Origin of the sequence: Rheinheimera tangshanensis (assembly GCF_014645135.1) — a bacterium.
Taxonomy (GTDB): Bacteria; Pseudomonadota; Gammaproteobacteria; order Enterobacterales; family Alteromonadaceae; genus Pararheinheimera; species Pararheinheimera tangshanensis.
In genome coordinates this window covers 173015-223083 of sequence record NZ_BMLH01000006.1, presented here as the reverse complement: position 1 = coordinate 223083, position 50069 = coordinate 173015, and the positions used below count along the sequence as shown (strand labels likewise).

At 47.4% G+C, this 50069-nt stretch carries 51 protein-coding genes (1 of these 51 cut by a window edge); 38 read left to right on the top strand and 13 right to left on the bottom strand.

Annotated features, from left to right (window positions below):
• Positions 1–132: 132 nt before the first annotated feature.
• From IEW88_RS13020 to IEW88_RS12985, 8 genes are all read right to left on the bottom strand, one after another.
• A complete protein-coding gene (locus tag IEW88_RS13020; RefSeq protein ID WP_053422764.1) occupies positions 133–789 on the bottom strand; it encodes a CoA transferase subunit B in 657 nt (218 codons plus the stop codon).
• A 12-nt stretch (positions 790–801) separates the two neighbouring features.
• Positions 802–1503: a CoA transferase subunit A gene (locus tag IEW88_RS13015; RefSeq protein ID WP_147904325.1), complete on the bottom strand. Its 702-nt coding sequence runs from the start codon at positions 1501–1503 to the stop codon at positions 802–804.
• A 29-nt stretch (positions 1504–1532) separates the two neighbouring features.
• On the bottom strand, positions 1533–2471 hold the full coding sequence (locus tag IEW88_RS13010) for a hydroxymethylglutaryl-CoA lyase (RefSeq protein WP_147904324.1): 939 nt from the start codon (positions 2469–2471) through the stop codon (positions 1533–1535).
• A gap of 21 nt (positions 2472–2492) precedes the next feature.
• Positions 2493–4469, bottom strand: a complete 1977-nt coding sequence (locus IEW88_RS13005) for an acetyl-CoA carboxylase biotin carboxylase subunit (RefSeq protein ID WP_147904323.1) — start codon at positions 4467–4469, stop codon at positions 2493–2495.
• Positions 4470–4483: 14 nt separating this feature from the next.
• Entirely contained in the window at positions 4484–5281 is a 798-nt protein-coding gene (locus IEW88_RS13000; RefSeq protein ID WP_147904322.1) for an enoyl-CoA hydratase-related protein, read from the bottom strand.
• A 17-nt stretch (positions 5282–5298) separates the two neighbouring features.
• Positions 5299–6906, bottom strand: a complete 1608-nt coding sequence (locus tag IEW88_RS12995; protein WP_147904321.1) for a carboxyl transferase domain-containing protein — start codon at positions 6904–6906, stop codon at positions 5299–5301.
• An 86-nt stretch (positions 6907–6992) separates the two neighbouring features.
• The gene (locus IEW88_RS12990) at positions 6993–8162 is read right to left on the bottom strand and encodes an isovaleryl-CoA dehydrogenase (RefSeq protein WP_147904320.1); all 1170 of its coding nucleotides are present in this window, start codon (positions 8160–8162) and stop codon (positions 6993–6995) included.
• A gap of 177 nt (positions 8163–8339) precedes the next feature.
• Entirely contained in the window at positions 8340–8771 is a 432-nt protein-coding gene (locus IEW88_RS12985) for a MerR family transcriptional regulator (RefSeq protein WP_286049374.1), read from the bottom strand.
• Between the two features lie 268 nt (positions 8772–9039).
• Here IEW88_RS12985 and IEW88_RS12980 point away from each other — a divergent pair, with 268 nt between their 5' ends.
• From IEW88_RS12980 to IEW88_RS12930, 11 genes are all read left to right on the top strand, one after another.
• The gene (locus tag IEW88_RS12980; protein ID WP_147904319.1) at positions 9040–10224 is read left to right on the top strand and encodes a thiolase family protein; all 1185 of its coding nucleotides are present in this window, start codon (positions 9040–9042) and stop codon (positions 10222–10224) included.
• A 232-nt stretch (positions 10225–10456) separates the two neighbouring features.
• On the top strand, positions 10457–11953 hold the full coding sequence (locus tag IEW88_RS12975) for a CoA-acylating methylmalonate-semialdehyde dehydrogenase (RefSeq protein WP_147904318.1): 1497 nt from the start codon (positions 10457–10459) through the stop codon (positions 11951–11953).
• Positions 11954–12117: 164 nt separating this feature from the next.
• The gene (locus IEW88_RS12970; protein ID WP_147904317.1) at positions 12118–13275 is read left to right on the top strand and encodes an acyl-CoA dehydrogenase family protein; all 1158 of its coding nucleotides are present in this window, start codon (positions 12118–12120) and stop codon (positions 13273–13275) included.
• 104 nt (positions 13276–13379) lie between these two features.
• Positions 13380–14153 (top strand): enoyl-CoA hydratase, encoded by a 774-nt coding sequence (locus IEW88_RS12965; protein WP_147904316.1) that lies wholly within the window; start codon positions 13380–13382, stop codon positions 14151–14153.
• Positions 14154–14163: 10 nt separating this feature from the next.
• Positions 14164–15315 (top strand): enoyl-CoA hydratase/isomerase family protein, encoded by a 1152-nt coding sequence (locus IEW88_RS12960; RefSeq protein ID WP_147904315.1) that lies wholly within the window; start codon positions 14164–14166, stop codon positions 15313–15315.
• 1 nt (position 15316) lies between these two features.
• Positions 15317–16207, top strand: coding sequence for a 3-hydroxyisobutyrate dehydrogenase (mmsB, locus tag IEW88_RS12955; RefSeq protein ID WP_147904314.1), 891 nt, complete (start codon positions 15317–15319; stop codon positions 16205–16207).
• Positions 16208–16263: 56 nt separating this feature from the next.
• Positions 16264–17025, top strand: coding sequence for an SDR family oxidoreductase (locus IEW88_RS12950; protein WP_147904313.1), 762 nt, complete (start codon positions 16264–16266; stop codon positions 17023–17025).
• A 60-nt stretch (positions 17026–17085) separates the two neighbouring features.
• Positions 17086–17511 carry a hypothetical protein gene (locus IEW88_RS12945; RefSeq protein WP_221411420.1) on the top strand — a complete coding sequence of 142 codons (426 nt, stop codon included), beginning with the start codon at positions 17086–17088 and terminating at the stop codon, positions 17509–17511.
• Complete coding sequence (locus tag IEW88_RS12940; protein WP_147904312.1) at positions 17508–18035, top strand: GNAT family N-acetyltransferase; 528 nt, start codon at positions 17508–17510, stop codon at positions 18033–18035. The genes IEW88_RS12945 and IEW88_RS12940 overlap by 4 nt, the downstream gene beginning before the upstream one ends.
• Before the next feature lie 24 nt (positions 18036–18059).
• Positions 18060–18935: a sterol desaturase family protein gene (locus IEW88_RS12935; protein WP_221411419.1), complete on the top strand. Its 876-nt coding sequence runs from the start codon at positions 18060–18062 to the stop codon at positions 18933–18935.
• The gene (locus IEW88_RS12930; RefSeq protein WP_147904311.1) at positions 18928–19653 is read left to right on the top strand and encodes a polysaccharide deacetylase family protein; all 726 of its coding nucleotides are present in this window, start codon (positions 18928–18930) and stop codon (positions 19651–19653) included. Before IEW88_RS12935 ends, IEW88_RS12930 begins: the two co-directional genes overlap by 8 nt.
• 42 nt (positions 19654–19695) lie before the next feature.
• Here IEW88_RS12930 and IEW88_RS12925 read toward each other — a convergent pair whose 3' ends face one another.
• Both IEW88_RS12925 and IEW88_RS12920 read right to left on the bottom strand, forming a co-directional pair.
• Complete coding sequence (locus IEW88_RS12925; RefSeq protein ID WP_053422778.1) at positions 19696–20037, bottom strand: zinc ribbon domain-containing protein YjdM; 342 nt, start codon at positions 20035–20037, stop codon at positions 19696–19698.
• A gap of 82 nt (positions 20038–20119) precedes the next feature.
• Entirely contained in the window at positions 20120–20593 is a 474-nt protein-coding gene (locus IEW88_RS12920) for a LabA-like NYN domain-containing protein (protein ID WP_053422836.1), read from the bottom strand.
• 135 nt (positions 20594–20728) lie between these two features.
• Here IEW88_RS12920 and IEW88_RS12915 point away from each other — a divergent pair, with 135 nt between their 5' ends.
• The 9 genes from IEW88_RS12915 to IEW88_RS12875 all read left to right on the top strand — a co-directional run bounded on the left by IEW88_RS12915 (position 20729) and on the right by IEW88_RS12875 (position 26833).
• A complete protein-coding gene (locus tag IEW88_RS12915) occupies positions 20729–21199 on the top strand; it encodes a YehS family protein (RefSeq protein ID WP_147904310.1) in 471 nt (156 codons plus the stop codon).
• Positions 21200–21237: 38 nt separating this feature from the next.
• The gene (locus IEW88_RS12910; RefSeq protein WP_221411418.1) at positions 21238–22014 is read left to right on the top strand and encodes a PhzF family phenazine biosynthesis protein; all 777 of its coding nucleotides are present in this window, start codon (positions 21238–21240) and stop codon (positions 22012–22014) included.
• A 54-nt stretch (positions 22015–22068) separates the two neighbouring features.
• Positions 22069–22512, top strand: coding sequence for a GFA family protein (locus tag IEW88_RS12905; RefSeq protein ID WP_147904308.1), 444 nt, complete (start codon positions 22069–22071; stop codon positions 22510–22512).
• Positions 22513–22684: 172 nt separating this feature from the next.
• Positions 22685–23776: a phospholipase A gene (locus IEW88_RS12900; RefSeq protein ID WP_147904307.1), complete on the top strand. Its 1092-nt coding sequence runs from the start codon at positions 22685–22687 to the stop codon at positions 23774–23776.
• Positions 23777–23852: 76 nt separating this feature from the next.
• Positions 23853–24275 (top strand): nuclear transport factor 2 family protein, encoded by a 423-nt coding sequence (locus IEW88_RS12895; RefSeq protein ID WP_221411417.1) that lies wholly within the window; start codon positions 23853–23855, stop codon positions 24273–24275.
• Positions 24276–24788, top strand: coding sequence for a GNAT family N-acetyltransferase (locus IEW88_RS12890; RefSeq protein ID WP_147904306.1), 513 nt, complete (start codon positions 24276–24278; stop codon positions 24786–24788).
• Positions 24789–24898: 110 nt separating this feature from the next.
• On the top strand, positions 24899–25792 hold the full coding sequence (locus IEW88_RS12885) for an EamA family transporter (protein ID WP_147904305.1): 894 nt from the start codon (positions 24899–24901) through the stop codon (positions 25790–25792).
• Positions 25789–26385: a flavodoxin family protein gene (locus IEW88_RS12880; RefSeq protein ID WP_147904304.1), complete on the top strand. Its 597-nt coding sequence runs from the start codon at positions 25789–25791 to the stop codon at positions 26383–26385. The genes IEW88_RS12885 and IEW88_RS12880 overlap by 4 nt, the downstream gene beginning before the upstream one ends.
• A 73-nt stretch (positions 26386–26458) precedes the next feature.
• Entirely contained in the window at positions 26459–26833 is a 375-nt protein-coding gene (locus tag IEW88_RS12875; RefSeq protein ID WP_147904303.1) for a nuclear transport factor 2 family protein, read from the top strand.
• Here IEW88_RS12875 and IEW88_RS12870 read toward each other — a convergent pair.
• Entirely contained in the window at positions 26825–28936 is a 2112-nt protein-coding gene (locus IEW88_RS12870; RefSeq protein ID WP_147904302.1) for a winged helix-turn-helix domain-containing protein, read from the bottom strand. The two genes, IEW88_RS12875 and IEW88_RS12870, sit on opposite strands and share 9 nt — an antisense overlap.
• A gap of 255 nt (positions 28937–29191) precedes the next feature.
• Between IEW88_RS12870 and IEW88_RS12865 the strand changes: the two genes are divergently transcribed.
• Together IEW88_RS12865 and IEW88_RS12860 are read left to right on the top strand one after the other, a co-directional pair.
• Positions 29192–30208 carry a serine hydrolase domain-containing protein gene (locus IEW88_RS12865; RefSeq protein ID WP_147904301.1) on the top strand — a complete coding sequence of 339 codons (1017 nt, stop codon included), beginning with the start codon at positions 29192–29194 and terminating at the stop codon, positions 30206–30208.
• A 3-nt stretch (positions 30209–30211) separates the two neighbouring features.
• A complete protein-coding gene (locus IEW88_RS12860; RefSeq protein WP_147904300.1) occupies positions 30212–31258 on the top strand; it encodes an alpha/beta fold hydrolase in 1047 nt (348 codons plus the stop codon).
• Between the two features lie 86 nt (positions 31259–31344).
• Here IEW88_RS12860 and rne read toward each other — a convergent pair whose 3' ends face one another.
• Positions 31345–34473 carry a ribonuclease E gene (gene rne, locus IEW88_RS12855; protein WP_229670480.1) on the bottom strand — a complete coding sequence of 1043 codons (3129 nt, stop codon included), beginning with the start codon at positions 34471–34473 and terminating at the stop codon, positions 31345–31347.
• A 608-nt stretch (positions 34474–35081) separates the two neighbouring features.
• Between rne and rluC the strand changes: the two genes are divergently transcribed.
• Both rluC and IEW88_RS12845 read left to right on the top strand, forming a co-directional pair.
• Complete coding sequence (rluC, locus tag IEW88_RS12850) at positions 35082–36041, top strand: 23S rRNA pseudouridine(955/2504/2580) synthase RluC (protein WP_053422789.1); 960 nt, start codon at positions 35082–35084, stop codon at positions 36039–36041.
• Positions 36041–36688: an HAD family hydrolase gene (locus tag IEW88_RS12845; protein WP_147904299.1), complete on the top strand. Its 648-nt coding sequence runs from the start codon at positions 36041–36043 to the stop codon at positions 36686–36688. Before rluC ends, IEW88_RS12845 begins: the two co-directional genes overlap by 1 nt.
• Positions 36689–36980: 292 nt before the next feature.
• On the opposite strand, the gene IEW88_RS12840 is transcribed toward IEW88_RS12845, so the two are convergent.
• Entirely contained in the window at positions 36981–37574 is a 594-nt protein-coding gene (locus IEW88_RS12840; RefSeq protein WP_147904298.1) for a Maf family protein, read from the bottom strand.
• 91 nt (positions 37575–37665) lie between these two features.
• On the opposite strand from IEW88_RS12840, the gene yceD reads away from it, so the two are divergent.
• From yceD to holB, 14 genes are all read left to right on the top strand, one after another.
• Positions 37666–38310, top strand: a complete 645-nt coding sequence (yceD, locus tag IEW88_RS12835) for a 23S rRNA accumulation protein YceD (RefSeq protein WP_229670478.1) — start codon at positions 37666–37668, stop codon at positions 38308–38310.
• Between the two features lie 19 nt (positions 38311–38329).
• Entirely contained in the window at positions 38330–38497 is a 168-nt protein-coding gene (gene rpmF / locus IEW88_RS12830; protein ID WP_008898943.1) for a 50S ribosomal protein L32, read from the top strand.
• A 6-nt stretch (positions 38498–38503) separates the two neighbouring features.
• A complete protein-coding gene (plsX, locus tag IEW88_RS12825; protein ID WP_185148594.1) occupies positions 38504–39544 on the top strand; it encodes a phosphate acyltransferase PlsX in 1041 nt (346 codons plus the stop codon).
• Positions 39545–39550: 6 nt separating this feature from the next.
• Complete coding sequence (locus tag IEW88_RS12820) at positions 39551–40510, top strand: beta-ketoacyl-ACP synthase III (RefSeq protein WP_147904297.1); 960 nt, start codon at positions 39551–39553, stop codon at positions 40508–40510.
• Between the two features lie 31 nt (positions 40511–40541).
• The gene (gene fabD, locus IEW88_RS12815) at positions 40542–41477 is read left to right on the top strand and encodes an ACP S-malonyltransferase (protein ID WP_147904296.1); all 936 of its coding nucleotides are present in this window, start codon (positions 40542–40544) and stop codon (positions 41475–41477) included.
• A 14-nt stretch (positions 41478–41491) separates the two neighbouring features.
• A complete protein-coding gene (fabG, locus tag IEW88_RS12810; RefSeq protein ID WP_147904295.1) occupies positions 41492–42241 on the top strand; it encodes a 3-oxoacyl-ACP reductase FabG in 750 nt (249 codons plus the stop codon).
• A gap of 169 nt (positions 42242–42410) precedes the next feature.
• Positions 42411–42647: an acyl carrier protein gene (acpP, locus tag IEW88_RS12805; protein WP_008898948.1), complete on the top strand. Its 237-nt coding sequence runs from the start codon at positions 42411–42413 to the stop codon at positions 42645–42647.
• A gap of 120 nt (positions 42648–42767) precedes the next feature.
• Complete coding sequence (gene fabF / locus IEW88_RS12800; RefSeq protein WP_053422795.1) at positions 42768–44006, top strand: beta-ketoacyl-ACP synthase II; 1239 nt, start codon at positions 42768–42770, stop codon at positions 44004–44006.
• A 154-nt stretch (positions 44007–44160) separates the two neighbouring features.
• Positions 44161–46578 carry a M1 family metallopeptidase gene (locus IEW88_RS12795; RefSeq protein ID WP_147904294.1) on the top strand — a complete coding sequence of 806 codons (2418 nt, stop codon included), beginning with the start codon at positions 44161–44163 and terminating at the stop codon, positions 46576–46578.
• Between the two features lie 2 nt (positions 46579–46580).
• Positions 46581–47066, top strand: coding sequence for a DUF6702 family protein (locus IEW88_RS12790; RefSeq protein ID WP_229670476.1), 486 nt, complete (start codon positions 46581–46583; stop codon positions 47064–47066).
• Positions 47067–47190: 124 nt separating this feature from the next.
• Entirely contained in the window at positions 47191–47955 is a 765-nt protein-coding gene (gene pabC / locus IEW88_RS12785; RefSeq protein ID WP_147904293.1) for an aminodeoxychorismate lyase, read from the top strand.
• On the top strand, positions 47952–48977 hold the full coding sequence (gene mltG / locus IEW88_RS12780; protein ID WP_147904292.1) for an endolytic transglycosylase MltG: 1026 nt from the start codon (positions 47952–47954) through the stop codon (positions 48975–48977). Before pabC ends, mltG begins: the two co-directional genes overlap by 4 nt.
• Positions 48974–49633, top strand: coding sequence for a dTMP kinase (gene tmk, locus IEW88_RS12775; RefSeq protein WP_147904291.1), 660 nt, complete (start codon positions 48974–48976; stop codon positions 49631–49633). The genes mltG and tmk overlap by 4 nt, the downstream gene beginning before the upstream one ends.
• Positions 49626–50069: the start of a DNA polymerase III subunit delta' gene (gene holB, locus IEW88_RS12770; RefSeq protein WP_147904290.1), read on the top strand. It continues 462 nt past the right edge of the window; 444 of the gene's 906 nt are visible here — the first part of the coding sequence; the start codon lies at positions 49626–49628; its stop codon lies beyond the right edge, outside the window. Before tmk ends, holB begins: the two co-directional genes overlap by 8 nt.

The window sequence follows — 50069 nt, the reverse complement described above, 5'->3', positions numbered from 1 at the left end:
ATCGAACGGTTCAGACAGCATACTGCTGAGTATGCTGTCCGGTGGGCTGCTTAATGAAAAATTCGTGGGGATCCCTCAGGGTCAGATCACATTGTTAACTGTTAACAATGTGATCTGACCCCAATTTACAAATCAGAATTGCATTTCTGGAATATCACCAGAGATCACTAACTTACCCGCAGTCTTTTGCTGAATTTCTTCTACGCTGATGCCAGGTGCACGTTCCAGTAAATGGAAAGCGCCGTCCCGAACTTCCAGCACTGCTAAATCTGTCACTATCTTTTTCACACAGTTCACGCCCGTCAAAGGCAAAGTACAGCTCTCCAGTAACTTGGAGCTGCCGTATTTGTCAGCATGCGTCATAGTGACAATGATATTTTGTGCACCAGCTACTAAATCCATAGCGCCGCCCATGCCTTTGACCAATTTACCCGGGATCATCCAACTGGCAATATTTCCGTTTTGATCCACTTCAAAAGCGCCCAGTACTGTTAAATCCACATGGCCGCCGCGGATCATGGCAAAGCTTTCAGCTGAGCTGAAAATGGCAGCGCCTTTAATGGCGGTGACTGTTTCTTTACCGGCGTTGATCATATCGGCATCCAGTTCAGCTTCAGTTGGGTAGGGGCCCATACCTAATAAACCGTTTTCCGATTGCAGCATCACTTCAATACCTGCAGGCACATAGTTGGCCACTAAGGTGGGAATACCTATGCCTAAATTGACGTAATAGCCGTCCTGTAATTCCTGAGCCACCCGCATAGCGACTTGTTCACGTGATAATGCCATTTGCTGTGCTCCTTAAGCCTGACGGACCATACGACGTTCAATGCGTTTTTCAAAGCTTGCTTTGATCACACGTTGCACATAAATACCTGGTGTATGAATTTGACTTGGCTCCAACTCACCCGGCTCAACGATTTCTTCCACTTCAGCCACAGTAATTTTGCCTGCAGTGGCCGCCATAGGGTTGAAGTTCATGGAGGTATGACGGAACACCAGATTGCCGTAACGGTCTGCTTTCCAGGCCCGCACTATGGCAAAGTCACCGGTAATCGCTTCTTCCAGCACATAATGGCGGCCATTAATTTCACGAGTTTCTTTACCTTCAGCCACAGGAGTACCGTAACCAGTCGCAGTGAAAAAAGCTGGAATACCGGCACCACCAGCGCGGATCTTTTCAGCCAGCGTGCCTTGAGGTGTTAACACCACTTCGAGTTCACCTGATAACAACTGCTTTTCAAACAAGGCGTTTTCGCCAACATAAGAAGCGACCATTTTTTTGATTTGGCGGTCTTCTAATAAAACACCTAAACCAAAACCATCGACACCACAGTTGTTAGAAACCACTGTTAAATCACGGGTGCCCATTTTTTTGATCTGAGCAATCAGGCCTTCCGGAATACCACATAAACCAAAACCACCAGCTATCACTGTCATGCCATCGGTCAGGCCTGCCAGCGCTTCTTCGTAGCTGGTCACAACTTTATTAAACCCTGCCATTTTGTATCCTTAAAAGATGCTATCAATCATTAATTCTGCTGGCATTTGGCCTTAAGCGCCAATCCTACTTTAGAACTAGGAGCTTTCCCCAGCTGCTCGCTGATAAACCAGCCAATAGGGGCCAGCCGTTGTAAATCAACACCAGTCGTTATGCCAAGGCCGTTTAGCAAATACACTACTTCTTCAGTGGCAACATTGCCTGACGCACCGGCAGCGTAAGGACAGCCGCCTAAACCTGCGACTGAGCTGTCCACCACAGCTATACCACGTTGTAGCGCCGCGTAAATATTACTTAACGCCTGGCCATAGGTATCGTGAAAATGCACAGCCAGTTGGGCCACTGGGACAACTTCAAGCACAGCGTCCAGCATGGCATTGACTTTAGCTGGTGTGCCAACGCCTATGGTGTCGCCTAACGAAATTTCGTAGCAGCCCATATCGAGTAAAGCTTTAGCAACCCGTGCTACTTCACAGGGTTCAACGTCGCCCTGATAAGGGCAGCCGACCACACAAGAGACATAACCCCGCACTTGAATGCCATCCAGTTTGGCTTGCGCCATCACAGGGGCAAAACGCTCAAGGCTTTCGGCGATGCTGCAGTTGATATTTTTTTGGGTAAAAGCCTCTGAAGCAGCGCCAAATACCGCAACTTCAGTAGCTCCTGCAGCTTTGGCTGCTTCATAACCTTGCAGATTAGGGGTCAAAGCTGTGTACTGAATACCTGCTGTACGGCTGATTTGTGCAAATACAGCAGCAGAATCAGCCATTTGGGGTACCCACTTTGGCGAGACAAAAGCGCCGGTTTCAATGGTGCGCAAGCCAGTTTCTGCTAAACGGTTGACCAACTCGACTTTGGCCTCCAGCGACACGGCTTTTTCATTTTGCAGACCATCGCGTGGGCCTACTTCAACAAGTCGCACGGCTTTGGGCAAACCAGCTGCGTGTTGTGGGTTTAATGTCAGTGACATAAAAATCTCCAAATGGGCCTGTTAGTCAGCTGGGGTAAAATCCAGCAGCTGAGCGCCGTCTTTCACCAGATCTCCAGCGGCATAAAACAGCTGATTGACCACACCATCTTTCGGCGCTTTGATGCTGTATTCCATTTTCATTGCTTCCATCACCAACAGCGTCTGGCCCGCACTGACTTGCGCACCTTTTTCCACCATCACAGCGACAATAGTGCCGTTCATAGGTGCCGTCAGGCTGCCTGCAGCTGCGCTGTCGTCGACTTGCGTTTGCACTTGGGTCTGGTAAATAAAGTCATACCGTTGGTGTTTGATAAACACCGATACGATGTTCTGATACTGGCTGACCCGCACTTTGAGCTGATGGCCATTTAAATTGGCTTGCAGTTCATCGCTTTGTAAGCTGGCTGTAGCAGGGGTGGTGACGCCTTGTTGCGTTAAGCTAAGCTGTTTACCTTCAGAGCTGATGCTGACCAGACGGGTTTCCTCCTGATATATCAGCGGGAAAGACACAGTTGGAACTTCATTTAAACGCCAGCCTGAACACAAAGCCCATGGGCTTTGGTCGTCTTGCTTGTCTGAACGCTCTTTCAGTAACAGATACAAGGCCGCCAATAAGCTGGCTTGTTCGGTTTCAGACTGACCTGGTGCAAACAAGGATTCTTTATGCCGTTCAATAAAATGCGTATCCAGCTCTGCTTTGGCAAAAGCAGGTTGCTCCACCAAACGGGTTAAGAAATTCAGGTTGTTTTTTACACCGGCAATACGGTAATCATCTAAAGCTCGCAACATACGTGCTATGGCGCGATCACGGTTTTCGTCCCAAACGATGAGCTTAGCAATCATAGGATCGTAAAATGGTGAGACTTCGTCGCTTTCGACCACGCCTGTGTCCACCCGCACATAACGGCTCTCTTCAGGCTGGCGTAGATAAGTCAGTTTGCCGGTGGCTGGCAGGAAATCGTGATCCGGATCTTCAGCATAAACCCGTACCTCAATGGCGTGGCCATCAATAGTGATTTGATCCTGAGTTAAAGGCAGAGGCTGACCGCTGGCGACCAACAGCTGCCATTTCACCAAATCCTGACCTGTGATCATTTCAGTGACCGGATGTTCTACCTGCAGACGGGTATTCATTTCCATAAAATAGAAAGAGCCGTCTTCATCAAATAAGAATTCAACAGTACCAGCGCCCTGATACGCAATAGCTTTGGCTGCTTTGACTGCAGCTTCGCCCATGGCTTTGCGCTGCTCTGCGCTGAAATGTGGTGCTGGTGCTTCTTCAATGACTTTTTGGTGACGGCGCTGAATAGAGCAGTCCCGCTCAGCTAAATAGACTGCATTACCAAAACTGTCGGCAAAGACCTGAATTTCAACATGACGGGGTTTGGTCAGGTAACGTTCCATCAGCACTTTGTCATTGCCAAAGCCGTTTAAGGCTTCACGTTTGGCGCCAGCCAAAGCTTCAGCAAATTCGCCGCTGTTCCAGACCACACGCATGCCTTTACCACCACCGCCGTAGGCGGCTTTGAGTAGCAGTGGGTAGCCCACCAGATCAGCTTGTTGTTGTAAGAAGGCCGGGTCCTGATTATCCCCATGATAACCCGGTACTAAAGGCACACCGGCTTGGGTCATAATCTCTTTGGCGGCGCTTTTACTGCCCATAGCCGCAATGGCAGGTACTGGTGGGCCAATAAAAACCACACCTGCTTTAGCGCAGGCCTCTGCAAATCCTTCGTTTTCAGATAAAAAACCATAACCTGGGTGCACAGCTTCGGCGCCACTTAATTTGGCGATTTCTAAAATCTTGTCTGCCCGTAAATAAGATTCTTTACTGGGTGCAGGGCCCAATAAGAACGCTTCATCGGCCATATGCACATGGCGGGCATTGGCGTCAGCTTCTGAATAGACAGCGACACAACGAATACCCAGTTTATGGGCGGTTTCTATCACTCGGCAGGCGATTTCGCCCCGGTTGGCGATCAAAATTTTGCGAAACATCAGTCTGTTTTTCCTTATTCTGACCGGATCCAGGCCGGAGTACGTTTTTGTAAAAAGGCGGTTAAGCCTTCCTGACCTTCATTTGATACCCGAATGGCGGCAATGCGAGCTGAAGTGCTGTCAATCAATTGCTGATTAATAGGCTGATGATTCACCGCTGCCATCAGTTCTTTGGCACAGCGCAATGCTGCTGGGCTGTTATTCAGCAAAGTGCCAACAAAATGTTCCGCTGCACCACTCAGACCCCCAGCGTCCACTAATTGATGCACTAAACCTAAATTCAGCGCAGTAGATGCATCAAAACGTTCTGCCGTTAAGAAATAACGGCGGCTGGCACGTTCGCCAATAGCACGCATCACATAAGGACTGATCACCGCTGGTATTAAGCCAATTTTTACTTCGCTTAAACAAAAGCTGGCGCCTTGTTCGGCAAGTGCTATATCGCAGCAGGAGACTAAACCCAAAGCGCCACCAAAAGCTGCGCCTTGCACCAGTGCAATAGTGGGGGCAGGGAAAGTATCTAACTGGCGCATCAACTCTGCGAGTTGACCTGCATCTGCTAAGTTCTGCTGGTAGTTTTTCTCTGCCATAGAGCGCATCCAGTTCAGATCTGCACCTGCACTGAAGTTTTTACCCATGGATTTGAGCAGCAGTACCCGCACTGCAGGGTTCGAAGCCAGGCTTTTTAAGGCGTTGATTAATTCGCCAATCATACTGTCGTCAAAGGCGTTATGCACTTCAGCGCGGTTCAGCACCAGCTCTGCGACACCAGCTGCATTTAACGAGGTCGTAATAGTTTTATAGTTTTGCATTTTTTACTCCCTTGCTCTTACATCCGGAATACGCCAAATTTGGATTCGGCGACAGGCGCATTCAGCGCTGCACTCAGCGCCAGACCCACCACCATACGGGTTTGTGCCGGATCGATAATGCCGTCATCCCACAAACGCGCACTGGCGTAATAGGGGTGACCTTGTTGCTCGTACTGCGCGACAATAGGCTGACGTATGGCTTGTTCAGCTTCGGCTGTTAAGCTTTCGCCTTTACGGGCTAAGGCATCTTTGGTTACAGTCGCCATCACACCTGCGGCTTGCTCTCCACCCATCACCGAAATACGGGCGTTGGGCCACATCCACATCATGGTTGGGTCATAAGCCCGGCCACACATACCATAGTTGCCTGCGCCATAAGAGCCACCAATCAGCACGGTAAATTTCGGTACATTGGCACAAGACACGGCCATCACCATTTTGGCTCCGTGTTTGGCGATACCTTCGGCTTCGTATTTTTTACCTACCATAAAGCCGGTGATGTTTTGCAGAAATAAAAGTGGAATTTTGCGCTGGGCACAGAGCTCAATAAAGTGGGCGCCTTTTTGCGCTGACTCAGAAAACAGAATGCCGTTATTGGCGACTATGCCAATAGGCTGACCGAAAATTCGGGCAAAACCACAGACTAAGGTAGCGCCATAAAACTGTTTGAATTCATCAAAATCAGAGGCATCAACAAGTCGGGCTATCACTTCACGTACATCAAAAGGTTTTTTCAGATCGGTGCCGACTATGCCGTATAGCTCGCTGGCATCATAAAGTGGGGCTTCAACAGGGCGCACATCGCCTTGTACTGGTTTTTGATGATTCAGCCGACTGACAGCATTACGCGCCAGTTGTAGCGCATGTTCATCGTTCAGTGCATAGTGATCGGCCACACCTGAGATTTTGCAGTGCACATCAGCACCACCTAACTCTTCTGCTGTGACTTCTTCGCCTGTGGCTGCTTTGACCAGTGGCGGGCCTGCTAAAAAGATAGTGCCCTGATCTTTGACGATAATACTTTCATCGGCCATAGCAGGTACATAAGCACCACCAGCAGTACATAAGCCCATCACCACCGCAATTTGTGGAATACCTTTGGCTGACATACGCGCCTGATTAAAGAAAATCCGCCCAAAGTGCAGTTTGTCAGGGAATACATCGTCCTGACGGGGCAGGTTAGCGCCACCTGAGTCGACCAGATAAATACAAGGCAGATTACAGGTTTCGGCAATTTCCTGAGCCCGTAAGTGTTTTTTCACGGTAAGCGGATAATAAGTACCACCTTTGACCGTCGCATCGTTGGCCACAATCATGCATTCGACACCATTGACCCGGCCTATGCCTGCAACTACACCAGCAGCGGGCACATAGTCGTCATAACATTGCCAGCCGGCAAATTGACCGACTTCCAAAAAGGGGGAGCCCGGGTCTAACAGTTTTTGAATGCGATCACGCACAAACAGCTTACCGCGTGAGGTATGGCGGGCAATTAAAGCTTCACCGCCGCCTAATTTGATCTGTTGTACTTTTTGCTCTAAATCATCCACCAAGAGCTGCATCGCCTCTGCATTCTGGATAAATTCGTCACTGCGTGGATTAATTTTGCTATTCAGTCTGGCCACGTTCACCACCTTTGGCTACAGGGTCTAGGAAAAGCCGGACAGGAGTCCGGCTTACTTTATTGGTTATGAGTCTGCATCGGTCGCGTTTAGTTCGATTCGTTAAATAACTCGCGACCAATCAGCATACGGCGAATTTCTGAGGTGCCAGCACCGATTTCGTACAGCTTGGCATCGCGTAATAAACGCCCTGTAGGGTATTCGTTGATATAACCATTACCGCCTAACAACTGGATGGCGTCCAATGCCATTTGAGTGGCCAGCTCAGCGCTGTATAAAATCGCGCCGGCAGCATCTTTACGGGTGGTTTCACCGCGGTCACAGGCTTTGGCTACAGTGTAGACATAAGCGCGGGCCGCATTCATTTTGGTGTACATGTCGGCTAACTTGCCCTGCACCAGTTGGAATTCACCAATAGACTGGCCAAACTGTTTGCGGTCGTGGATATAAGGCACTACGACATCCATACAGGCTTGCATAATGCCAAGCGGACCGCCGGATAACACCACACGCTCATAGTCCAGACCTGACATCAACACGCGAGCGCCTGTGCCTATGCTGCCTAATACGTTTTCTTCCGGCACTTCACAGTCTTCAAATACCAGCTCACAGGTGTTTGAGCCGCGCATACCCAGCTTGTCGAGTTTTTGTGCCTGACTGAAGCCTTTAAAACCACGTTCAACAATAAAAGCGGTCATGCCTTTAGAACCGGCATTAATATCTGTTTTGGCGTAAATCACATAGGTATGGGCGTCAGGGCCGTTGGTGATCCACATTTTGTTGCCGTTTAAAATATAACGGTCACCTTGTTTGTCGGCGCGTAATTTCATTGAGACTACATCTGAACCCGCGTTAGGCTCAGACATCGCCAGAGCGCCAATATGTTCACCAGAACATAACTTGGGCAGGTACTTTTGTTTTTGCGCTTCGTTGCCGTTACGGGCAATCTGATTAACACATAAGTTGGAATGCGCACCGTAAGATAAAGCCACTGAAGCAGAAGCACGGCTGATTTCTTCCATCGCCACCACATGTTCCAGATAACCTAAGCCTGAACCACCGTATTGCTCGTCGACCGTGATGCCTAATAAACCCAGGTCGCCAAATTTACGCCATAAGTCATTCGGGAATTCATTGTCATGGTCTATTTGTGCAGCGCGTGGCGCTATTTCATCACGAGCAAAGCTGTTGACCTGTTCACGGATCATATCGACGGTTTCGCCCAGATCGTAATTTAATGTTTTGTATGTGCTAATCATGACTCTTGATCCCCGTTTTTCCCTTCGTATTTGACGCCGCAGCGTTGTTGACTGCGCTCTCTCGCCCCAATCACATAGGACAACTATGTGATTGGGGTCTCGCTCACTTGTCGCCTAACTGCAACGCCAACTACTTTGGGAACTGTTTGATTTGATTTTGTTTAAATGTATTTTTAATTAATTCGGTTCTTTGACTTGCTTGGCCTGATCCAGAGTTTCACGGCAGCGTTTTTCGACTGTCACTAACTCCATCAACACCACTTTAATGTCATCCATCTGCTGGTGCAGCTCAGCTTTTTTATGTTCGATCAGTTTCAGCATGGTGCTCAATTGAGTCACGCTACTTTTATCTGCATCGTACAGCTCAAATAACTGACCTGTTTCTGACAAGCTAAAGCCCAGTCGCTTGCCACGCAAAATAAGTTTTAGTCGCACTCTGTCTCTGCGGCTGTAAATACGGGTTTGACCCTGCCGTAACGGTGTTAATAAGCCCTGGTCTTCGTAAAAACGAATACTACGGGTGGTGATATCAAACTCTTTTGCCAGCTCGCTGATGCTGTAGGTTTTGTCGTCTTTTTCTATCATTTGGGCTGTCGCTTGAACGGTCATAGTGGCCTTCCGGTAAAGTGGCGACAACTATAAGTGAAGTTTACGTAAAGGTAAAGCTGTGTTGGCGTCAAATAAGGGCTGGCGGCAGGTTGGACTAGCGCTTTGTAAAGTTAAGGTGCCAAAAGACGGCTACAGAGCGTGTATTTTTCTGAACCTTTCACTGGTCATAGGACCATAGTGTTAGGTGGTTGACGTTGGCGTAAACGTAAATTTGGTGTAGTGTGTGGCCCAACTTTTCATCATGCTTCTGAACGACGGAGAAATGAACATGGCGCAGCTCGAAAAAATTGCCATAGTGGCAGCCAAAAGAACGGCAATGGGTGGATTTTTAGGTGGCTTATCTGACGTCAGCAGCACGGATTTAGGCGCACAAGCTATTAAAGCGGCATTAGAGCAAGCTGCTATTGATGGCTCCACGGTTAGCGAAGTCATTATGGGTTGTGTTTTACCTGCTGGTTTAGGCCAGGCTCCGGCTCGTCAGGCGACGTTAAAAGCAGGTTTACCTTTATCTGCCGGTGCGACCACTATTAATAAAGTCTGTGGCTCAGGTTTAAAATCTGTGATGTTAGCGACCGATTTACTGCGTGCCGGTTCTGCTGAAGTCGTAGTGGCAGGTGGCATGGAGTCGATGTCAAACGCTCCTTATATTCTGCCAAAAGCTCGTGCCGGTATGCGCATGGGCCATGCTGAAGTGAAAGATCATATGATGCTGGATGGTCTGGAAAACGCTTACGATGGCAAAGCCATGGGCTGTTTTGCCCAGAAAACGGCTGACGAGCATGATTTCAGCCGCGCTCAGATGGACGACTACGCTGTGTTGTCTTTAACACGTGCGCAGCAAGCGATAAGCTCTGGCGCTTTTGTTGAAGAAATCACTCCTGTGACTTTCCAGACTCGTAAAGGCGAAGTGACCTTTGCCACAGATGAGCAACCTGGCAATGCCAAAGTCGACAAAATTCCTACACTAAAACCAGCTTTCGCTAAAGATGGCACTATCACCGCGGCTAACTCCAGTTCTATTTCTGATGGCGCTGCAGCTTTAGTCTTGATGCGTGCAGAGGATGCCAAAGCGCAAAACAAAACTGTATTGGCCCATGTAGTTGGCCATGCCACGCATTCGCAGGAACCAGAGCTTTTCACTGTTGCGCCAGTGGGGGCTGTGACTAAGCTGTTAGCCAAATTAGGCTGGACAACTTCCGATGTGGACCTATGGGAAATTAACGAAGCTTTTGCCATGGTGACTATGCTGGCGATTAAAGAGCTGAAGCTGGATGTCAACAAAGTCAACGTCAACGGTGGCGCTTGTGCTCTGGGTCATCCTATAGGTGCTTCAGGTGCCCGTATTCTGGTGACTTTAATTCATGCCTTAAAAGCACGTGGCTTAAAACGTGGTATCGCTACTTTATGTATAGGCGGTGGCGAAGCTGTGGCTTTAGCGGTAGAGCTGTCGTAATAAATAAAAAAGGCGCGGTAAAAACTGCGCCTTTTGCTTTAAAAATTTAATAAAAAATATATTCAAATCAACAGGTTTAATTTATCAACAAATAGCCAAAGTAGTTGGTGTTGCAGCAAGGCGGCAAGCGGGCGAGACCCCAGGAGCATAGCTGTCTATGTGACTGGGGCGAGAAGCGAAGTCAAGGCCGCTGCAGCGTCAAGTACGAAGGCTATAAAGGGGAGACGCGTTAATGGCCCATCAGGTTCAGTTATTTATCAACGGTGAATTTGTCCCGTCCAAGTCCGAACGTTTTATTCCGGTGACAGATCCTGCCACTCAGGACGTGATAGCTCAGGTGCCTTGCACTACAGCAGAAGAAATGGCTTTTGCCATTGCTTCAGCCAAAGAAGCCTTTAAAAGCTGGAAAGAAGTGCCGGTGTCAGAACGTGCCCGTTTAATGATGCGTTTTGCGCATTTATTAAAAGAACATCAGGCTGAAATTGCCGACATTATTTGCCGTGAATTAGGCAAAACAGTGGAAGATGCCAAAGGCGATGTCTGGCGTGGTATTGAAGTGGTTGAACAAGCCGCTAATATTCCTTCGTTAATGATGGGCGAGACAGTTGAAAACGTAGCGCGCAGCATCGATACCTACAGTTATATTCAGCCTTTAGGGGTTTGTGCTGGTATTACGCCATTTAACTTCCCGGCTATGATCCCGCTGTGGATGTTCCCAATGGCTATCGCCTGCGGTAACACTTTTATTCTAAAACCCTCTGAACAAGATCCAATGACAGTGAATAAAATCGCTGAGCTTTTTGCTTTAGCTGGCGCACCAGCTGGCGTGCTGCAGGTGGTGCATGGCAATAAAGAGCAGGTCGATGTGTTATTACGTCACCCGGACATCAAAGCTATTTCTTTTGTCGGTTCTGTCAATGTGGGTCAGTACATCTATAAAACGGGTACCGATCATTTAAAACGCGTACAGGCCTTTGCTGGTGCGAAAAACCATATGGTCATCATGCCAGATGCCAATAAACAGCAGGTAATTAATGCCTTAGTTGGTGCTTCAGTCGGAGCTGCAGGTCAGCGTTGTATGGCTATTTCTGTGGCTGTTTTTGTGGGTGATTCGCAGCAGTGGATCCCTGAAGTCGCAGCTGCTATCGCCAAAGTTCGCCCAGGTGTTTATACAGATCCTGAAGCGGCCTACGGTCCACAAATCAGCCCACAGGCGAAGGCTCGTATTTTGTCTTTAATCGAACAAGGCAAAGTGGAAGGCGCAACTTGTTTAGTCGATGGCTCGGACGTCAAAGTTGCTGGCTATCCAAATGGCAACTGGGTGGGTCCTACGGTATTTAGCGATGTCACACCTGATATGACGATTTACAAAGAAGAAATTTTTGGCCCTGTGCTGGCAACCGTCAATGCTGCTTCTTTGGATGAAGCTATTGAGCTTGTCAACAACAGCCCATACGGCAACGGTACTTCTATTTTTACCGCCAGTGGCGCTGCAGCGCGTAAATATCAGCATGAAATTGAAGTAGGTCAGGTCGGTATTAATATTCCAATTCCTGTGCCTCTGCCATTTTTCTCGTTCACCGGCTGGAAGGGTTCTTTCTACGGCGATCAACATGCTTATGGTAAACAAGCGGTACGTTTCTACACAGAAACTAAAACCATCACAGCCCGTTGGTTTGATGACTCTATTCCGGTGTCAGGCCCGAATATGTCAATTAACCTGCGTTAAGCAGTCTAAAAGCGTTCTGTTTTCAGGCTGAACGCTTTTTTAATATAAAAGCCTTAAGGCAAACAACCAAGCCAGATTAAATGCGTATAAACGCATGAAGACCAAAACAGCAGAGCTATCAAAGTGCATAGACACGGCTCTGCTGCCAACCTCAGGGTGATGTGATGAATTTTAATTTAACAGACGATCAAAAGGCCTTTGTTGAGGTCGCCAAACAATTCGCTGAACAAGAGCTGGCTCCACATGCTGCTCAGTGGGACCGGGATCATCATTTTCCAAAAGATGTGATCCAAAAAGCCGGTGAGTTAGGTTTTTGTTCTTTATACACGCCGGAAGAACAAGGTGGTATGGGCTTATCCCGTTTAGATTCGAGCATTATTTTTGAGCAGCTTTCGATGGGCTGTACTGCCACCACCGCCATGTTAACCATCCATAATATGGCCACCTGGATGATAGCAAGCTGGGGCACGGAAGATGCGAAAGCCCAGTGGTGCCCTGCGTTAGTCACAGGCGAAAAACTGGCTTCTTATTGTTTAACTGAACCCGGCTCTGGTTCAGATGCGGCCTCTTTACGCACCAGCGCTAAAAAAGACGGCGATCATTATGTGCTCAACGGCTCTAAGATGTTTATTTCCGGTGCTGGCGAAACTGAAGTCTTAGTGGTGATGGCGCGTACAGGTGAAGCCGGCCCTAAAGGTATCTCCGCTTTTATAGTACCAGCAGATGCACAAGGCGTGATTTATGGTAAAGCCGAAGAAAAAATGGGCTGGAACGCCCAGCCAACCCGTTTAATCACTTTTGACAATGTCCGTATTCCTGCTCATTACCTTTTGGGCAACGAAGGTGAAGGTTTTGGCTTTGCGATGAAAGGCTTAGACGGTGGTCGTATTAATATAGCCACTTGCTCTATAGGTACAGCACAACAAGCCTTAAACACAGCCCGTAACTATATGCTGGAACGTCAGCAGTTTGGTAAGCCCTTAGCTGCGTTTCAGGCCTTGCAGTTTAAACTGGCTGATATGGCAACAGAGTTAGTAGCGGCCCGTCAATTAGTACGTTTAGCAGCTTTTAAACTGGATGCAGACGATCCGGAAAAAACAGCCTACTGTGCTATGGCCAAACGTTTTGCCACAGATGTAGGTTTCCAGGTGTGTGATCAGGCGCTGCAATTACACGGTGGTTATGGTTATATCAAAGAATACCCGTTGGAGCGGCATTTCCGTGATGTACGTGTGCATCAGATTTTAGAAGGCACCAATGAAATTATGCGACTGATTATTGGTCGTCGGTTATTGGATGAAGCAGCAAGCGAGATCCTGTAACTTTATGCCCCCAAACAAAGCAGGTTTTTGGCCTGCTTTGTCTAATTTAAAGATTAAAGCTAACCGGTATTAGTTGATAAAAGACCGGTAAAAATGGAGATTTTATGGCACAACTCAAACTCGAAAAACGCGGCCATACCGCTTTAATTACCATGGCAAATCCTCCAGCCAATACCTGGACCAAAGAGACCTTGACGCAATTGCGTGATGCGGTGAAATCTTTGGAGCAGGATAAAACTATTTATGCCCTGGTGATCACAGGTGAAGGTGAAAAATTCTTCTCTGCTGGTGCTGATTTAAATCTGTTTGCCTCTGGTGACAAAGCTGTCGCTGCTGATATGTCCGCCATTTTTGGTGAAGCCTTTGAAACCTTAACTGCCTTTCGTGGCGTCTCTATTGCCGCCATTAATGGTTATGCCATGGGCGGTGGTCTTGAAGTCGCCTTAGCCTGTGATATCCGTATCGCTGAAACTCAGGCGCAAATGGCTTTACCTGAAGCCAAAGTCGGTTTATTACCTTGCGCAGGTGGTACTCAGAATCTGGCGATATTGGTTGGCGAAGGCTGGGCTAAACGTATGATCCTCTGTGGCGAACGTATTGGCGCCGACAAGGCCTTACAGATAGGTTTAGTCGAAGAAGTGGTAGGCACTGGCACGGCGCTGGAAGCCGCTTTACGGTTGGCTGATAAAGTAGCGGAGCAAAGCCCGCCTGCAGTGGCTGCCTGTAAGCAACTGATCCAAAAGGGGCGTAGTGCGCCTGTACAAAGTGCTTTGCCTTTAGAGCGTGAACTGTTTGTGAAGTTATTTGATACCAAAGATCAGGTGGAAGGGGTGCAGGCTTTTTTACAAAAACGTAAAGCCAGCTGGATTAACGGATAAGGTACAAAACATGACTGAAGCTACGAACCCGCAGGATGTTGTGCTGTTTGAAGAAATCGCCTGTGTCGGTGGCAAAATTATCGGTATCGCCACTTTAAACTCAGAAAAATCGCTGAATGCGTTGAGTTTGCCAATGGTCGAACTCTTGCTGCCACAAATGCAGCAATGGAAAAACGACCACAATATCGCTTTGGTTGTACTGCAGGGCGCTGGCGATAAAGCTTTTTGCGCTGGTGGTGATATCCGCGATTTGTATCAGGCGATGAAAGCAGCCCCAGATACTTATCAGCCTTATGTCGAAGATTTTTTCACCAAAGAATACACCCTTGATTATTTGATCCATACCTTTGACAAGCCTGTGCTGGTCTGGGGAAATGGCATAGTGATGGGCGGTGGTTTAGGCCTGATGGCAGGTGCGTCACATCGTATAGTCACAGCCAGCAGCCGTATTGCGATGCCAGAGATGGCCATAGGTTTATACCCAGATGTCGGTGGCAGCTGGTTTTTAAACCGTATGCCAGAAGGTTGCGGTTTATTCCTCGGTTTAACAGGTGCCTCCATCAATTCAGCTGATGCCAAATTGATTGATTTAGCCGATCATTTTTTAACTCATGATAAAAAAGCTACTGTGCTGGATAAATTAACTCAGGTGAAATGGGGCAATACCATAGCGCTGAATCATCAAAAGCTGACGGACTTATTACTCGGCATGGAAGACATGTGCCGCAGTCAAATGCCCCCAAGTCAAATCCGTTTGCATCAGGCGTCGATCAGCGCTGTAGGTCGTGCCACCTCGCTGCAACAGGCTGTGGAGCTGATTCTGGCTATGCCAAACGAAGATGCCTGGCTGACCAAAGCCAAGGCTTCGTTGCAGTACGGCAGCCCTATCACTGCTCACATTGTCTATCGGTTGTTAGAGCTTGGCCAAAGCAAAATACTGGCGGACTCGTTCCGGCTGGAGCTGGGCTTAAGTGTGCAGTGTGGCAAACTGGGCGAATTTACCGAGGGAGTCAGAGCGCTGCTGATAGATAAAGATCAAAAGCCAAACTGGCGTTATAAAACTGTGTCTGACGTGCCTGCTGATGTGATCAATCAGCTGTTTCATTCTCCATGGGCCGCGGACTTACATCCATTACAACATTTAGGTTCACTGGAGCATTAAGATGAGTACAGTTGCATTTATTGGTTTAGGCAATATGGGCGGCCCTATGGCCAGCAACCTGCTCAAAGCGGGTTTTAAAGTTCAGGCTTTTGATTTATCCGAAACTGCTTTAGCTCAGCTGGCAGCTGAGGGTGCTAAAGCCTGTACTTCTGCAGCAGAAGCGGCCACAGCTGCTGATTTTGTGATTTCCATGCTGCCAGCAGGTAAACATGTCGCTATGACCTATACAGGCGAAACAGGCATAGCTTCAGTTCTTCGCAAAGACGCACTAGTCATTGATTGCTCTACTATTGATGCGACCACGGCCCGTAAAGTGGGTGCAGAACTGGCAGCGCAGGGGATAGCTTTTATCGATGCCCCTGTCTCAGGCGGTGTTGGTGGTGCCAAAGCTGGTACCTTGACCTTTATCGTCGGTGGTTCAGAGCAAAACTTTAACCGTGCTCAGAGTGTGTTGTCTGCTATGGGCAAAAACCTGTTTCATGCCGGCGATGTAGGCGCAGGCCAGGTGGCGAAAATTTGCAACAATATGCTGTTGTCTATCTTAATGGTCGGCACCAGTGAAGCATTGCAACTGGGGATAGATAATGGTTTGGATCCCAAAGTGTTATCTGACATTATGCTGAAAAGCTCAGGCCGCAACTGGACTTTAGAGCTGTATAACCCATGTCCTGATGTGATGCCCAATGTACCGTCCAGCAATGGTTATCAGGGGGGCTTTATGGTGGATTTAATGGCAAAAGATTTGTCTTTAGCTACAGAAACCGCTTTATCCAGCCAGTCCAGTACACCTATGGGCACTTTAGCCCGTAGCCTTTATGTGGCGCATCAGCGTCAGGGCCACGGCAAAGAAGATTTCTCCGGTATTTTTCAGATGTTTGCCAAAAAGAACTAAGAGTTCTGAGGCGGACTGTTTATAGAGAGCATGCAGGTTTTGCAGGTAATAAGAAAATGAATTTAAAAGATAAAACAATAGTAGTGACAGGTGGTGCTCAGGGCCTGGGTTTAGAAATGGCCCGGATGTTGTCTGCTGAAGGTGCTCATTTAGCTTTGCTGGATATGAATGCAGAACAATTAAACGCAGCTCAGGCTGAGTTGTCGGCTACTGGTGTGACAGTGCGTACTTATGTCTGTAACGTCGCCAATGAAGAAAGTGTCGAAACGACTTTTGCCGCTATTGCAGCAGATTTTGGCACTATAGATGGCCTGATTAACAACGCTGGTATTTTGCGTGACGGTTTATTGCTGAAATTTAAAGACGGCGAACTGGTGAGTAAAATGTCGCATCAGCAGTTTCAGTCTGTGATTGACGTGAATTTAACTGGCGTGTTTTTGTGTGGCCGAGAAGCTGCGGCTTTAATGGTGAAATCAGGCCGCAAGGGCGTGATCATTAATATGTCGAGCGTAGCCCGCTCAGGCAATATGGGCCAAACCAACTATGCAGCCTCCAAAGCGGGTGTAGTGGCTATGACGGTAACCTGGGCTCGTGAGTTAGGCCGTTACGGTATTCGTGTCGGTGCTATAGCACCAGGTGTGATCCGCACTGCTATGACCGACGCGATGAAACCTGAAGCACGCGATCGTTTAGTCGCGATGAAACCGGTTGGGCGTTTAGGTGAGGCCACAGAAATCGCGCACACTGCGAAATACATCTTTGAAAATGACTTCTTTACCGGCCGTGTCGTTGAAGTGGATGGCGGTATTAGTATGTAACTTTATAAAGGCAGAGTGATAAACTCTGCCTTTATAAAATCTGGTTACAGGATCTCACCGATGAAACTTATTCTCCTGCCTTTGCTGCTTTTGGCCTCTGCTTTTATCTCTGCACAGCAACTGGATACCCCGAATTACACCGTTGAAATTCAGCAACTTTGCCCTGAAGGTGAAGTGCAGTGCCAACAGGTGCTTTACAAAGGCACTTCTAAAGTATCGGGTGCCAGCATCGAATTAAAAGGCACGGCCTGGCATAGTTTGTGTGCTGATGGCGTTACGCCCTGTCGTTTTTTAGGCTATCAGTTCAAGAATGGCCGTATCCGTTATCTGGTGCATGAGTCGGGTTTATTACAGGTGATCGGCCGTTCAGGCACAGTTTTAGTAGAAGAGCAGGGGGTCTGGGACTATCAACAAGACAGTCAACAAGGCACTCAACAAGAGCAGCCAAACCACAATACGAAACCAGAACCGAAGGCGAAAGCATGACACCGCTCGATGCTGGCACTTTACAACTGCGTTTGCTGACTGAAGCTGATTGGCCGTTATTCCTTGAGCTGCATCGCCATGAGCAAGTGCTGCAGTATGTGGCAGACCCTTTCTCTGAAGCACAAGTTCGTCAGCGCTTTGATGAACGGCTACAACCCTGGCAAGCCGGTGATTCACATTGGTTGAGTCTGGTGGTGGTCGAAAAGCAAAGTGGTGCTGCGACAGGTGTTTGTGGTTTTCACTGCCTGGATCTGGATGCTGATATGCCGTTAACCGCCGAAGTGGGTTATCTGTTTTTGCCGCAGTTTTTTGGCAAAGGTTATGCGACTTTGGCGTTAAAAACCTGCCTGGAGTATGGGGCTACACTGGGTATCAAGCAGTGGCAGGCTGTGGTCACCGAAGGCAATCTTGGCTCAGGTCGGGTGCTGGAAAAATGTGGTTTTCACCTGGTCGAACGTCAGCATAATGGTTATCAGATAGGTGATAAGTTTTTTGCAGATCTAATTTACAAAAAAACAGCTTAAAAATGACGGCACAGGAGTACCAGTGTGATCCCAGTTGAATTTATTTTGTTGCTACTGAGCCCGATTTTTTTCATCTTTATTGCTTTTGAATGGCTCCATAGCGAAAAACGTGGCAAGGCGTTGTACCAATGGCGCGATACAGCAGCTAACTTTGCTTTAGCCGCTTTGCATCAGGCCGGCGATTTTATTGCCTTGCTGGTGCTGTTGCCTTTGATGTTATGGTTATCGCAGTTTGCCTTGTTTTCTATTGAATTTTCCGCTCTGAATTTATTTTTGCTTTTTATCGCTCAGGACTTTTTGTACTACTGGTTTCACCGCTGCTCGCACAGAGTGCGCTGGTTATGGGCTTCTCATGTGGCGCATCATAGTTCGCGTTTAATGAATTTCAGCACAGCCTTTCGTCAATCCTTAACTTACCCTATTTCTGGCATGTGGTTATTCTGGTTGCCTCTGGTTTTACTGGGTTTTGAGGTGCAACTGGTGTTGGCTGTTGTGGCTATTAATTTAGCCTTTCAGTTTTTTGTCCACACCCAATCGGGTAAACACTGGGGCATTCTGGGCTTAGTGCTGAATACGCCTGCCTGGCATCGCGTGCACCATGCCTGCAATCCCCAGTATATAGACCGTAACTATGCCGGTGTTCTAATTATCTGGGACAGACTTTTTGGCACTTTTGTACCAGAATACGAAGCTTGTCGTTATGGTATCACCGACGATTTTCAGTCGAATAATCCCATCACTATTACGTTTTATGAATGGCGCAAAATAGTCTTGTTATGGCCACAGCTTAAAGGCTGGCGTAATAAACATAAACTGCTGTTTGGTCCACCAGAAGCCTTTTCTGAATTGTGTGTATCGAACAAGAAAAAACAGGGAAAGGAGTTGGAAGGTAGTGAATAAACTGGTGCTGAAGTTATTGGCGGTGGTGTTCGTTGTTTTCTTTGGTCTGTGGAAACTGTCTTCCAGCGTGAAGTTTCAGCTGTTTGGTGAGCTGATCTACCAAGTAGACACAGAACAAAAACTGGTGGCTTTAACTTTTGATGACGGCCCAACTCCACATCATACAGCCGGTGTTTTACAGCTTCTGGATTTGTATCAGGTCAAAGCCACCTTTTTTGTCACTGGCTCCGAGACTCAGCGTTATATGACGCAGGCGAAACAAATTGTCGCCGCAGGCCATCAGCTTGGCAATCACAGCTGGTCGCATCAGCGCATGCTCTTTATGTCGTTGGACGAGATTAACCGCGAAATTGAAGGCACAGATCAGCAAATCCGTGCCGCAGGTTATCAAGGCGAGATCCTATTCCGGCCGCCTTATGGTAAAAAGCTGGTGGTGCTGCCCTGGTTTCTGGCAAAGACCCACAGAACCAGTATTACCTGGGATATAGCGCCTGAGACCTTTGACGAGGACTCTGAAGATCCACAGACTATGGCAGCGCAAGTGTTAGAGCAGGTTCGGCCCGGTTCTATTGTGTTGCTGCATCTGATGTACAAGAACCGAGATGCTTCACGAGCGGCATTACCGCTGATTATCAAAGGCTTAAAACAGAAAGGTTATAAAATGGTCAGGGTGTCTGACTTGCTTGCTGCAGAAAAGCTGGCCGCAGTAGAACACTAATCAGGCAAACAGGGCTCTGGTTAGAGCCCTGCTGTATTAAAATCACTGCTTTTTGACAAACTCAGACTTTAACTTCATAGCGCCAAAACCATCGATTTTACAATCTATGTCATGATCGCCTTCGACAAGACGTATGCCTTTGACCTTAGTGCCAATCTTCACCACCAACGAAGACCCTTTGACTTTTAAATCTTTAATGACAGTCACTGTGTCGCCGTCCTGTAGTACATTGCCAGCCGAATCACGGATCACTTTGTCGCCTTCTGCGGCATCTGCACTGGCGGTTGCTGACCACTCATGGCCACATTCAGGGCAGACCAGCAGGTTGTTATCTTCGTAGGTGTATGCAGAGCTGCATTGTGGACAGGCGGGTAACTGGCTCATGGTATTCCTGATTAATTGCTGTAGGGCTGGAAAAGGCCGGCATTGTAGCCGAAAGGCCCTACTTTTTACAGGGCTTTTAGCCTCAGAGTAGTAAGTCCGCCTCAATAGGCCGCCACAGCGCACAGCTTTGTTGCAGCGATTGGGCTGTTAAACCCGGCACGCTGTACACCACAGTATCGACACCATGTTGTTTATAGACAGCCTGCAACAGTAAATCAAAATCACCATCGCCGGAGAGTAAAACCACTGTGTCGACTTCGGCGGCTAAGGTCAAAACATCTATCGTAATGCCGACATCCCAGTCCCCTTTGGCTGAGCCATCGGCGCGCTGAATAAAAGGTTTGAGTTTCACTTCAAAACCTATATGACGCAAGGCATCCTGAAACTTGATCTGCTGATCATCTTTTTTATCAATGGCGTAGGCATAGGCGTAGCTAATCTCGCCCCTAAGCTGCAACAGTTGCCAAAACTTACGGTAGTTAAAAGAGCGGCCATAGGCCTGCTTGGTGGTGTAGTAGATGTTTTGTACATCGACAAAAACTGCGATTTTTTCCATAGAAAGCAAAGCCAAAATAAAGATTGAAAAGACTATAACATGGCATCTGTTTGAAACCGCGAAAGAAAATCAGCAGGCATCGCTTTGTGTCTGTTAAAATGTTAGCAACTTGACTGGAGCGCTTTGCGAATTTTTATGAATAACAATGATGTTTTACGCCGTTTACGTTACGCCTTTGATTTTGGCGATCAACAAATGATGAATTTATTTGCCCATGCCGGTTTAACCGCCAGCAGAGCCCAAGTCAGTGACTGGCTGAAAAAAGACGAAGACGAAGCTTTTCAGCCTTGTGATGACGTGACTTTGGCTACTTTTTTAAATGGTCTGATCATTGAACGCAGAGGGCGCAAAGATGGTGAGCAGCCCATAGCCGAGCAGCGTCTGAACAATAATATTATTTTCCGTAAGTTAAAAATTGCACTGGATTTAAAAGACGATGACATAGTGCAAATGATGACAGATATTGGTTTTCGCATCAGTAAACCAGAATTGAGCGCCTTTTTCCGCCGTGCGGATCATCATCATTATCGCCAGTGTCAGGATCAAATTCTGCGAAACTTTATCAAAGCAGTGCAGATTAAATATCGCGAAAGTGCCGAAGACTAAAGGTCTTGATGTCAAAAACCAGGGATAGGATCGAAGGCATGGAAGCGCCGTTGTATCTGTTTAAAGTTTTTACCGACGATCTGTCAAAAGGTAATCCGGCCGCTTGTGCTTTATTCAGTGAATGGCCACAGACTGATGTATTGCAGCGTATAGCTTATGAAGCCAAGCAAGTGGTCACAGCTTTTGTGGTGCCTGCTGCTCAGCCTCAGCAGTATCAAATCCGCTGGTTTTCCTGCCAACAAGAAATCAACCTTTGTGGTCATGGTACTTTGGCGGCGGCAGCTTTATTACGTCAGCTAAAAGGGCCGGGCCACTATCAGTTTTTTAGTGACTGTGGTGATTTGGAGGTGACAGCCATTGCTGAGGCTTTAGTGATGCGACTACCACAATGGCGCTCAGTTTCTGTGAATACACCCTATGCTTTAACTACCTATCAGCCTGTGGAGTGTTTTCAAACCCGTGATCTCGTGCTGGTCCTCCCTGATGAGCACGCTGTAAGGCAGTTCCAGCCTGATATGCAGCAGATCCGCCAACTCCCTCAACACGCGCTGATCGTCACGGCCTTCAGAGCGCCTGATAGCTATGTGCTGCGTTATTTTGCTCCTGCTATTGGAATAGATGAGGATATTGCAACAGGTTCAGCTCAGTGTTCGCTGGCGCCTTATTGGGCTGCGAAAACTGCTTTGGCTGAGCTGAAGGTACAGCAACTGTCCGCGATACCAGCCGATTTTGCTGTTTTTATCAAGTCGCAACAACTCTATCTAAAGACGCAAGCTGTACCTTGTCCTTATCTGACTGAATCAACAATGACTTAACATCAAAAGGTAATTCCAGTAGGCTGATGTTGTCCACGCATCGGGAGGCTCTTTATGTCGGCATCGAAGATTCAGACGCAGGGGGCTATTCATGGCCACTGTTTATGCGGCAAGGCAAAAATCAAAGCCACAGGAGTGGCATTAAGCGCTGGAGCCTGCCATTGTCAGTACTGCCAAAGATGGTCGGGTGGGCCGCTGTTTACTCTGGATTGCGGCACAGAGGTGAAACTGGACGGCGCTTGTTTTATTTCTGGTTTTCATTCGTCGGAGTGGGCCGAACGAGGCTTTTGTAACAACTGCGGTACTCATTTGTTTTATCGGTTGAAACAAAATGGCCGGTATTTTATTCCTGTAGGCTTGTTTGGACCGTTAAAAGATCTGGTGTTCGATCATCAGATTTTTATTGAGCAAAAACCGGACTGGTATTGTTTTTCTAACAAGACTTCGGAACTAACGGGAGATGAGATTTTTGCTTTGTTTACCGAAGAATCAAATTGAGCGAAGCATAAGAAAACAGCTGGTATGGATCTCTGGCTGCAGATTGATGCTTTAGTTAAGCCGAAAATCCTCGGTAGAGCCAACGGCAAGCCACCAAGGCTTAGTCATTAAGTCTTTGTTTAGATTTAGCTCTTATACTAACAGTATATTATTTTAGCGAACGGGAGAGGGCGTGAATAAAACATCAAACTTAACCAGACTGACAGGCGTTTTTTTACTGGGCTCGGTCAGTGCAGCCGTCTCAGCTCAGGATGTTAGTGTCTGTCAGGGGACTCTTGATAACAATGAGCGTTTAGCTTGTTATGACAGGATATTTGGCACCACAGCCACAGTGCTGGCCGAAACGGCAACCTCAGCAACAGCGGCTGCCGAAGCGGACGTCGAAGTTAAACCTCAGGCGGCAATTGCAACTGACGTCGTGGCGGAACCTGTTGCTGTGGCAACAGTGATGCAAAAATACTGGGAGTTGACCCCGGAAGAAAAACGCGATCGTTTTGTATTTCGTACCTACCAACCCAACTTCTTTTTGCCTGCTCACATCACCTCTAATATTAATAAAGCTCCACAGAGCCCAACCCGTGGTCAGGCAGAAGAGAGCGAAAACTACAAACAGATGGAAAGTAAGCTGCAAATCTCTTTACGCGCTAAGCTGATGACGGAGTTTCTGTTACCTGGTGCTGATTTATGGTTTGCGTTTAGCCAGCGTTCGATGTGGCAACTATGGAATAATCAGGACTCAGCCCCTTTTCGTAATACCGATTATCAACCTGAACTGATTTACGTCGTACCTGTTGCAGAGCAGTGGGGCGATTTACCTGGGGATTGGCAAGTCCGTATGCTGCAGTTTGGTATAGCTCATCAGTCCAATGGTCAGGCGAAGCCTTTGTCGCGCAGTTGGAATAAAGTCTACGGCGGTTTAGCTATAGATAAGGGGGAGTTTGGTCTGAACTGGCGTTATAACCAACGTATTTCAGAAAATGGCGAAGAAGACGATAACCCGGATTTAATCGATTACATAGGCAGTCACGAAATCAGTGCCAGCTGGTTACCAGGTGACGCCACAGCGCAGCTAACCTGGCGCAATGATTTTGCCTACTTAAGCCGTGGCTCCTGGCAGCTTGATCTGACTTATCCTGTCGATAGCAGCAAAATCGATGGTTTACGCTGGCACCTGCAACTGTTTTCCGGTTATGGCGAAACATTGTTGGATTATAACTTCCGGCAAAATAGTATAGGACTCGGAGTCATGTTATTTAATTTCTAACTACGAACTTCTGTTATGGCCGCAACTTAGCGGCCTAAAACATGGCCTTAGCTTGGCGAGCTAAGCTAAAACCTAAATGACTATGAATCAAAGGCCTACTCAAGTGACATCTGAACAAGCTCAAGCTTTAACTGAACACCTTATTGCTTTGGAGTTACAACTACAACATGCCGAAACCAGACGAAATAAAGTGCTGCTGAACCAGTTGTTGGCCAATGGTTTTGAAGAGATAGCCGCGTCCGGCGCGCGTTTTGGCAAAGCCCATGTGCTGGAGCGTCTGCCGGAAGAGCAGGCTCCTTGGGTTGAAGCTTTTGATTTTGAAGTGCGTTTATTATCTAAAGATCTGGCTCAGGTGCTCTACAAAGCCAAATTACGTAAAGCAGGCGAGCTGCAAACCAAAGTGTCGCTACGCAGCTCTTTATGGCAACTCAATAGCCTGGGCTGGCAAATGGTGTTCCATCAGGGCACTACCGTGCTGCCAGCGACTGGGCCTGTTTAAATGTCTGACTATAGGCTCCGCGCCTTACAGCCAGAGGATGTTGATGCAGTACTTCAGTTTGAATTAGCCCACAAGAGCTTTTTTGAGCAAAAAATCGAAGCAAGGCCAGAGGATTTCTATCAGCCTGACGCTGTACAGCACCATATCGCTGAGTTTTTGCTGCTACAACAGCAGGGGCTTGCATTGCCGACTTTGGTTTTTAGTGCAGACAACGAGCTAATCGGCAGAGCTAATCTCAAAGACATCGATCAGGTAACAAAATCTGCTTATGTCGGTTACCGCATTGCTGAACACTTATCAGGAAAAGGTGTTGCCAGCTTTGCTTTGGAGCAGTTGATCCAACAGTCAAAGCAAATGGGATTAATGATTTTATTTGCCTGTGTTGCAACAGAAAACCCTGCGTCAGAGCGGGTGCTGAGAAAAGCAGGTTTTCAACAGCTGGAGACCATTCCTCAGGTGGCCATAGTACAGGGGCAGGCTGTGGCTGGTTATCTGATGTGGCTGAAATTATAAATTATTAATAAATCAGTTAAATTTTTCTTGACCTCAAGTTAGCTTGAGCTTCTACAGTGGCGACAGATTTTAAATTTGTGCACTAAGCACTGTAAAAGGAGTGTTTTGTAATGAGTTCAGCTGTATCCCGTTGGTATGATCCCTGGTTAACCGCTTTAGCCCCTTTGATTTGGGGCAGCACTTACGTAGTCACCACCGAGTTTTTACCCCCTGATGTACCTTTATTATCCGCTGCGTTACGTACTTTACCTGTCGGGCTGCTGATGTTGTTGTGGTTGCGCCAGCTACCGGACCGGGGTTGGTGGGGAAAAATCTTTTTGTTAGGTTTTTTAAATATTGGGGTATTTCAGGCTTTACTTTTTGTTGCTGCCTATCGTTTACCTGGTGGAGTGGCTGCCACTGTTGGAGCTATCCAACCTTTGGTGGTGGTGATATTAAGCTGGGCAGTGCTCGGGGCCCGAACTTCATGGCTCAGTTGGATTGCGGCTGTATCAGGGATGCTGGGTGTGGCTCTTCTGGTGCTGGGACCTGCAGCGAAACTGGATGGTCTGGGTATCATAGCCGCGGCTGGTGGCGCCTTGGCTATGGCGTGTGGCACTTTATTAACCAAAAGATGGCAACCTCCGGTCAATGCGCTGGTCCTGACCAGTTGGCAGCTGAGCGTAGGCGGCTTATTTTTATTACCTTTAGCCTTGAGTGTCGAAAGCTTGCCGCAGAGTATTAACCTGACTCAGGTGCTGGGTTATCTCTGGTTAGGTTTGATTGGTACAGGACTGACCTATGTGTTCTGGTTGCGTGGTGTCATGCGGATGTCGGCCAGTGCTGTGACAGGTTTTAGCTTGTTGAGTCCGTTAAGTGCCACTGTGCTGGGTTTAGTCCTGTTGGATCAGCAACTGACCTGGTTACAAAGTGTCGGTATGGTTTTGGTACTGACTGGTGTCTGGCTGGGGCAGTATAAAATGACAGCTGCAGTGGCGCCTGTAACAACAGAGGTTCGCCGATGAACGTAGCTATTGTGTATCACTCTGTCACAGGTACTACTGCCCGATTGGCTGAGGCTGTTGCCGATGGTTGTCATTCTGTGCCTGAAGTAACAGCGGCCTTACTTCGTATCGAAGCGGCAGACATAGAACAAGGACGTTATCACAACAGGACGGTGATCAACGCAATTGATCGAGCCGACGCGGTGATTTTTGGCTCTCCTACTTTTATGGGGTCTGTATCAGCACAGTTTAAAGCTTTTGCTGATGCAACGGCGGGAGAGTACTGGGGAGAGCAGCTGTGGGCAGATAAAATTGCAGCAGGTTTTACGGTAGGAACCGGTTATTGTGGTGATACTTTGCATAGCCTGCATTATTTACAAATTTTAGCTGCCCAACAGGGCATGCTCTGGGCCGGTCTGGATTTGGCTGGTGCTGGCGACAGGAAAGCGCCCAACCGGCTTGGTGCTCAGGCTGGGGTGATTGTCAGAGCAGTGGATGGTGCTATAGAAACTCCAGATCTGCATACTGCATTTTATCTGGGCCAGCGCGTGGCTCGTCTGGTCGGCCGCTTCAGGGTTGTGACTACGCAGATAGAGAGAGTACAGCAACTCTGAGTTTCCAAAGCTGCTCTGGTCTTTTGTGCCACTTTTGCTGATCATCAGGGTTTAATCACCAAAGAGGATCCTGATGACTCACCTAACTCAACAAACAGAAGCAGAGCTGTTGGTGCAAAAGCAGCTGGAAGCTTATAACAACAAAGATATCAAAGCCTGGCTGGACTGCTATCACTCCGACGCAGTGCAGCTGGATTTTCATGGCTTCGTATTGGCCTGTGGCCACGATCAGATGCGTCAGCGCATCAGTGTGCGTTTTGCAGAGCCCGATCTAAAAGCAATCTTACTCAAGCGTATGGTGATGGGAGAGTGGGTGATTGATCATGAGGTGATCCAACGCAATTTCCCCGAAGGCCGCGGCCAGATGGAGATGTTATGTAGTTATCAGGTGAAACAGGGCCTTATTGTGAAAGCCCTGTTTCAGGCAGGAGAGGTTGTATTATTTTGAGTTGATGTCGCTGCTTGCTACAGGCTCAATTTTATAAACATCCCCTTTGGGTAGACCTGCTTTGACATAAAACAGCTGCTGGTTTTGTATGTCGTAATGATCAACAAAACGCTCTGGCGTGGCCAGTAGCAGGCTGTTGCTTTTGCTTTGTAACTGATACTGACGAATGCCCTGCTCGGGCTGATAATAGTAGATACTATCGTCAGACAAGCGCCAGTTCAGCCCGTTGCTTTTATCAAAGTCGGCAATCAGCAGATCTTCCTCACCTGTGGCGATATTCAGCATAAATAAACCGTCCTGATGAAATTTACTGAAATACAGCTGGTTACCAAGTCGATAGCCACTGTAACCACCTTGTTGAGTCAGCTGCGTGCTGCTTGCGGTGTTCAAATCCAGTTGCCACAACTGCCAATCGCCGCTTTGTTTGCTGCTGTAAATAATGCCTGTACCATCAGTCATCCAGTTGGCAACGTCCACTTGTTTATCCGCTGCAACCAGCACACGGCTTTGACCTGAGGCGATCATCAATTGCCATAATGCGCCGTCTTTACTAAAGAGCAGTGACTCGCCATCTGGTGACCATTGCAGTCGGACCAGGGCGGGAGAACCCGGTACATCAGCCAGTTGGTATTCGTTTTGTCCAGCAGGTTGTAACCAGATCTGCTCTTTGCCACCGCGTTTGCTCAAAAAGGCCAGATCCCCTTTATGATTCACACGAGGCATCAGATCGGCTTTACTGCTACCAATACGAATTCTGTTGGTGTTGGCTGCCAAATCATACTGCCAGATATCCGCATCCTGCTCATAGTCAGCGTAGTAAATCTGTTGGTTCACCACAGCAAGCGACTGAACGGTCCGGCCTGTATAAAATAAAAACTCCAGTTGATCAGTGGTGGTGTTGTATTGCAGCAATTCGGCATCTTTGCTGACAACTAAGTGAGTGGCTAACCAGTCGATGTTACTGATCGGAAAGGGGAAACTTTTTTGCTGCAACACAGCAAAACTACTGCTATCGAGCAGCAATAACTGGCTGTGCTGCTGTGGTAAATCACGCACAACGGCCAGTGTCTTACCGTCATCGGATTCGGCGAAAGCCAAGTCACCTGTTGGGCTCTCTGCACTCTGCGGTCTGGTCACTTGCTCTTTGGTTGTGGTATCTAATCGATAGCGGCTTAATGTGTAAGGTTGAGTTTTGTCTGCTCTGTCACGCAGGTAAAAACCCTTACTATCGTTTTGCCAGGCAATTTTTACCATTGCATCCGTACTGCACTGTGCTACGGTTTTTTTCTGTTGTGGATTTTCCGGCATAAACCACTCGACGATACAGCCTTGTGAGTTTTGTTTAACCGACAACACCTGCAAACCGTCAGGGCTGATCGCGGCGGTAGACAGCGCGTTATCTTCAGCTAATAACTTTGGTTTCCCTGGATTCTGCTGCAGGAGCAGCTGGTTTTTTTCTGCATCCTTGGACAGATACACTAAGGTCGCACCGTCTTGACTCAGGCTCAGATCATAGTCAATACCCTGTGCTGTATTGATGGGGACAGGCGGGTTGATATATGGGGTTGGTAATTTTTCGGGAGCAGGTGCGAGCGTAATAAAAAACCACAGGACAAAAAACAGCAAAGGGGCCGTCCACAGTACAGCCAATATCAGTTTTGTTTTAACTCCGGCGCGTGGTGGTGCTGGATGTTGCAGCGCTGCCGGCTGAAGCGAAGGTGCAGGAGCTGTCACTGAATGTATGTGAGCGTGCGGGGCCGTTGTTTTTTCGGCTGCAGTTATAACATCAGGTATTACAGTCTGGCACAGCCGATAACCTACTTTGGGTAAAGTTTCAATATAGATTGTTTGGGGATCTAACTGTGCAAAAGCCTTACGTAATAAAGACAAGGACTTAGTCAGGGTGCTTTCGCTGATCATCAGCTGCTCTGTGATTTGTAATCGGCTCAACTGGTGCTGCTCTGCGTCGATAAACAGGGATAACAACTGAAAGACCTGCGGTTCCAGAGTCAAAGTTTCAGTCGCAGAGCTAAGCTCGCGGCTGAAGCAGTCAAGGGTCAGTTGACCAAGCAAAAATCGCTGAGGGGAGTGGTGTTCAGACATATTCTAAAAATCCGCAAACTGGCTTAGCTTAAGGCTAAGCTTTTTATCACAAAAATAGCCGAAACTCTTGTATTCCTGCTGCATTTTTCGATAGAGGCGTCAGCTAGCGTTCTGCAGGCTGGCTTTTCTGACACTTTATGGCATGAACAGAATAGCTCAGGCTTTATTCTGGTTACAAAACTATGGGCCCAAGGTAGACTCTGTGCGAATTTTAATGCGTTTTCACAATGGTTTAGTTCGAGAGTTCAGTCGCTTATGCTTAGATTTTTAGTGATCCCTTGTTTATTGTTTTCAGGCTCTTTGCTGGCCACTGGTGCCGTGTTTTCAGTATCAGACGTTGAATTGCTCACACAACAGGCGAAGACCAAGGTAGCGGGCAGGCCTGTTTTTCAGGGCACAGCGCTACTGATGCAAGGCAGAAAGATTTTATGGCAGTATCAACAGGGGCGCACGTCGCAAGGGGAGCCTTTTGACCAAAATACTGCATTCTTCGCAGGTTCCATCAGTAAAACGCTGACCGCAGCTCTACTGATGCAACAGGTGCAAAAAGGTACTTTGGATTTACAGGCTCCGGTAAAATTGTATCTGCCTGAATTGCGACAGCCCTGGGCGAGCTCAGTGCGGCTAGCTGATTTGTTGAGCCATAGCTCTGGTCTGGTCGATATGAGTACTCAGCAACACTATGGCCAGTTTCGTTATAACAATTTAAATTTCCAGCTGCTCGGGGATATTCTGAGTGCTGTCACAAAAGTTCCCTATGCTGACTTAGCAAGGCAATTCTTGCTGCAATGTCAGATGAATCATTCTGGTTTTGCTGACAAAGCGTCCAGCGCCAGTGACGGCTGGTATGAAGATCAGGGGCAACTGAAATCTATCCGCGGTTTTATGCCGGTTGAAGCCGAGCCTAGTGGTGGTTTGATTGCTTCAGCCTCAGATGTGGCATTATTGCCTTTATGTATACAGCAAGAGTTGAGTCAAACCAGCGTGCAGCAGATGACCTGGCCCAGAGTGCTGCGTCAACATCGATGGGGCGAGGTCTATTACGGTTATGGTATGCAGGTGACAGAAACTACGGCGGGTACCGAGTGGAGTCATGGAGGTTATATTCCGGGTTATGTTTCGGTATTTAACCATTTTCCGAAACAGCAACTGACTTTGGTCGTGCTAGAGAATCAATCGCTGGACCCGGCCGATTTTGCCAGAGCGGTTTATTATCACGACAGTTTAAGAGAAATAGTGATCAGAGTGCTGAGTCAAAATCAAAAAGGATGATCTATGAAACTGAAGTATTCTTTAGTCTGTGCCGCGCTGACCGGTAGTTTATTTGCAGCTCAATTGCAGGGCGCTGACGATTTTAGCCAGCGTTATCAGCAGCAGATCGCCCCTTTTTGGCAGAATGTACAGCCACAACAGCTGAAATTGCAGGACGGTAGTCAGATCCATTATGTTGTGCTGTCACCAGCACAAAGCGCAACAAAGCCAAAAGCGACTGTCGTTGTAGTGAACGGTCGGACCGAATCTTATCTGAAGTATCAGGAACTGGCGTATGAGCTGATACAGCAAGGTTATCAGGTACTGATGTTTGACCATAGAGGGCAGGGCTTGTCGACCCGTTTGACTGACAATCCACAGAAAGGTCATATCGAAGATTTTCAGCAGTATGTGGATGACATGCATCAACTGATCAGTCGCGTTGTGCTGACGACATTGCCGGCAAAGCCGTCCTTGTATCTGTTAGGGCATTCTATGGGCGGCGCTATCAGTACTTTGTATTTACAGCAGCACCCGCAAATATTTCAAAAAGCGGCTTTGTCCGCCCCTATGCATGGTATCAATGGTAAGTTGTTTTATGATGAGAGCGATGCCTGCCGTCTGGCCAGTGTAGTTACGTTATTTTCCACAGAAGGCTATGCTGGTTTTGCGGATAAAGCCTATAGCGCGAGGTCTTTTGCTGGTAATGAACTGACGGGATCAGAACAGCGTTACCAGTGGATGCAGGACTTATATCAGCACAACCCACAGCTGCAACTCGGAGGTGCTACCTGGGGCTGGCTGGAGCAAGCTTGTGCTGTTTTACCTGATATGCAGCAACAGGCAGACAAGATCAAAATTCCAGTGTTGGTGTTACAGGCAGAACTGGATAGCATAGTGTCGGCGTCAGCTCAGCAGCAGTTTTGTGCAGCATTAGAAAGCAATGCGGATTCAGGCTGTGTCGGTGGTGTACAGCTGATCAAAGGTGCAAAACATGAACTTCTATTTGAGCAGGATCATATTCGTCAGCAGGTTTTAGACAAAGTGCTGGTGCATTTTTCTGCTAATTAAACTGGCTGTGCTTGAGCCAACTGACTTAGCAAAAGCTAAAAAAAAGGCCACCTCGCGGTGGCCTTTTCGTCTGTGCTGACAGAGGTTTATTCCACTGAACCAGGTTTGGTCATAGGAGCGACACTCATTTGGCGGGCAGACGCTGAGCCTGCCGGACGTTCTGAGCTGATCACCAGTGGACGTTCGCTGTTATCCATAGCTGTAGGTTGAACCTGAGCCTGAGTTTCAGCTTTCACTACTGGTTTGGTCATATCCGCAGTGATCATTTTGGCGTATCTATTGCCTGAAGCCACTGGAGCCTGCACTTCCGCTACTGCTTTTTTGGCAGGAGCTTTACGTGTTTTGGCTTTTGGTGCCTCTTCTGTTTCCACAGCAGCAGTCTCTACTGGTGTTTCCACCGCAGCAGTTTCTGTTACAACAGGCGTTATCTCTGCTGGTATTTCCACCACAGCAGTTTCTGCTACAACAGCTGCTGTTTCTGCAGGTGTTTCCACTGCAGCAGTTTCTGCTGCTACAGGAGCAGTCTCTACTGGTGTTTCTACAGCAGCAGTTTCTGTCGTAACAGGCGCTGTTTCTGCAGGTGTTTCTACAGCAGCAGTTTCTGCTGCAACAGGTGCTGTTTCTGCAGGTGTTTCTACAGCAGCAGTTTCTGTTACGACAGATGCAGCCACAGTCACTTCAACGGCTTCTGCGATTGGCAAATCCAGTTGCTGTTCAGTGCTGACCGCTTCGTTTTGATCTTCAGGATAACGAGCTGCTAAAGCCTCTTCAGCTTCCTGATCCTGTTGCTCTTTTTTACGTTTCTGACCAGCAGCACGTAAATGACGAGGAGAACGACGGCTGCGGCTGCGGCCTTCGGCGGCTTCTTTCTCTGCATCAGCGCTTTCTGCTTCAGTCTCAACAGTTTCAGCTTCAACAACATCGGTCTGAACCGGTGCTTCAGTCACTGCAACATCGGTCTGAACTGGCGCTGCCACAGCAATTTCTGCTACCGTAGTATCAATGGCGACTGGTGCAACGACCGGAGTTTCAACCACTGGTGTAGCCACAACTGCTGCTTCGATAGTTGTTGAAACCGCGACTGCTTCAACGCCTTCTTTTTCATGACGCACGGACTTGCGCATCTGACGGCGTTGACGGCGTTCCACAATCTTAGTGCTGTGCTCTTCGTCGTGATCTACAGCTTTAACCGGAGCTGGACGTTCTGATACAGCTTTTTTCTGCTCGGTACGTTCAGGACGCTCGGCTCGTTCGCCACGTTCAGCTCGCTCCGGGCGCTCACCACGTTCCTGACGAGGTTTATCCTGTCTTGGGCCTCGTTGTTCCTGATTACGTTCATTTGAGCGTTCAGCTTTCGCTGGAGCAGCGTTATCGTCTTTTGCAACTTTATCATCCCCTTCCTGACGGCGGCGATTCTTGTTGTTACGACGTCTGTTGTTATCACGATTATTGCTGCGGCGTGGTGCCTCTTCTACCTTTTTCTCTGGTGCAGGTGCAGCAGCGAATAAAGATTTAAACCAACCCACCACAGAATCAACCAGGCCTGGGCCTGTATCTTTGGCTTCAGCCACTTCAACTTTGCGAGCTGCAGCAGCCACAGCTGGTGCGGCAGAGGCAGAAGCTTCAGCCATATTAATAGCAGAGACTGCTGGCTTTTCTTTGACGTTTTCACCTATTGGGTGATAGACAGCGCTGCCAATAGCAGGAGCTTTCACCATGTTGTAGCTGGACTCTTCAATCTCTTCGTCGATACGGATGCGCGTCACTTCATAGTTTGGCGTTTCCATATGTTCGTTAGGAATGATGTAAATCCGGATCCCGTGACGGCTTTCAATACGGCGTACTGAATCACGTTTTTCATTCATCAGGTAAGTGGCAACAGAAACTGGCACCTGAGCATGAATTTGACTGGTGTTGTCTTTAATGGCTTCTTCTTCGATTAAACGTAAAATCGACAGAGCGGAAGACTCAGTGCTGCGGATAGTGCCGCGGCCATGACAACGTGGACAGACGTGAGTGGCCGATTCACCCAGTGAAGGACGTAAACGCTGACGTGACATTTCCAGTAAACCAAAACGTGAAATACGGCCAATCTGCACGCGGGCACGGTCTTGTTTTACGGCGTCTTTTAAGCGGTTTTCTACTTCACGTTGATGGCGCACTGGCGTCATATCGATGAAGTCGATCACAATCAAACCACCTAAGTCACGTAAACGTAACTGACGGGCAATTTCATCTGCGGCTTCTAAGTTGGTATTAAAGGCTGTTTCTTCGATGTCACCGCCTTTGGTTGCTTTTGACGAGTTGATGTCAATCGCAGTTAAGGCTTCGGTGCTGTCGATCACGATAGAACCACCAGAAGGTAAACGCACTTCACGGCGGAAGGCGGATTCAATCTGAGTTTCAATCTGGAAGTGCATAAACAGCGGTACTTCGCCCTGATACATTTTGACGCGGTGAGCAAAGTCAGGACGGAACTGCTGAATATAGACTTTGGCTTCTTCGAAAATGCGTGGGTTGTCGATCAGTATTTCACCGACATCACGGCGCAGATAATCACGAATTGCGCGGAATACCACGTTGCTTTCCTGATGGATCAGAAATGGTGCAGGGCGGTTTTGCGCTTCGTGAGTAATAGCAGACCAGTGCTTTAACAAGGCTTTTAAGTCGTAATCCAGCTCTTCGTGAGATTTACCCACACCAGCAGTACGAACAATTAAACCCATGCCGTCTGGCAGTTGTAATTGATCCAAAGAGTCTTTTAAATCCTGACGCTCATCACCTTCAATACGACGGGAAATACCACCGGCGCGAGGATTGTTCGGCATCAGCACTAAGTAAGAACCAGCTAAAGAGATAAATGTGGTTAAGGCTGCGCCTTTTTGACCACGTTCTTCTTTGTCGATCTGGATAATAACTTCCTGACCTTCTTTGACCACTTCTTTAATATTGGGGCGACCGTCAAAGGTATAACCGGCAGGGAAATATTCGCGGGAGATTTCTTTCAGAGGTAAAAAGCCATGGCGTTCAGAGCCATAATCAACAAAAGCTGCTTCCAGACTGGGCTCAACCCGGGTGATTCTTCCTTTGTAAATGTTTGCTTTTTTCTGTTCGTGTCCTGGGCTTTCGATATCCAGGTCGTATAATTTTTGTCCATCGACAAGTGCTACGCGGATTTCTTCTTCCTGCGTGGCGTTAATTAACATTCTTTTCATTGTTTTGTGACTCTATAACATAGGCCACAACGCAACGACATCCTGCGTCCGCGTTTCAGATGGTCAAACATATCAATGCTGCAGTCTCTCGACTGGGGGATGCTTGAGCTAACTCATTTAATACCTTTACCGCTGTGTTACTTCGGGTTGCTTGCTGTGGCATTCACTGAGGATCTTAGTCCGTCATGGCTAGCCTGCTTATCACCTTACTCGAACCTAAAACAGTCCAGGTATTTTTGGCGCCGCCTTGTCAGGGCCGCACTTAAATGTTTTTTGCTGTGATCTGACACAGAGATCGCGCGATACCGCGCTGCGTTGTCGCAATTTTTTTTTGCCTAAGTGACCGGAAGCTGTGTTTTGTCTCTGTCAGTAATAAATTACGCAGCATTACTTCAGACAAATAGCGTTATTCTCGTTCGCAGAGGATAAATACGTTGGTTTTCCCAACGAATTCGGTATGATCTGCCTCCCGAACGGTGCCTCACATTTTCTCTTACGTCACTATGAGCGCCCTAATTGCCATTTTTGGCATAATTAGCCCGGTGATTATCCCACTAATGTACGACCAATAGCAACTTAATTTAAGCTTAGCAGAGTAACTGAAACGCATGACTGAAAATATCAAAACTCCAGTGCAATATATTGATGTAGAAGAAGATTATTCTGGTCAGCGCATAGATAACTTCTTAATGGCGCGGCTTAAGAGCGTACCAAAGAGTGTGATTTATCGGGTTTTGCGCAAAGGTGAAGTGCGGGTTAACAAAAAACGAATTAAACCTGAGTACAAACTGCAAGCCGGCGATCAGGTGCGTGTTCCGCCTTTGGTGGTTCATGACGAGCCGGAAAAAGAACCAGTGTCGGTGGGCCTCTCGATGGTGAAAAACCTCGAAAGCCATATTCTTTTTGAAGACAACGATTTAATAGTACTGAACAAACCTACAGGCATGGCAGTGCATGGCGGTAGCGGTTTATCTTTTGGTGTCATTGAAGCATTACGCGCCTTACGTCCGACCGCCCGCCATCTGGAACTGGTACACCGTTTAGACCGAGATACATCTGGTTGTTTGTTGATCGCGAAAAAACGTTCTGTGCTGACTAATCTGCACGAACAGCTGAGGCTAAAAACAGTAGAGAAAAAATACTGGGCTTTAGTGGCAGGGCAGTGGGACAGCAAAATCAAAAAAGTGACAGAACCGCTGCGCAAAAACACCTTACAAAGTGGTGAGCGTGTGGTGAAAGTCGATGAAGCTTTAGGTAAACCTTCGGAAACCCGCTTTAAAATTCTGCAGCGTTATGAAGAAGGTACTTTGGTAGAAGCCTTTCCTGTCACAGGCCGTACTCACCAAATCCGCGTGCATACCGCCTGTAAAGGTCATGCCATTGCCTGTGATGACAAATACGGTGATAACGAATTTACCTCACAAATGCAGAAGCTGGGTTTAAACCGTTTGTATTTACATGCCAAAACCTTGACTTTCACTCATCCAGGTACGGGCAAGTTACTCACCTGTGACGCACCTTTGGACAATGCATTAAGTAGTGTACTGGAAAAACTGAAGAGAAAATAATGAGTTCGGATATAGCTTTAGTCGTATTTGACTGGGATGGCACTGTGATGGACTCAGTAGGGCGTATTGTTTCTTCTATGCGCTGTGCTGCAGAGCTGTCTGGTTTAGTAGTCCCGACCGAACATCAGGTCAAACAAATTATTGGCCTGAGTCTGGACCCTGTATTTGATATTTTATTCCCTGGCATCAATGCCACACAGCGCCAGATGGTATTTGAACATTACCGCGACCAGTATTTATCACATGAGCATCCGCCTACACCTTTATTCGAAGGTGCAGAGCAAGTGATGCAGGAGCTAAAGCAACAAGGCTTGATATTGGCTGTTGCCACAGGTAAAGCACGTAAAGGCTTAAAGCGGATGTTTGCAGAAACCGGATTAGAGCCTTACTTCACCACCAGTCGATGTGCTGATGAAGCAGAATCCAAACCTAGCCCTGACATGCTGAAGCAAATTCTGACAGAGCTTAACTTACCGGCTCATCGTGCTGTGATGGTGGGGGATACGATTCACGATATGGCGATGGCACAAGCGATAGAAATGCCACGCATAGGTGTGACTCACGGTGTGCATGGCAGGGAAGAGCTAAGCCGTTATCAGCCTAAAGCGATAATTGATTCGCTGCCAGAGCTGTTAACGGCGCTTTAATTGAAAGTTCAAACTTTAGATATCGATTAAATAATTGAATAAAACGCTTTCGCCGGAGGCGAGCCTCTTTCTTTTGCGTCGCCAAAAGAAAGAGGCGCAAAGAAAAGGCGACCCTGGCCGCTTCGAAAGCCCGCTCAAAAAAGTGCGCCCAAGGCGACTCGGCAACTCGTTCGTCGCTACCGCTCCTCGCTCAAACACTCCTCGTCTTAAAACCTTGGTCACCCATTTTTGAACGGCTCGCGGCTAAGGGGAGGGTGTTAGTAGTTATATGTGCTGCGTTTAAAGGATCTGATCAAGGTTGCGTCAGCAAATCCCTGCCTTCGCTTCTAAGCATCTCAAGTAAACGAATCAACGGCAGGCCTATTAAGCTGTTTGGGTCGTCGCCTTCGAGCTTTTCAAACAAACTAATGCCCAAACCTTCGCTTTTAAAACTACCAGCGCAGTTCAGCGGTTGTTCTCTTTCTATATATGCAAGGATCTCCGCATCGGTTAATTCACGGAAATGCACTTTAAAGGGCTCAATACAGAGCTGATGCTGTTTGGTTTGGGCGTTGACCAGAGCCAGGCCGGTTAAAAAAGTCACACAATGGCCGCTAAAGCTTTTTAACTGTTTATAGGCATTTTCAGACGTATGAGGTTTACCGAGGATTTGACCGTTAAACACAGCTACCTGGTCTGAACCTATAACTAGCCCTTCAGTCAATTGATTAGCCACTGCTTGTGCTTTTAAGACAGCCAGACGACTCACCAGTTGCTCTGGTGTTTCACCCTGCAGAGCGGTTTCATCGACTTCAGGTTTGGCCGTAGAAAAGTTCGGTGTAAGTTTCTCCAGTAAAGCCTTACGATAGACAGAGGTAGAGGCTAAATACAAAGCTTGGGTTGACATAAAAGCACCTCGTTGGGACAATGCGTCGCACTATACATTTCCTGCATGAAGTTGCAACTTTGTCGGCTCTGTATATCAAAACAGCAGTGACTTGAGCTTATCTAAGTCACAATGGCCTTCAGAACGGCGGTTTAGACCGGAAAAATTAACAAAAAAGAGGCAGGAATCCTTTGACAGCTTTAGCCTCGATCTATATGATGCGCGCCTTATGCAAAAGGTAAAAATTCCAATTACCCTTGATCCAACACGTGCTGCACAAAAACGTTCTACGTTTGATGGCATTATTCCGCTGGTGAATTTAACCAGATTAACGGAGTCGTTAGTAAGTTCTGAGGGTGATGTAGACGTAGTAGTACATTGCGGAACTGATGAACAAGGTTTGGTCTTTATTGAGGCTCAAGCTCGTTGTCAGGTACAAGTGAAGTGTGAACGCTGTAGCGAACATATGAATCTGGAACTGAACAGCAGTTTTGCATACACTCCGATTCGGAGTGACAAAGATTCGGCTCACGACGATATTCCAGAGCGCTACGAAGTGGTCGAAAAAAACGAACACGGCGAAGTTAACTTGAGGCAATTGGTTGAGGACGAATTAATTCTGGCTTTACCCCTGTTTCCGATGCACGACGAAGGATCCTGTGATCCAACCAAAGTGCAGATGAGCTGGGGAGAAATAGAACCAGAACCAGAAAAACCGAACCCATTTGCAATATTGCAAGAATTGAAGAAAAAATAGTTTTTTTAGGAGAAAGGCAATGGCTGTACAGCAAAACAAAAAATCTCGTGCAAGACGTGACATGCGTCGTTCTCATGATGCGTTGACTGGGCCAACGTTGTCTGTAGACGCAACTTCAGGTGAAACTCACCGTCGTCACCACATCACTGAAGATGGTTACTACAAAGGTCGTAAAGTAATTAAGTAAGTTTGGATGCACTCGTTGCAACCACTACGACTTAAAATAGCTTTAGACATGATGGGGGGCGACCATGGCCCCCAATCAACTATTCCAGCAGCCATAGAAGCGCTGTGTGAATTTCCTCATGTAGATCTCGTCCTTTGCGGCGACTCCGAAATACTTACCTACGAGTTAGAACAAGCTGGTTATTTAAACCATCCTCAGCTTTCTGTTCAGCATGCTTCTCAAACCGTTCTGATGACCGACAAACCCTCAGTGGCTTTGCGCAATAAGCGCCAGTCGTCTATGCGTGTTGCTTTAGATTTAGTCGAACAAAACAAAGTCGCTGCTTGTGTCAGCGCCGGTAATACCGGGGCTTTGATTGCAATGGCTCATTTTGTTTTGAAGATGCTCAACGGTGTGGAACGACCCGCGTTAATCAGCAGCTTACCCTCAACTGTCGGCAGTCCGGTCTTTATGTTGGATTTGGGCGCGACGGTCAACTGTGATTCAGACACTTTATTCCAGTTTGCTGTGATGGGTGCTGTGATGGCTGAAGAAGTGGAGGGTATTTCCAGGCCTAAAGTCGCTCTGTTGAATATGGGTGAAGAAGAAATCAAAGGTTCGGATCAAATCAAACGAACCTCTTTACTCTTATCCGAATGTGCGGATATTAATTACATTGGCTATATCGAAGGCAATGACATCTTTTCCGGCAAAGCCGACGTCATCGTCTGTGATGGCTTTGTTGGCAATGTTGCGCTAAAAACCTGTGAAGGTGTGGCGAAACTCATCTTAAAACGTTTAGAAACTGCGCTGAAAAACTCCATGTCTGCTCAACTTTTCGGCTGGCTAATCAAACCTTTTCTGAAAAGTATGTCTTTAGGCGTGAACCCCGACCAGTATAACGGGGCAAGTCTGATAGGATTGCGCGGAATTGTAGTGAAAAGTCATGGAAATGCGACAAAAGAAGCATTTCTTAGTGCCATCCGTCAGGCCGTGCGCGAGGTTGAACGCCAGGTGCCGGTGAAGATCAAAGACAGGCTGGAACACGTATTAATTGACAAAGCGTAGGGCCCAATGTATTCACGCATTATTGGAACCGGAAGTTACTTTCCGTCTCAGGTCAGAACCAATGCTGATCTCGAAACCATGGTTGAAACCACAGACGAGTGGATCATCGAACGTACTGGTATCAAAGAACGCCGCATTATAGCTGACAACGAAACTGTCGCGACTATGGGGGCTCAGGCAGCACTAAAAGCGATTGAAGCCGCCGGCATCGACAAAAACTCCATCGATATGATAGTGATGGCTACCACCAGCGCCTCCCGCGCTCTGCCAAGTGCAGCTTGCGAAGTGCAACGTGAGCTGGATATTCCCGGCATTCCTGCTTTTGACGTCGCTGCAGCTTGTGCCGGCTTTTGTTATGCCTTAAGTATTGCTGATCAGTATGTAAAAAGTGGTATGGCAAAACGAGTGCTGGTGATAGGCGCGGATTGTCTGTCACGTTTAATGAGCCCTGAAGATCGCAGCATGGTGATTTTATTTGGTGATGCCGCTGGAGCTGTTATTTTAGAAGCGTCTGAGCAACCAGGTATTTTATCCACTCATATTCATGCTGACGGTAAACACTCCGAATTATTGTATGTCGACAATCCTATACGGGGTGTTGAAGCTTCTGTGCATACGTCCTGGGGCTCGATGAAAGGCAACGAAGTCTTTAAGGTTGCGGTCACTCGTTTATCTGAAGTGGTCGAGCAAACTCTGGCGGCTAATCAGATGGATAAATCGCAAATTGACTGGTTAGTGCCACATCAGGCCAATCTGCGTATTATCTCGGCAGTAGCCCGTAAACTGGAGATGTCGATGGATCAAGTGGTCATTAACCTCGACCGTTATGGCAACACCTCAGCTGCAACAGTACCTACAGCTTTAGATGAAGCTGTGCGTGATGGCCGTATCCAGCGAGGACAAACTATATTGCTTGAAGCCTTTGGCAGTGGTTTTGCCTGGGCTTCGGCTTTAATACGTTATTAACGATAGTGCGACAATATTTGCAGGAAAAATGATGAATAACAAACTTGCATTGGTATTTCCAGGACAGGGTTCACAAAGCGTCGGTATGTTAGCCGAACTTCATGCTGAATTTGCAACAGTTCGTGACACCTTCGCCGAAGCCTCAGCAGCTTTAGGCTATGACTTATGGGCCTTAGTGGCCAATGGTCCTGATACCGCATTAAACGAAACACACCGCACTCAACCTGCCTTATTAACAGCTTCTGTGGCTGTGTATAGGGTATGGCTGGAGCAGGGCGGTGCTACTCCTGCTTATTTAGCAGGTCACTCTTTAGGTGAATACTCCGCTTTAGTCTGTGCCGGTGTATTGACCTTGTCTGATGCCGTCAAGCTGGTAGAAAAACGTGGTCAGTATATGCAACTTGCAGTGCCGGCAGGTACTGGCGCTATGTCCGCCATTATTGGTCTGGACGATGCACTGATCGCCAAAGCATGCGAAGAAGCGGCGCAAGGTGAGGTAGTGTCTCCGGTGAATTTCAATTCTCCTGGCCAGGTGGTGATTGCCGGTAATAAAGCTGCGGTTGAAAGAGCCAATGAACTTTGTAAAGCAGCTGGTGCCAAACGAGCGCTGCCTTTACCTGTGTCAGTGCCGTCGCACTGCGCTTTAATGAAGCCTGCGGCAGACAAACTGGCAGCTGATTTAAACAGTATTTCGTTTCATACAGCTGTCATACCTGTAGTGAACAATGTCGATGTGCTGGCTGCTGCCGATGCCGCTGCAATCAAAGATGCGTTGGTACGTCAACTGTATAGTCCGGTGCGCTGGACAGAAAGCATTGAGTTTTTAGCTGCGCAAGGCGTCGACAGCGTGATTGAACTGGGTGCTGGCAAGGTATTAAGTGGCTTAATTAAACGTATCAATAAAGAGCTGAACACAGCTTCAGTGACAGATGTAGCGTCGTTAAAAGACGCTTTAGCTGCAGAATAAAAGGTTTAGAAACAATGACAACCCCATTTATTTCATTAGAAGGTCAGGTAGCCTTAGTTACAGGCGCAAGTCGTGGTATTGGTCGTGCTATTGCTGAACAATTAGCCGCTTTAGGCGCCAAAGTGGTTGGAACTGCAACAACTGAATCAGGTGCAGCTGCAATTTCCGCTTATTTAGGTGACAAAGGTCAGGGCCTGGTGTTAAATGTCGGCGAGACAGAGTCTATTGAGCAGTGTTTAGAGACCATTAAAGCTCAGTTTGGTGACATTGATATTCTGGTGAACAACGCTGGTATTACCCGCGATAACCTGTTGATGCGCATGAAAGAAGAAGAATGGTTCGACATTATGCAAACCAATTTGACATCAGTGTACCGTTTAAGTAAAGCTGTGCTGCGCAGCATGATGAAAAAGCGTCACGGCCGGATCATCAGCATAGGTTCAGTGGTAGGTTCTATGGGCAATGCGGGTCAAACGAACTATGCTGCAGCCAAAGCAGGCGTATTAGGTTTTACCAAGTCGTTAGCCAAAGAAGTAGCATCCCGTGGTATCACAGTGAACGCTGTTGCACCAGGTTTTATCGACACCGATATGACCAAAGAATTGTCAGACGAGCAAAAAGAAGCCATTTTCAGCCAGGTCCCGGCAAATCGCCTGGGCAAGCCGGAAGAAATAGCGGCCGCTGTAGCCTTTTTGGCCTCAGGTCCGGCAGCATACATTACGGGTGAAACCATCCATATCAACGGTGGTATGTATATGGTGTAAGCCAAGGGTCTTCGTGAACGAAGCTGTGGTTTCGAAGACGAAGGCAAATGGTTTGACCAGCAGGAAAAGACTAAGTCGTTACTTGCAACAAACCGGGCTTACGCATAAACTAGCCGCCACACAAAATTGCACCAATTGTTGCGATTTACATGAGAAAAAGGAAGAAAAGATGAGCAACATCGAAGAACGCGTTAAAAAAATTATCATCGAGCAGTTAGGCGTTAAAGAAGAAGAAGTGAAGCACGAATCTTCTTTCGTTGACGATTTAGGCGCTGACTCTCTGGACACAGTAGAATTAGTTATGGCTCTGGAAGAAGAATTCGACACAGAGATCCCTGACGAAGAAGCTGAAAAAATTACAACGGTACAGTCTGCTATCGACTATATCAAAGCCCACGCTGAGTAAGCGTTAAGCTGACAAAACGGGTAGCCTCTGCTACCCGTTTTTGTTTCTGAAGCTGTCTGCTACGAAGTGAAAGCAGAAGCAGATCAGCAATAAAGAATAAATTAGACTGCGGAGGATTCTGTGGCAAAACGTCGAGTGGTTGTGACGGGCTTAGGTATGCTAACGCCCCTGGGGAACGATGTATCGTCGACCTGGCAGGCTTTATTACAAGGTCAAAGTGGAATAGCGCTGTTTGATCATTTTGATCCAGAGGCTTACACCACCAAATTTGCTGGTTTAGTCAAAAATTTTGACGTCGAACAGTTTTTCCCGGCCAAAGAAGCCAAAAAAATGGATTTATTTATCCAGTACGGTGTAGCTGCCGGTGTGCAGGCTTTTAAAGACTCCGGGCTGGAAATTAACGAAGAAAACGCTGAACGTATTGGTGTTGCCGTAGGTTCAGGTATTGGTGGTTTAGGTTTAATTGAAGAAAACCACACCAAATTACTGAACAGCGGCCCACGTCGTTTATCGCCGTTTTTTGTACCTTCTACCATTATCAATATGATTTCTGGCCATTTATCCATCATGTTAGGTCTGCAAGGTCCAAATATCAGTATTGTCACCGCTTGTACCACAGGTGTGCATAACATAGGTCAGGCCGCTCGTATGATTGCTTACGGTGATGCGGACGCTATGATTGCAGGTGGTGCAGAAAAAGCCTCTACTCCTTTGGGTATGGGTGGCTTTGGTGCGGCTCGTGCTTTATCTACCCGTAACGACGCGCCACAACAGGCCAGTCGTCCATGGGATAAAGACCGTGACGGTTTTGTCTTAGGCGATGGCGCTGGTGTTGTGGTACTGGAAGAGTACGAACATGCCAAAGCCCGTGGCGCAAAAATCTATGCTGAACTGGTTGGTTTTGGTATGAGTGGCGACGCCTACCATATGACGTCACCACCAGAAAATGGTCGTGGTGCAGCTTTGGCAATGAAAAACGCCTTGCGTGATGCCGGTGTTAATGCGGATCAAGTGCAATATATTAATGCGCACGGCACCTCCACGCCTGCAGGTGACATTGCTGAAACTATGGCGATTAAATCTATTTTTGGTGCGAAGCCTGAAGGTTTAATGGTCAGTTCCAGTAAATCAATGATGGGGCACTTATTGGGTGCTGCAGGTTCTGTTGAATCTATCATCACGATTTTGTCGCTGATTGATCAGAAAGTGTCTCCAACCATTAACCTGGATAATCCGGATGAAGGTTGTGACTTAGACTATGTGCCGCATACGGCCCGTGATGCCAAACTGGAATACGCGTTATGCAATTCCTTTGGTTTCGGCGGCACTAACGGTTCTATTTTGTTTAAGAAAATCTAATGTTTGAACTCAGGGTCGGAGCAATGCTCTGACCCTTTGATTTTTCTATCTTATTTTTCCCGCCTATTGTCGTAATTCCAACTTAAGTCTGACAGTAACAGTCAATACTGGAGCTGAACCTCATTTCTTTTTATCAACAGAAGCACCAAAAACGATGTCCTATAAAAAAAGCTGTGTTGCTCTGGCTCTGATGCTTTGTGCTCAGGTCTCATTCGCCGATCCTATTGCCCAAACTAAAGGTAAGTTTGAAGATAAATTCCGTCAACTGGATGAATCTTTGCCAACGCCCAATATCTACCGTAATGCCGCAGGTGAGCCCGGTCAGCAGTATTGGCAACAGCAGGTGGATTACAAAATCAAAGCCAGTCTGGATGAAGAAAAACGTCGTTTGTCCGGCAGTCAGACCATAGAGTACAAAAACAACTCGCCTTATACCCTGAAGTATTTATGGCTGCAGTTAGACCAGAACATTTTTAAATCCGATTCTATGGCGGAAGTCACCAGCACCTTTGGTGGTGGTTCAGCACCGAGCAACGAGCAGCCTGCCAAAATTAGTTTGAGTGAGCTACGTAATCTGCAATTTTTGGCGGATCACGAATTAGGGTATCAGCTGGATAATATTAAACTTTCCGATGGAACTGCGCTTAAGTTTGTGGTGGTTGGTACCCAGATGCGCATTGATTTACCTAAACCGCTGAAAGCGGGTGAGTCAGTGCAATTTTCTATGGATTTTGCCTTTAATATCGTTGAAGAAGACGCGGTTTCGGCCCGTTCTGGTTACGAACACTTCCCTGATGACCCACGCAAAGGCGGTAATGATATTTTCTTGTTCGCTCAATGGTTTCCGCGTTTAGTGGCCTACACAGATTATGAAGCCTGGACCAACAAAGAGTTTTTAGGCTCAGGTGAATTTACCCTGGAGTTTGGTGACTATGAGGTCGAGATGACGGTGCCTGCTGATCATATTATCTCTTCCACTGGTGATTTAACCAATGCCTCAGAAGTGCTGACCAAAGAACAACAGCAGCGTTTAGAACAAGCCAAAACAGCAAAACGCCCGGTGTTTATTGTCACTGAGCAAGAAGCGCTGGAGAATGAAAAAGACGACACAGACGACACCAAGACCTGGCGTTTTAAAGCCACTAATGTGCGTGATTTTGCCTGGGCTTCTTCGCGTAAATTTATCTGGGATGCCAAAGGCTATCAACAAGGCGGCGCCGAGCAACCTTTTGTCATGGCGATGTCGTTTTATCCAAAAGAAGGTGGTGATCTGTGGAAAAAATACTCCACAGAATCCGTTGTGCATACGCTGGAGGTGTATTCGCGATTCTCCTTTGATTACCCCTATTCGGTCGCTCAGTCGGTGAATGGTCCTGTCGGCGGCATGGAATATCCGATGATCACCTTTAATGGCCCCCGTACCGAACTGCAAAAGGATGGCAGCCGCACCTACTCGCAAGCAGAAAAACGCTTTTTGATTGGCGTCGTGATCCACGAAGTAGGGCATATTTACTTCCCCATGGTGGTGAACTCAGACGAGCGGCAGTGGACCTGGATGGATGAGGGGTTGAACAGCTTTTTGGATGGGGTTGCAGGTCGGGAGTGGGACCCACAAATTCCTTGGGGTGTAGAAGCGCGCGATATCACTGACTATATGAAAAGTGAACAGCAAGAACCAGTGATGACCCAATCGGATAGTGTCACGCGGTTAGGTCCTAATGCTTATACCAAACCCGCAGTTGCGCTGAATATTCTGCGTGATGTGATTTTAGGCCGTGAACTGTTCGATTTTGCTTTTAAAGAATACGCCACCCGCTGGAAGTTTAAGCGCCCAACACCCTCAGATTTTTTCCGCACCATGGAAGAAGCGAGTGGTGTCGATCTGGACTGGTTCTGGCGCGGTTGGTTTTACAGCACAGACCATGTCGATATCTCACTGGATAAAGTGTACAAATTGCAGCTGGATACCAAAGATCCAGACATTGATTTTGAGCGTCGACGCAAAGAAGAGCAGGACAAGCCGGCGTCTTACTTTGTTGAATTAAACGAAGCTGAAAACAAAACCAGTTGGGTGGAACGCAATAAAGACGTCACTGATTTTTATGATAAAAATGACCGCTTTACTGTCACCAACAAAGAACGTAACAGCTACCAGCAATTCCTGGCCGACCTGGAGCCATGGGAGCGTGAGGTCTTTGAAAGGGCAATTGATGAAAATAAAAACTACTATGTGCTGAATTTCAGTAACTTAGGTGGTTTGGTGATGCCAATTTTACTGCAACTGACTTTTGAAGATGACAGTGTGGAAGAGCTGTATATTCCGGCTGAAATTTGGCGAAAAACTCCTGATGCGGTCAGTAAGCTGATTGTCACAGAAAAGACGTTGAAGCAGGTTGTGGTTGATCCTAAGTGGTTAACAGCGGATGTGGATGTGGAAAATAACCATTACCCGCGTCAAATTATTCCATCCCGTATTGAAGCCTTTAAACGGGAGAAGAGTAAAGACTTGGCTGAGCGCGATATTATGCAGGACAGCAAAACCAAGCTAAAAGAGCCAAAAGCTAAGGATTAATGATGCGTTGGATAGTGATTGTTTTATGCTGTTTGAGCGTGCAGTTATCCGCTCATGAAATGAAATCTGCTATCACCAAGGTGCTGTTTAACCCACGCACTGGCAATGTTGAAATCATGCACAGGTTTTATGTGCATGATGCCGAACATGCGGTGAAAAAACTGCTGGATAAATCGGCTGACTTAATCGCCAAACAGTCCACCCGCGATAGTTTTGCCTTGTATGTATCCAGCCATTTTCAGTTGAAAAGTGACGGTCAGGATCTGAAGCTGAGTCTGGTGGGTAACGAACTGGATGGCCGTTTTTTCTGGGTTTATCAGGAAGTGGCCATCCCACAACATCTGACACAGTTGCAGTTGCGCCATGATTCATTACAAAGCCTGTGGCCGGATCAGGTCAACGTAGTCAATATTGAAGGCCGTGGCAAAGTGAAAACCCTCAAATTCACCCCGGAACAGCAGTGGCAACAGGTGCAATTTAGCAAGTAACTGCTTAAATATGGGGCAGATCATTAGCTTAACTGTTAACAATGTGATTTGACCCCATTTTTAAAGTCACTGATTTCAGGCATACTTTCCGCCAGATTTTTTCAAATGATTTGGACTGGCATTGATGCTTTATCTGCAGGCACCGAATAGCACAGATCGTAGCTTCCAGTATGGTGACGGACTTTTTACCACAGTGCGGGTAAAAGACGGCAAAGCCATGCTGTGGGATTTGCATCTGCAGCGTTTGGTATCAGGCGCTAAAGCTTTGTTAATTCATGAATTTGATACGGATGAGCTGACGGCACAAGTCCAGCAGGCAATTTCAGCGTCTGATCAAGTCATTAAAGTATTAATCAGCCGTGGCCAGGCCGGTCGGGGTTATAGCCCACAAGGTATTGAATCGCCTTGCTGTTACATCAGTACCGCTGCTTTACCTGATTACAGTAACTGGCAACAGCAAGGCATTCGCCTTGGTGTAGCTGGTTTTAAACTAGCTCAGCAGCCCGCTTTGGCAGGTCTGAAGCATAACAACAGGCTGGAGCAGGTGTTGATTAAAGCCGAATTAACAGAGCGCGACGTTGATGAGCTTGTGGTACTGGACCAAACTGATGCTGTCATCGAAGTCTCTGCTGCTAATCTGATGTTTTGCAAAAAGGGTCAATGGTTTACACCCAAGTTGGATCGGGCTGGTGTCAACGGCGTGATGCGTCAGTATCTGATGACGCAGCGAGCGATCACTGAAGGTTGTTTTAGTCTGGCTGATCTGCAACAAGCAGAAGCTTTATTGGTGTGTAATGCCTTGATGGGTGTGGTTCCGGTGAAAGAATTTGCCGGGCAAGCTAAAAATATGGAACTGGTGCGCCAGTTTTTCCACGGAGTTGAGTTTTGATCCGAACTTTATTTGTAGTGCTGTTAGTTTCTCTGGTCAGTTTTTTTGGTTTAACCAATATCTGGCAACAGTACAGCCAAAGCACTTTGCCGCTGAAAGAGGCTTACATCGAAATTAAAGCCGGCGACAGCGCAATGAAACTCTGTCGTAACTGGCAGCAGCAAAATCTGTTGAGCAATGCTCAGTGTCGTTGGTTGTCTATTTATTTACGAGTACATCCTGAATTATCCAAGTTACATCAGGGTGTGTACAGAGTGCCGACAGAACAAAAACCAACCCGCTTATTACAAATGCTGCATCTGTTTGCCAGTGGAAAAGTGGCGCAGTTTGCTTTTAGTATCAAAGAAGGTGAAACCTTAAACCAAAGCTTGAAGCGTTTAGCCGAAGCTGAATATTTAAAGCATGATCTGACGGATAAAGCTGCATTAGTCGAGCTGGCAAAGTGGCCAGATGCCTGGGGTGACAAACCAGCTAATGCCGAGGCGCTGTTTTTCGCTGAAACTTACAATTACACCGCCAACAGCACCAGCACTGAATTATTAAAACGTGCCAATGAGCTACTGATCCAACGTTTGCAGCAGGCATGGGACAATCGGCAGGCACAACTGCCTTATAAAAATCCTTATGAGTTGCTGATCATGGCCTCTATCGTCGAAAAAGAAAGTGGTCATGAGCCGGAAAAACCGCTGGTCAGCTCGGTTTTTGTCAATCGTTTGGCCCTTGGCATGAAATTACAAACAGATCCAACAGTGATCTATGGTTTAGGTGATAGTTTTAATGGTGATATCACCAGAGCTGATTTACGTAATCCGCACTTGTACAATACCTATCAGCATTTTGGTTTACCGCCTGGTCCTATCGCAGCACCAAGTGGAAGTTCTATCCTGGCCGCGGCTCAGCCTGCGAAAAGTGACTGGCTGTATTTTGTTTCAAAAGGTGACGGCACTCATCAGTTTTCCCGTACGCTAAAAGAGCATAATGCCGCTGTGCAGCAATACATTTTTGGAAAGAAAAAACAATGACAATTCAGGGGCGTTTTATCGTAGTGGAAGGGCTGGAAGGTGCAGGTAAAACCAGTGCTATCCTAACTATCCAGCAGTGGCTGAGTGAACACAACATCAAATTTATCAGCACTCGTGAACCAGGTGGTACAGCTTTAGCTGAACAAATTCGCACCCTCGTCAAGCAAGTGCAGGATGAAAAGGTTGCGCCTGAGACTGAACTATTATTGATGTATGCCTCCCGCGTGCAGCTGATAAAAACTGTGATCCAGCCCGCCTTAAAGCAGGGTATTTGGGTAGTAGGGGATCGTCACGATTTATCCTCCAGAGCTTATCAGGGCGGTGGTCGTCAACTGGATGAAAGCCTGATCAACAGCATTCGTCAGGTGGTGTTAGGTGATTTAACACCGGATTTAACGCTGTATTTAGATATAGACCCGGCTATAGGGTTACAACGTGCTCAGGCTCGTGGTGAATTGGATCGAATTGAGCAGGAGCAACTGGCGTTTTTCCAGCGAACCAGGGCCAAGTATCTGCAAATCGCAGCCGCTGAGCCTAATATAGTTACGATCGATGCCGGTCAGTCTATGGAGCAGGTGCAGCAACAGATCCTGAACGCACTGCAACAGGCCTATCAAAGTGGATCTTTAAACCCAGGTCTATGCTCTGATGTCTGATTTCCCCTGGCTGGATTCGTACCAATACAAACTGACTGAATTGGCAGCCGCAGGGCAGTTGCATCATGCGTTATTGCTGACAGGCCCTGTTGGTATTGGCAAACTCGCACTTTCTAAACGCCTGGCGGCCTATTTACTTTGTAAGAGTCCACAGCTGCACCAGCCTTGTGGTTTATGTAAAAGTTGTCAGTTGATGGCGTCCGGCCATCACCCGGATCTGTGGCAATTGCCAACAGAAGGCAGCAGCAGTATTGGGGTGGATCCGATACGTGCTTTGGGTCAGTTTATGCAAGGTGCATCACAGCAAGGTGGCGTCAAGCTGGCGATTATTCCACAGGCTGAACTGATGACAGAAGCCGCCGCCAATGCGCTATTAAAAACGTTGGAAGAGCCGCCACAAAACAGTTTTCTGATTTTACAAAGTGCCCATCCGGCG

Coding starts and splice junctions, on each gene's coding strand:
- IEW88_RS13020 (WP_053422764.1), bottom strand. CDS start 789: ATGGCATTATCACGTGAACAAGTCGCTATGCGGGTGGCTCAGGAATTA.
- IEW88_RS13015 (WP_147904325.1), bottom strand. CDS start 1,503: ATGGCAGGGTTTAATAAAGTTGTGACCAGCTACGAAGAAGCGCTGGCA.
- IEW88_RS13010 (WP_147904324.1), bottom strand. CDS start 2,471: ATGTCACTGACATTAAACCCACAACACGCAGCTGGTTTGCCCAAAGCC.
- IEW88_RS13005 (WP_147904323.1), bottom strand. CDS start 4,469: ATGTTTCGCAAAATTTTGATCGCCAACCGGGGCGAAATCGCCTGCCGA.
- IEW88_RS13000 (WP_147904322.1), bottom strand. CDS start 5,281: ATGCAAAACTATAAAACTATTACGACCTCGTTAAATGCAGCTGGTGTC.
- IEW88_RS12990 (WP_147904320.1), bottom strand. CDS start 8,162: ATGATTAGCACATACAAAACATTAAATTACGATCTGGGCGAAACCGTC.
- IEW88_RS12985 (WP_286049374.1), bottom strand. CDS start 8,771: ATGACCGTTCAAGCGACAGCCCAAATGATAGAAAAAGACGACAAAACC.
- IEW88_RS12980 (WP_147904319.1), top strand. CDS start 9,040: ATGGCGCAGCTCGAAAAAATTGCCATAGTGGCAGCCAAAAGAACGGCA.
- IEW88_RS12975 (WP_147904318.1), top strand. CDS start 10,457: ATGGCCCATCAGGTTCAGTTATTTATCAACGGTGAATTTGTCCCGTCC.
- IEW88_RS12970 (WP_147904317.1), top strand. CDS start 12,118: ATGAATTTTAATTTAACAGACGATCAAAAGGCCTTTGTTGAGGTCGCC.
- IEW88_RS12965 (WP_147904316.1), top strand. CDS start 13,380: ATGGCACAACTCAAACTCGAAAAACGCGGCCATACCGCTTTAATTACC.
- IEW88_RS12960 (WP_147904315.1), top strand. CDS start 14,164: ATGACTGAAGCTACGAACCCGCAGGATGTTGTGCTGTTTGAAGAAATC.
- mmsB (WP_147904314.1), top strand. CDS start 15,317: ATGAGTACAGTTGCATTTATTGGTTTAGGCAATATGGGCGGCCCTATG.
- IEW88_RS12950 (WP_147904313.1), top strand. CDS start 16,264: ATGAATTTAAAAGATAAAACAATAGTAGTGACAGGTGGTGCTCAGGGC.
- IEW88_RS12945 (WP_221411420.1), top strand. CDS start 17,086: ATGAAACTTATTCTCCTGCCTTTGCTGCTTTTGGCCTCTGCTTTTATC.
- IEW88_RS12940 (WP_147904312.1), top strand. CDS start 17,508: ATGACACCGCTCGATGCTGGCACTTTACAACTGCGTTTGCTGACTGAA.
- IEW88_RS12925 (WP_053422778.1), bottom strand. CDS start 20,037: ATGAGCCAGTTACCCGCCTGTCCACAATGCAGCTCTGCATACACCTAC.
- IEW88_RS12920 (WP_053422836.1), bottom strand. CDS start 20,593: ATGGAAAAAATCGCAGTTTTTGTCGATGTACAAAACATCTACTACACC.
- IEW88_RS12915 (WP_147904310.1), top strand. CDS start 20,729: ATGAATAACAATGATGTTTTACGCCGTTTACGTTACGCCTTTGATTTT.
- IEW88_RS12910 (WP_221411418.1), top strand. CDS start 21,238: ATGGAAGCGCCGTTGTATCTGTTTAAAGTTTTTACCGACGATCTGTCA.
- IEW88_RS12905 (WP_147904308.1), top strand. CDS start 22,069: ATGTCGGCATCGAAGATTCAGACGCAGGGGGCTATTCATGGCCACTGT.
- IEW88_RS12895 (WP_221411417.1), top strand. CDS start 23,853: ATGACTATGAATCAAAGGCCTACTCAAGTGACATCTGAACAAGCTCAA.
- IEW88_RS12890 (WP_147904306.1), top strand. CDS start 24,276: ATGTCTGACTATAGGCTCCGCGCCTTACAGCCAGAGGATGTTGATGCA.
- IEW88_RS12885 (WP_147904305.1), top strand. CDS start 24,899: ATGAGTTCAGCTGTATCCCGTTGGTATGATCCCTGGTTAACCGCTTTA.
- IEW88_RS12880 (WP_147904304.1), top strand. CDS start 25,789: ATGAACGTAGCTATTGTGTATCACTCTGTCACAGGTACTACTGCCCGA.
- IEW88_RS12875 (WP_147904303.1), top strand. CDS start 26,459: ATGACTCACCTAACTCAACAAACAGAAGCAGAGCTGTTGGTGCAAAAG.
- IEW88_RS12870 (WP_147904302.1), bottom strand. CDS start 28,936: ATGTCTGAACACCACTCCCCTCAGCGATTTTTGCTTGGTCAACTGACC.
- IEW88_RS12865 (WP_147904301.1), top strand. CDS start 29,192: ATGCTTAGATTTTTAGTGATCCCTTGTTTATTGTTTTCAGGCTCTTTG.
- IEW88_RS12860 (WP_147904300.1), top strand. CDS start 30,212: ATGAAACTGAAGTATTCTTTAGTCTGTGCCGCGCTGACCGGTAGTTTA.
- rne (WP_229670480.1), bottom strand. CDS start 34,473: ATGAAAAGAATGTTAATTAACGCCACGCAGGAAGAAGAAATCCGCGTA.
- rluC (WP_053422789.1), top strand. CDS start 35,082: ATGACTGAAAATATCAAAACTCCAGTGCAATATATTGATGTAGAAGAA.
- IEW88_RS12845 (WP_147904299.1), top strand. CDS start 36,041: ATGAGTTCGGATATAGCTTTAGTCGTATTTGACTGGGATGGCACTGTG.
- IEW88_RS12840 (WP_147904298.1), bottom strand. CDS start 37,574: ATGTCAACCCAAGCTTTGTATTTAGCCTCTACCTCTGTCTATCGTAAG.
- rpmF (WP_008898943.1), top strand. CDS start 38,330: ATGGCTGTACAGCAAAACAAAAAATCTCGTGCAAGACGTGACATGCGT.
- plsX (WP_185148594.1), top strand. CDS start 38,504: ATGCACTCGTTGCAACCACTACGACTTAAAATAGCTTTAGACATGATG.
- IEW88_RS12820 (WP_147904297.1), top strand. CDS start 39,551: ATGTATTCACGCATTATTGGAACCGGAAGTTACTTTCCGTCTCAGGTC.
- fabD (WP_147904296.1), top strand. CDS start 40,542: ATGAATAACAAACTTGCATTGGTATTTCCAGGACAGGGTTCACAAAGC.
- fabG (WP_147904295.1), top strand. CDS start 41,492: ATGACAACCCCATTTATTTCATTAGAAGGTCAGGTAGCCTTAGTTACA.
- acpP (WP_008898948.1), top strand. CDS start 42,411: ATGAGCAACATCGAAGAACGCGTTAAAAAAATTATCATCGAGCAGTTA.
- IEW88_RS12795 (WP_147904294.1), top strand. CDS start 44,161: ATGTCCTATAAAAAAAGCTGTGTTGCTCTGGCTCTGATGCTTTGTGCT.
- IEW88_RS12790 (WP_229670476.1), top strand. CDS start 46,581: ATGCGTTGGATAGTGATTGTTTTATGCTGTTTGAGCGTGCAGTTATCC.
- pabC (WP_147904293.1), top strand. CDS start 47,191: ATGCTTTATCTGCAGGCACCGAATAGCACAGATCGTAGCTTCCAGTAT.
- tmk (WP_147904291.1), top strand. CDS start 48,974: ATGACAATTCAGGGGCGTTTTATCGTAGTGGAAGGGCTGGAAGGTGCA.